This is a genomic window from Nostoc sp. CCY0012 (genome assembly GCF_963920855.1).
Taxonomy (GTDB): Bacteria; Cyanobacteriota; Cyanobacteriia; order Cyanobacteriales; family Nostocaceae; genus Cyanocohniella.
Map to the genome: position 1 here is coordinate 1 of NZ_CAWUDM010000049.1, position 44,271 is coordinate 44,271.

35 protein-coding genes and 1 pseudogene are annotated in these 44,271 nt (G+C 41.1%); 14 read left to right on the top strand and 22 right to left on the bottom strand.

The genetic code is table 11. The annotated features are described in order from the left end of the window. Positions 1-1,486: 1,486 nt before the first annotated feature. Together ACM0OS_RS15635 and ACM0OS_RS15640 are read left to right on the top strand one after the other, a co-directional pair. The gene (locus ACM0OS_RS15635; RefSeq protein WP_414544112.1) at positions 1,487-1,810 is read left to right on the top strand and encodes a hypothetical protein; all 324 of its coding nucleotides are present in this window, start codon (positions 1,487-1,489) and stop codon (positions 1,808-1,810) included. A 170-nt stretch (positions 1,811-1,980) separates the two neighbouring features. Continuing rightward, entirely contained in the window at positions 1,981-2,460 is a 480-nt protein-coding gene (locus tag ACM0OS_RS15640; RefSeq protein ID WP_414544113.1) for a hypothetical protein, read from the top strand. A gap of 263 nt (positions 2,461-2,723) precedes the next feature. Here the strand turns inward: ACM0OS_RS15640 and ACM0OS_RS15645 are convergent, their stop codons facing one another. The 3 genes from ACM0OS_RS15645 to ACM0OS_RS15655 form a co-directional block, all read right to left on the bottom strand. Continuing rightward, entirely contained in the window at positions 2,724-3,017 is a 294-nt protein-coding gene (locus ACM0OS_RS15645) for a helix-turn-helix domain-containing protein (RefSeq protein WP_414544114.1), read from the bottom strand. Then, positions 3,014-3,376 carry a type II toxin-antitoxin system RelE/ParE family toxin gene (locus ACM0OS_RS15650; protein WP_414544115.1) on the bottom strand — a complete coding sequence of 121 codons (363 nt, stop codon included), beginning with the start codon at positions 3,374-3,376 and terminating at the stop codon, positions 3,014-3,016. The genes ACM0OS_RS15645 and ACM0OS_RS15650 overlap by 4 nt, the downstream gene beginning before the upstream one ends. A 381-nt stretch (positions 3,377-3,757) precedes the next feature. Further along, the gene (locus ACM0OS_RS15655) at positions 3,758-4,306 is read right to left on the bottom strand and encodes a hypothetical protein (RefSeq protein WP_414544116.1); all 549 of its coding nucleotides are present in this window, start codon (positions 4,304-4,306) and stop codon (positions 3,758-3,760) included. 272 nt (positions 4,307-4,578) lie between these two features. Between ACM0OS_RS15655 and ACM0OS_RS15660 the strand changes: the two genes are divergently transcribed. The 4 genes and pseudogenes from ACM0OS_RS15660 to ACM0OS_RS15675 all read left to right on the top strand — a co-directional run. Continuing rightward, entirely contained in the window at positions 4,579-5,334 is a 756-nt protein-coding gene (locus ACM0OS_RS15660) for a ParA family protein (protein ID WP_414544117.1), read from the top strand. Further along, the gene (locus ACM0OS_RS15665; protein ID WP_414544118.1) at positions 5,334-6,257 is read left to right on the top strand and encodes a ParB/RepB/Spo0J family partition protein; all 924 of its coding nucleotides are present in this window, start codon (positions 5,334-5,336) and stop codon (positions 6,255-6,257) included. Before ACM0OS_RS15660 ends, ACM0OS_RS15665 begins: the two co-directional genes overlap by 1 nt. A 309-nt stretch (positions 6,258-6,566) precedes the next feature. Further along, the gene (locus tag ACM0OS_RS15670) at positions 6,567-7,118 is read left to right on the top strand and encodes a hypothetical protein (RefSeq protein WP_414544119.1); all 552 of its coding nucleotides are present in this window, start codon (positions 6,567-6,569) and stop codon (positions 7,116-7,118) included. 580 nt (positions 7,119-7,698) lie between these two features. After that, positions 7,699-7,842, top strand: a pseudogene (locus tag ACM0OS_RS15675) (ISAs1 family transposase); the annotation flags it as partial. Between the two features lie 65 nt (positions 7,843-7,907). On the opposite strand, the gene ACM0OS_RS15680 reads toward ACM0OS_RS15675, so the two are convergent. The 8 genes from ACM0OS_RS15680 to ACM0OS_RS15715 form a co-directional block, all read right to left on the bottom strand. Further along, entirely contained in the window at positions 7,908-8,741 is an 834-nt protein-coding gene (locus ACM0OS_RS15680; protein ID WP_414544120.1) for a DUF928 domain-containing protein, read from the bottom strand. Between the two features lie 450 nt (positions 8,742-9,191). Further along, a complete protein-coding gene (locus ACM0OS_RS15685) occupies positions 9,192-11,543 on the bottom strand; it encodes a CHASE2 domain-containing protein (protein WP_414544121.1) in 2,352 nt (783 codons plus the stop codon). A gap of 155 nt (positions 11,544-11,698) precedes the next feature. Beyond that, the gene (locus tag ACM0OS_RS15690) at positions 11,699-14,617 is read right to left on the bottom strand and encodes a filamentous hemagglutinin N-terminal domain-containing protein (RefSeq protein WP_414544122.1); all 2,919 of its coding nucleotides are present in this window, start codon (positions 14,615-14,617) and stop codon (positions 11,699-11,701) included. A 140-nt stretch (positions 14,618-14,757) separates the two neighbouring features. Further along, positions 14,758-14,925 carry a hypothetical protein gene (locus ACM0OS_RS15695; protein ID WP_414544123.1) on the bottom strand — a complete coding sequence of 56 codons (168 nt, stop codon included), beginning with the start codon at positions 14,923-14,925 and terminating at the stop codon, positions 14,758-14,760. A 330-nt stretch (positions 14,926-15,255) separates the two neighbouring features. Continuing rightward, a complete protein-coding gene (locus ACM0OS_RS15700; protein ID WP_414544124.1) occupies positions 15,256-16,740 on the bottom strand; it encodes an HlyD family efflux transporter periplasmic adaptor subunit in 1,485 nt (494 codons plus the stop codon). Between the two features lie 20 nt (positions 16,741-16,760). Then, the gene (locus ACM0OS_RS15705) at positions 16,761-18,977 is read right to left on the bottom strand and encodes a peptidase domain-containing ABC transporter (RefSeq protein ID WP_414544125.1); all 2,217 of its coding nucleotides are present in this window, start codon (positions 18,975-18,977) and stop codon (positions 16,761-16,763) included. A gap of 8 nt (positions 18,978-18,985) precedes the next feature. After that, positions 18,986-22,279 (bottom strand): type 2 lanthipeptide synthetase LanM family protein, encoded by a 3,294-nt coding sequence (locus ACM0OS_RS15710; protein WP_414544126.1) that lies wholly within the window; start codon positions 22,277-22,279, stop codon positions 18,986-18,988. A gap of 448 nt (positions 22,280-22,727) precedes the next feature. Further along, the gene (locus ACM0OS_RS15715) at positions 22,728-23,021 is read right to left on the bottom strand and encodes a mersacidin/lichenicidin family type 2 lantibiotic (RefSeq protein WP_414544127.1); all 294 of its coding nucleotides are present in this window, start codon (positions 23,019-23,021) and stop codon (positions 22,728-22,730) included. Between the two features lie 260 nt (positions 23,022-23,281). Here ACM0OS_RS15715 and ACM0OS_RS15720 point away from each other — a divergent pair, with 260 nt between their 5' ends. The 8 genes from ACM0OS_RS15720 to ACM0OS_RS15755 all read left to right on the top strand — a co-directional run bounded on the left by ACM0OS_RS15720 (position 23,282) and on the right by ACM0OS_RS15755 (position 33,195). Next, the gene (locus tag ACM0OS_RS15720) at positions 23,282-24,442 is read left to right on the top strand and encodes a sigma-70 family RNA polymerase sigma factor (protein ID WP_414544128.1); all 1,161 of its coding nucleotides are present in this window, start codon (positions 23,282-23,284) and stop codon (positions 24,440-24,442) included. A gap of 4 nt (positions 24,443-24,446) precedes the next feature. Continuing rightward, complete coding sequence (locus tag ACM0OS_RS15725) at positions 24,447-25,604, top strand: DUF1822 family protein (RefSeq protein ID WP_414544129.1); 1,158 nt, start codon at positions 24,447-24,449, stop codon at positions 25,602-25,604. 63 nt (positions 25,605-25,667) lie between these two features. Next, positions 25,668-28,217: a CHAT domain-containing protein gene (locus ACM0OS_RS15730; protein ID WP_414544130.1), complete on the top strand. Its 2,550-nt coding sequence runs from the start codon at positions 25,668-25,670 to the stop codon at positions 28,215-28,217. Positions 28,218-28,250: 33 nt separating this feature from the next. Beyond that, on the top strand, positions 28,251-28,472 hold the full coding sequence (locus ACM0OS_RS15735) for a UPF0175 family protein (RefSeq protein WP_414544146.1): 222 nt from the start codon (positions 28,251-28,253) through the stop codon (positions 28,470-28,472). After that, on the top strand, positions 28,469-28,597 hold the full coding sequence (locus tag ACM0OS_RS15740) for a hypothetical protein (protein ID WP_414544131.1): 129 nt from the start codon (positions 28,469-28,471) through the stop codon (positions 28,595-28,597). Before ACM0OS_RS15735 ends, ACM0OS_RS15740 begins: the two co-directional genes overlap by 4 nt. 372 nt (positions 28,598-28,969) lie before the next feature. Continuing rightward, positions 28,970-29,989 (top strand): tyrosine-type recombinase/integrase, encoded by a 1,020-nt coding sequence (locus tag ACM0OS_RS15745; protein WP_414544132.1) that lies wholly within the window; start codon positions 28,970-28,972, stop codon positions 29,987-29,989. Positions 29,990-30,368: 379 nt separating this feature from the next. Continuing rightward, positions 30,369-31,433, top strand: coding sequence for an AAA family ATPase (locus ACM0OS_RS15750; RefSeq protein WP_414544133.1), 1,065 nt, complete (start codon positions 30,369-30,371; stop codon positions 31,431-31,433). Next, a complete protein-coding gene (locus tag ACM0OS_RS15755) occupies positions 31,423-33,195 on the top strand; it encodes a DUF2201 family putative metallopeptidase (protein ID WP_414544134.1) in 1,773 nt (590 codons plus the stop codon). Before ACM0OS_RS15750 ends, ACM0OS_RS15755 begins: the two co-directional genes overlap by 11 nt. Before the next feature lie 371 nt (positions 33,196-33,566). On the opposite strand, the gene ACM0OS_RS15760 is transcribed toward ACM0OS_RS15755, so the two are convergent. The 11 genes from ACM0OS_RS15760 to ACM0OS_RS15810 form a co-directional block, all read right to left on the bottom strand. After that, a complete protein-coding gene (locus ACM0OS_RS15760; RefSeq protein ID WP_414544135.1) occupies positions 33,567-33,959 on the bottom strand; it encodes an MAPEG family protein in 393 nt (130 codons plus the stop codon). Between the two features lie 195 nt (positions 33,960-34,154). Continuing rightward, the gene (locus tag ACM0OS_RS15765; RefSeq protein ID WP_414544136.1) at positions 34,155-34,802 is read right to left on the bottom strand and encodes a PEP-CTERM sorting domain-containing protein; all 648 of its coding nucleotides are present in this window, start codon (positions 34,800-34,802) and stop codon (positions 34,155-34,157) included. 448 nt (positions 34,803-35,250) lie between these two features. Then, the gene (locus ACM0OS_RS15770; protein WP_414544137.1) at positions 35,251-35,709 is read right to left on the bottom strand and encodes a PaaI family thioesterase; all 459 of its coding nucleotides are present in this window, start codon (positions 35,707-35,709) and stop codon (positions 35,251-35,253) included. A 46-nt stretch (positions 35,710-35,755) separates the two neighbouring features. Then, positions 35,756-36,799, bottom strand: a complete 1,044-nt coding sequence (locus ACM0OS_RS15775; RefSeq protein ID WP_414544138.1) for an acyl-CoA desaturase — start codon at positions 36,797-36,799, stop codon at positions 35,756-35,758. A 19-nt stretch (positions 36,800-36,818) separates the two neighbouring features. Next, positions 36,819-38,531, bottom strand: coding sequence for a fatty acyl-AMP ligase (locus tag ACM0OS_RS15780; RefSeq protein ID WP_414544139.1), 1,713 nt, complete (start codon positions 38,529-38,531; stop codon positions 36,819-36,821). A 126-nt stretch (positions 38,532-38,657) separates the two neighbouring features. Further along, the gene (locus ACM0OS_RS15785) at positions 38,658-39,878 is read right to left on the bottom strand and encodes a cytochrome P450 (protein WP_414544140.1); all 1,221 of its coding nucleotides are present in this window, start codon (positions 39,876-39,878) and stop codon (positions 38,658-38,660) included. A gap of 53 nt (positions 39,879-39,931) precedes the next feature. After that, a complete protein-coding gene (locus tag ACM0OS_RS15790; RefSeq protein ID WP_414544141.1) occupies positions 39,932-40,801 on the bottom strand; it encodes a class I SAM-dependent methyltransferase in 870 nt (289 codons plus the stop codon). Position 40,802: 1 nt separating this feature from the next. Further along, positions 40,803-41,081 (bottom strand): acyl carrier protein, encoded by a 279-nt coding sequence (locus ACM0OS_RS15795; protein ID WP_414544142.1) that lies wholly within the window; start codon positions 41,079-41,081, stop codon positions 40,803-40,805. A gap of 30 nt (positions 41,082-41,111) precedes the next feature. Further along, the gene (locus ACM0OS_RS15800; RefSeq protein ID WP_414544143.1) at positions 41,112-42,068 is read right to left on the bottom strand and encodes an acyl-CoA desaturase; all 957 of its coding nucleotides are present in this window, start codon (positions 42,066-42,068) and stop codon (positions 41,112-41,114) included. Positions 42,069-42,701: 633 nt separating this feature from the next. Continuing rightward, positions 42,702-42,935 (bottom strand): hypothetical protein, encoded by a 234-nt coding sequence (locus ACM0OS_RS15805; RefSeq protein WP_414544144.1) that lies wholly within the window; start codon positions 42,933-42,935, stop codon positions 42,702-42,704. A gap of 65 nt (positions 42,936-43,000) precedes the next feature. Continuing rightward, positions 43,001-44,271: hypothetical protein (locus tag ACM0OS_RS15810; RefSeq protein WP_414544145.1), on the bottom strand; the 1,271-nt coding region annotated here is incomplete at its 5' end.

Genomic DNA, 44,271 nt, shown 5'->3' on the forward strand with positions numbered 1-44,271 from the left:
ACATAGTTCTTGCCTGAGAAGCTACCACCCTTAAGCTCTCAAAGTCAACACCCTACATCCCCACCCTTCATCTGGATTATCTGGATTTCTATCGATATAGATAACTTGCCAGTTTTTCCTTGCCATGAACCCAAAAAGTAACAGAGTCTTTTTAAGTTTGACAATTTCCTCCAAAGGGCGATCGCTATCCCCAATTAATCTAAGATTTATTTTTTGTGGGTCAGTATTGATGGTTTATTGTAATCTGGCAGTATGGGCTTCACTACCACTAATATTGCTAAAGGTTTTCAGCTTCACTCCCCGCAAAATTACTAAACCTGCCATGAGTCCTCAGTTATATATTTAGTTTAGTTGTGATGTCTTAAATGGTAAACTAGTCTTATAGCTGAGTCGGGATGAGGTGGGGCTAAAATATCGCCAGAAAATCTTCATTCCATAATAAGTATGGAACAGTTGAATTGCACATAAGATTCATGAGCTAATGCTACTACTGTCCGTGCCACAGCTTGACAAAGAACTTTCTCTCATAAGCATATCAAAATAACTGATTAATTCTCCATTTACAGACGCTCAGGGAGAAAAATTTTTCAGATGTTAATACTATTTGATGATTAGCAGATGACGACAGAAGAAAAACTTTTGAATGGGTCAATCTTTACTTTACGTTTCTATTAATTAGGCTGGTTTGACTACTGGCTAACTACTAGCCAATATAACGCGATGACAAGGGTTGTAGGCTATTTTGTTATCAATAAGCCTAGTTTAATGATAATGATTAAGCTATTTTCAAATATTTTGTAACCAATTGTATTATCAACACCTACAGAATAATTTTTGAGCAGATTTTTGAATTACTTTTGCAGCATGAATGTATTATTATATTCTCAATAATTTTGAGTTTAATGACAGTGGTAATTTGAGAAATAATGGCTAAAACCCAGTCTGCATATATATTAAACAGCAATTTTCGCTCTTTTTTGATGTGCAAATTAGCAGACATTTTGCACTGAATTGTCATATTTTGGCAACTATTAAGCTGGCTAGAGACAACTATAGGCAGGCTAAAAAGGTGTGCAAGTAAGTGTCATTATGCAAAACAGCAGACATATTGCACCAGAATCACTAATTTAGATACAAAATGTCTGCTAAATGTAATATGGTATTTAATTTGACAAATTTTGTACTGAAAAAGTCTTTAAAATCTATGTTGTTAGTGGAGATTGTAGTAAGATTTTTTAGATTTACAAATGTAATTTCAATCGAGAATTATAATATTATTTTTTCTCATCCTGAATTGAGGAAAGGAAGTAGTCTAGCATCGCCATGTTGAGGACAGATTCTCGTCCGTCTTTAGTGCTTCGGCGGGAGATTAAAATGGAGAAAGTGCCGAGATATTGAATTGACTACATATATATAGTTGTCAACCTTCAGCCTGATAAAATCAGGAGCAACAAATTTGAGTCGTTAATGAATCCAGGGGCAAGCTATGCAGGTAAAAAGTGAGGTCACAATAAAATTTAGCGGCGAACTACCAACAGCCACACCAGCAGCGAATAAGAAAGTTGAGGTGTCGCTGACTGACCAGAACGAAGTAGTTTTCACCGCTTTGATAAATGCAAAAAGTTGGCGCAAGGCGGAAACCAATGCGAACGAGTTTGCAGATTGGGCTGGGGCTATATCGGGGAAGCTTGGTCAACGAACAGAAAACGGCTTTGAGATAGTTGATGCAGGAATCCAACTTTTTGAAAAAAAACCGAAGGAAGTTAAACCAGAGGTGGCGGCGGCTGATGAAGCAGGCGTTTCTTCATGACTACATACGAAAAAACCCTACTCCTTCACTGCGCTCGTGTTTGGTGTGGGGTTGTTGGGGGCTTCCCAGGTTTAGTTTGAGTTTTGGGTTGTAAATTGATCGGGCTTTGGACTTTGCAGCATTGGCTAGTATTCTAGTTAGACACTCATGGTAGTAACAGGGGATGAGGTATGGGAGAAGCTAAACGCAGAAAACAGCTTTTGGGTGATGTCTACGGTTCAGGAGTTAATTTAGAAAAATGCCCCATACCTTCAGAAATTAGCCTTGGGTATGTCAGTGATGAAGCATTGGCAACCACAAAATGTCAACTGCATAGGATGCCTGATGATTTTAAATCCACCTTTTTCATCGCCTTGACAAAAGCTCAAACTATAGTTGAGCCAGGAATTATTTTCTCTGAAGCTCTAAAGTTTTCCGGTGGGGTCGGTGTCGAAGTTACATTCCGCTCCGACATTGAAACTTTTATCAAATCCCGGTGTAATACTCCAATTCTGGGCTTACGCCTGATACAAAAGCTCAAAAGTATAGACTACAATACTCATCGAGTAATAGCTCTCCTTGGTGGCTCTGATACTCCCATGCTCCCGATTAATGTTTATTCTGTTCACCAAATTGAAACTCTGCTTAAGTACCTCAATGAAGACAGATAAACGCAACTTTAGTGGCAAGAAATAGGAAAACCGCCTTCTTCAGATGAAAAATCGTTGACAGATGTTCAAAGATACAGGGGCGGCGCGAACAATATAATTTCTAACTCAGTCAATACCTTATGGCTGAGTTAGAAGCACTTTCAACTGCCAATTACACAAATTCCTAATTATGTGTAATGCCCCTGATTGTTACTTTCAGGCTAAAAATTCCGAGATAAGTCACTTTTATTCTTTTTGTGTAGTTACTTAACAAGAATTTGGAATTAAGTTATATCAATTAATTCAAAATGTATCCTTTTACCTACGGCCTTGGCTGCACGGTCAATAGTGTCTAAGGTAACGGATGTGTTATTTGGGTCTAACAACCGATCTAGAGAGGATCTGCTTGTTCCCATCTTTTGAGCCATTGCTGCCTTATTCAAATTTCTTTTATTCATGGCTTCGCTAATTTGCCATGCAATGACTCGTTTTGTAGCAATCAAGTTAATTTCTTCAAGAGTCCCTTCTTCTTCCAAAAGGTCATCAAGAGATGAACCAATGTGAGGATTTTTTTTCATCCTTGTGCCTCCAAATTTCCCTTGCGTTTTAATGCTATATTTAATTCCTTTGTTGGTGTTTTTTGCGTCTTTTTGATAAATCCATGTAGAAGTATCATTTCGCCCCCAAAGAAGCAAAACAAAACACGAGCAATCCGTCCGTTAGGTAAATCCGTTCTGACTTCAAACAAACCATTACCTATTGGACGGCATGTAGGCATCCCGATTGGCCATCCAAACTCAACTGTCTTGATATCAGCACCAATTAATTTTCGTTCTTGTTTATCTAGTTCCTTTAACCACTCACGAACTGGTTCTGTACCATTTTCATTTTGATAAAATCGTGCGGGGACTCGTTTTTGGTTTTGTTCTTCGGTCATCTATACCAAATTTCTGAAAATACTTAACACTTCAAAGCAAAGATATGTGCTTTTACAGAGTGAAGCACAATCAGATTTATTTGATATTACTCCTAATGTACCTTTTTTGGTACGAAATGTCTAGAGTAATAACTTTGTGTAAAAGAATACTTTGATATTTTCAGTAATTAATTTCTAGACTTGAAGTGATGAAATCAGCAAATAACATAGATTATTTCATATCAAATTCAGCAACCAGCCGCGACCGGGCAAGAACAGTTAACAGCACTGGCGACTGTAATTGTTGACATATATAGCTTTGAAGCCAGTAGGGACTACCATTACTTAATTTTTGCTTACTGCTGCTAAATTCAATAAACAAGGTTCTAAGCACACAAAACCTCACTGTCGATATGTGTAGATACTCAAATAGTGATCGGATGATGTTAGACGTGGTATTGGTTGCAAAATGACAAATAAGTAATTACCATTTTTTAGCGATTGAATGGCCAAACTAACAATCTCAAAATTCAAAAACCAAGACTCTGAAGAATTGAAAGGGATAGCTATAGATAACTTCATGCCTACAGATAATGGGTAGGAATCAAGTATTTTCGATATCTCTACCGTTTTCAGAACATCTAGATATTTTTTACCATCTAAATCCGGGTAGCCTTGGTTAATAATTTCATCAAGTACCCTGATTTGGTATTTTCCAGAACTAAGTAATGAAATGTCGATTGTGTTGTGTGGTCTAAGTATTTTGGGTGCTGGAGGTGGTGATGGTAGTGGTGGCGGTAGTCTGTTTTGGGCAAAAAACTCCTCAGCATCCCACAAAGAATCGAAATCAGCAACTTTTTGAAAAATTTTGTAGCAGCCCCTATCAAATCGGACTTCGTATCCTTTCTCTGCTGCAATTTTTTTGAGTTTGGCTAGGGTTAATCTATTCATGTTCAATCGTACTCATTAAGCCAGTTTTTGCTGCCGTCCCGACATTGCCAACGTTGTTTACCCTGTGCTAGTCCATTCTTTTTTACATTCTCGCTTTTTGTAAAGCGACTTTCTTATTTGGACAAAGCCGTATATTCAATACTGTTTGCTATGATTCAAACAATTATTGATCTGCTTCACTACTAAGTATGTAAGTATTGTGACATTCTAGACAGTTATCAGTAGCAATAGCTTAAGCTAAACTAACTCTAGTTGCTTCATCAGTGAACGCTGTGTCCCTTAAGATTATTTCTTTTTTTAATCAAGCTGGTGGAACTGGTAAAACCACCCTAACGCAGAATTTGGGTTATCAGTTGGCTCAACGGAGACATCGAGTTTTGCTAGTGGATATTGATCCTCAAGCATCACTGACTGCTTTCATGGGTTTAGAACCGTTCGAGTTGAAGCAAACCATAGCTGATTCGTTATTAAAAGATGCTCCATTACCGCTCCACAAGAATTTACACGATGTAGACTTAGTTCCTAGCAACATTCTTTTAAGTGCCATTGAGGTACAACTTCATTCCGTAATAGCTCGTGAATGGAGACTAAAGCAAACATTATTAACTGTGCAAGACAGTTATGACTTTGTACTGATTGATTGCCCCCCCACATTGGGAATTTTCAGTATTTTGAGCTTGGTAGCTTCTACTCATGTACTTGTACCAATTCAAACCCACTTTAAAGCTTTTTTAGGTGTAGAACTACTACTAGATTCTATTCGCCAAGTAAGAGAACGTATTAATCCTGGTCTGGCGATTGCTGGGGTAGTGCCTATGATGCACGAAAGCCGTACTAGCCAAGGGAAAGTTATTCTTGATGGCATCAATGAACAACTGAGTCCTATAGCTCCAATTTTTCCAGCTATTCCTAGAACAATTAGCTTTGCTGATGCTTCGATGGCAAGACAGCCACTGGCGGTTTATGATCCAAAACACCCATCTGTGCAAATCCTTGAAGCCATTGCTCAGAAACTGGAGGAAGTTTAATGCCAACAAGAAAATCTAATCGAGTAGCACCAAAGCTCAATACCGTTGATGCCTACCTTAGTAGCTCTTCTAACTCATCATCTACTACAGCCCCAATTGAAAAGATTCGATTACCGCTCAAACAACCACGTCGCTACTTCGACCCGGAGAAGTTGGCCCAATTAGTGCAGTCAGTCAGAGAACATGGCATTTTGGAACCCGTGCTGGTTCGTCCACTGCATGATGGGGAGTATGAGCTGGTAGCTGGTGAACGACGGTTACGGGCTGCGCGTGAGGTTGGATTAGTTGAAATACCGATTGTCTCTCATGATTTAGATGACAAACAAGCTCTCCAAGTAGCTTTAATGGAGAACTTACAACGGGAAGACCTTAATCCAGTGGAAGAAACTGAGGCAGTGCTAGAAATTTTGTCGTTTTCGTTAGAAATAGAACCGAGTGAAGTTGTATCCATCTTGCACCAGTCTTTCAACGCTAAACAAAGAGGTATTGAATTGAATCAGAACGTTCTGATTCAACTTGAACAGATTGAAACAGTATTGTCTCAAGTAGGACGGTTCAATGCTGGAACATTCCGCTCTAGCAGACTTCCTTTGCTAAATCTTCCTGAAGATATCCTTTCGGTGTTGAGGCGCGGCGAGATTGAGTACACTAAAGCCCAAGTAATTGCACGAATAAAGTCAGAACAGCAACGTTCTGAATTACTGAAGATAGCTATTGCTGAAAATTTATCTTTGAGCGAAATCAAGACGAAAATCAAAGAACTGACACCTGAAACAGAAACAACACAAGATAAAGTTTTAGCTAAAAGATTAGTTGAGATTAGCAAGCGACTACAAAAAAATAAAGGAGTGAATGTTCAGAAGAATAGAACGCGGATATTGAAACTTCTGGATGAGTTAGAAAAACTCACATCAGAAATCTAGGCTGATCTGGCGTTGCTCCCTGCTAGACATTAGTTCTGGATCTGAGCAAGAGTCAGAAGAACCACAAGACTGAATTTCCAGATTATTCGCGAGTTTGCATCGCGAATAATTTGGATTCTTTTATTTTTGCAAAATTGGGATGCTCCCGTGGACGGACTCATTTACTCTCACAGGTACTGTCCGGTGTACACGGTAAAAAGCGGATAGTGCATAAAACATTTTGACTGTCGTATGCAGTGAGTGAGGGAATTCACAACCCAGAACATACACTCAATAGTTAGTCACAAGTAACACTTAAAAGGAGTTTTCATGTTGCTCTCAAAATACTTCATGGCTTTCACCACCATTGCTGCGTCTTTTGCCATTTCTAGTCCTGTTTTAGCCAATGACCGGGATGTTTTAGCCACAACTATCCCCGCTAGTGCCTGCCGCCCGCAAAATAACGTTGATGATGCAAAAGTTGCGCTCTCGAATGGGGCTTATGTTTTCACTGGATCTGCTACTGGAACAGTAATCTTTTACTGTCCACTGCCAATTAACGCCAATACAGTCTCCGATATGACAAACGACAACGATATCTCAGCATACCGGGTCTATTATCGAGATACTGACGGAATTGGAACTGGGTCTGAGATCACTACGCGCCTCGTCTATCGCGACGCCGCTGGCTTGAATGGAGTAGGCAGCACATGGAGTTCTAATGTATTTAACAACGCAAATAATAGAACTCAGTTTGTCAATCTCAACCATGATGTAGGCTCAAACAGACTTTACTCATTCTTGGTAACTATGCAGAGAACTAACACCTCACAGAACCCGGCATTTAGCGGTATCGACTTTGCCTTTCCAGCCATACCATAAACTGCGAGTGTGAACGCCTATCGCTCAAGAAGTATCGTCAAGTTCGCCTTTGTATAGCCGAGGGGAAAAAATGGTCGCGCTTGAGCAAATGTCCCATTTTCGGTGATTGGGGCGACTACAGTCAGGGGTTTTTTGTATGTCCCCTCGAAAAGGGGGAATAGCAAAAACGAGGTTTGGCATGATTACCTTCAAATCCTTGTAAGCTTTGCTTTTCTCCCCAACGTGTCTCAGAAACTATGCTTTTTGAGACATACCTAAATCATGTCTCTTTTTAGGGTAGCCGCCGAGGTATGTGCAAAATGGGACACGTTGTAAAGTTTTGTAACGCAGATGCTTGAAAAACCTTGATTTTACGTTATTTCAATACCGAATTGAGCGTATCCTCTCTTGCGAAGACATTCCCTAAAAAGGTCATTAACGGGCAAGTTTGAGGGACTGAATAGCGCAAAGAGTTAATTTTAGTGTGCAAAAATTTGAATGCCTTCATACCATGTTTGGGCAAGTTGGTAAATTACTAAAGGACGTTTCATAACATTTGTTTACAAGGATGTCCCATTTTGCACATACCTCGGCGGCTACCCTTAACCGTGAACAGTCTTACAAACGTAGTCTCCGTCAAAAAATGAAACGCACTGCTATGGATAACAATTATATGCTTCGGTTTCTCAGTTGTTGTTTTCTTGACTCTACATTAGATTCTTCTAATTCCTTATGTCAAGCCTAATTGAGATGCTCTAACCCTGGGTTTCAAACCAGTGTTCTTGGAAGAATTTATTCTTTACAATTCCCTTAATTAGTATTATTCAAACGGGGTTTACAACAATTAATCAGTGGTTGATTAGCTATTTCTTTTAACCCAACTGAATGGAGTAAAGTTGTCCACTTTGCTAGTAAATTCTCATTTTGGGGATTGGTAAGACGTAATTCTGCCAAACTCATGATCGCATCGTACCAAACTCCATTGGTGGCATAAAGCGTAACTTGTTGTAGAGGTGTTGCTTGTTGGAGTTGTTCTGTTAATTGAGAATTTTGGTGAATTCTTTGCACCCAACCATTTACATAATCTAGTTTCAGAGGTTGTTTTGGATCACATTGCACCCGTACCTTAAAAAACCAGTGATACATTTTTCCTATTTGTAATAAAGAGACTTCATTTACAGGTAAATGAATGCTAATAATTCCTGGTGATTCTGGTGGTGTTATATCTGTACGATATATCGTTTTACTGTTGTTATTGGTTTGTTCTTGCAAAACAAACTCTATGTTGTCAATAGATGAGGCATTGTAAGGAACAAAAAAGAAGAAGTAAGGACGTTCAGTGTTTGTTAAACCCCAAACTTTAGTGATAGGAACAACCTCTTGCTTACCTTGATTAAGAGTTTGTTGATAGGTCGGTACAAGAGCTGTTACTGTCTGATTACCTGCGTCGCACCCACGACTAGCAGCCCCACTTCTAGAACCAGCTGCACTTCTGTCGGGTGGTGGTGGTGGTGGGATAAATTTGACTGAGGTTGAAAGGGGATTAACTGGTAAAGCCTGAAGTTTAAGAGGATAGGAGATGTAACTAATTAATATTACCCCTAAGACTAGGGTTAATTGTAGATTTCGCTTATGGTTTTTCATAGTTATTTTTATATTCAAAGCTAGGAAAAAGGTTCTGAATTTTTATGCTTGGTTGATCCGCTTCATCACTGCTACTAAGATGACAGCACTGCCTCCTAAAGCGATCGCCGCAGGTACGACGAAAGGAACCCAACAACTGTATAATGAAGAATATTTAGGATTTATTGTTTTTGTCAAGCCTTAGAGAACAAGGCGTTAATACATCAACACATCCTTATAAATTGGTGAAGGTATTGAACAAGTTAAGCGGCTTGCAGCTCCACTTCTAGAATCAGCTGCACTTCGGTCTGGTGGTGGCGGTGGTGGAATAAATTTAACTAAGGCAAGTCCCTTCTTAACCAGTAACGTATTGAGTTGAAGAGGGTAGAATATGTTACTGGTTAACGCTATCCCCAAGGCTATAGTTAATTGAAAGTTTTTCATAATTCTTTGTCAAGCAAAAAGATATTTTTATAATTTTTTGATAGGCTTGATCACTGCTACTAAGATAACAGCACTACCTCCTAAAGCGATCGCCGCAGGTATTAAGGGACTCCAACAACTATATAGTATTAATAATATCAGGCAAATACCGTATAAACTCAGAAATGCCAAACCCACTGCCCAGCCTAAATAAATGGGTCTTCGCAGATAAGTAGCAAGTACCCCCCCTGTGACAGCCCAACCCCAAATCCAAATCACTTCGCCCCAGACATTCCAAGTCCATAACAGAGGTCGCCCATCCAAAGCCGCACTCAACAACTGACTCACCATCTGTGCTTGTAAACAAACTCCTGCTATTTCCTGCGGCTTACCTTGTGAGGAAGCGTAGGGAGTCAATGAATAATCACGAAAGCTTTCGGCTGTTGTGCCAATTAAAACTATTCGGTCTTTGACTGCATCAGCTTGTAGTTGACCAGTCAGTGCTTGTTGTAAGGTCATGCGGGGTGCGATCGCTTCTAAGTTAGGAAAGGAGCGATAATTAAGTAATATTTGGTGTCCTAACGCGTCAACACCTTGGTAGCCCCCGGTATGGGCTTCAATGGGTTGAAATTTTAGCTTACCTAGTTGCCATGCTTCATCAGGCGTATATTGTAACTTAATGCCTTCAGCATATAAATAACGTAGAGCTAACTGCACATTTAAAGCATAAGGTGCAGTACAGGGAGAGGAAGGAGGAGGAGTTAATGCTAACAGATGACGGCGGACTACACGATCTTCATCGATGACAATATCACTAAAACCGAGAGCATCAGGAGCAACTTCTGGTGGTGGTTTGATACCTGGTTTGCCAGTTTGAGGGTTACTTACTTGACATACTGCCACAAAGCGATCGCTTGTTTGCATACGTTTTGCTAACTTTGGATAAGCTGGCTGTACAGCATAATCTCGGTATATGTCCAACCCAATTACTCGTGGTTGATACATCTCCAATTTTGCTAATAACTGATCCAAAGCCTCATCTGATAAAGACCCCCGCCTATTGGAAGATTGAGCTTGTACATCTTCTTCTGTAATTTCAATTACTAGTATGCGTGAATCTGGCTTTTCCTGGGGACGCAGACGGAGCAGGTGATCAAACGCCATTAACTCCCATGATTGCAGTACACCAAAGTACCGCACTCCCATTAACAATGCTGTTGTGACTATGCTAGTAAGCATGACAGCAGATAAAGCTTGTCGCAGGTTGAAACCTGCCCTAGTTGGGTTTTTGGGTACGGTTGTTATTTGTTGATTATTTTGGTTCAGGTATAATTCTCGCCACAGTAGAGGCATCGTAGCTGGATTTTGATAAATCACAGGTAACCAAGTAGCACAGGGAAATTGAGTTTCTAGTCCTTGTAAGCGTTCCCGCGCTTCTCTGACTGCTATGTATAAAGATTCACCACGAGCAAAGGCTTCTAAAAAATACTTCAGGAATGCTTGCGCCACCCTATCAGGAACAGGTTCTCGCATGACGATGATTTGAGGTATCTGCAAATCTGCAAACTCTCGCGCCAAACCCAAACCATCACAGGAATTAAAAATTGCCAGATGTAAACCTCTTTCTACTGCTTTCCGCAAGGCATACTTTAATTGATTAATTGTCAAGCTTTCTGTTTGATTAATATAAATTCTGCCAGCATCACCGCTTCCTTCAGTAGCACTATGTCCGGCGAAGAACAAAATCTGCCAGTCTTGTTCCCATAGCTGGTCAGTGAAGTCTTTACTTGATGGCTCTACCAAAAAGGTAGTATTGGTATGAGGCAATTCTTTCAAAACCTGACTGTCTGTTTGGATATCAATTCCCTGACTATTACCCAAAATTGCTAAAACCTTTACCTGCGATTGAGGTAGTGACTTGCGTTTTACTTGTTCATAATTCGGCGCACTTAGAGCGATTTCAGCTTTGGGATAGCGTTCGAGCAAATCCCACAAATGCCAAGGCAGTTTTTGTAATCTCAGATCATTTGTTTGTAGTAGTACGCGGATATGATCTTCTGGTACCAGCTTTTCCAGCCATTTTTCGCGAATAGGGCGAAAAGTAGGGGATGATAGCCAGGTATTTAGGTGAAATCTCAAATTAATAGCAGCTTGTTCACAATCTTCTAAGGAAGAGATTTGTGATGATTGCTTGGGGATGCCAATGGGTCGACCAGGAAATTTGAGATTACAGTAGATAGACTGCCATTTATGGTAAAAAAGGGGAATTTCTGGGTTTGGTGGTAGTTCGCCAGTAATTTCTACAATTGGTCTGACATTCTCATCACCAATTTGCAGTGTGACAGGAAATCCCACCTCAAAACTTCCTGTGCCTAACTTTAATATCACTAACTTGCCCAATGTTAGTACCCCAAATATGGCAATGTAACTTACTTTAGTACGAAAGGTTACACTACTTTGTACGACTGTTGTCAGGGTATATGCAGTAAATTAGGAAATTGTTGAAATAGTTTGTAAAAAATTGAGTCTCACCGCATGAAGAATTCCCTTTTTACTTAGGAGCAAGTACTACTAGATATAGACAAACCATGAGGGGTAGTATTCGGTACTTGAGCTACTAGAGATACATTACCGTTTTCATCGATAATCCATCCTTGCGCCTCGACTATTTTTGGCGGGGGAGATGGTAGACTTTCATTGATTACATTACTATTTTGATCAGCATCGACTGCATCTAATGTTATCCATCGTCCTGTGGATACCTCACTTTGAAACGGTTCTAAGGGACTGCGAGCAATTCCTCCCCGTCCTATAACGGTGAAAGAACTACGTCTAGCAGAACTTCCGGGGTTACAACTAGAAACAATTTGTTGTGACGCATTTGTGAAATTTTCAGGCAACTCTACCAAACCGCGACTAGGATCTATATCAGGTGTATCAATTGTAACTGTACCCGTTAAGCCAAATTGGGAACTAGCATCAATGTCGTTGGTATTATTTGGTGGTAGTGATGGGCGTTGTTCCAGATTAAAAATACTTCGAGCATTGATGTTGATATTGCCACCTTGCCCTTGAAAAGCATTAGCCACAATATCATTATTTTGATTAGGGGTGGCGACGATAAAACCATCAGGTGCATCAATCGTGATGTTACCACCGTCTCCACCAGCCCCATCAATACCTGCGGTAGTCGAGATTTGACTATTGCGGCGTAATAACAACAGCTCGTCAATTTGGAGGATAATATTTCCGCCCTGACCTGATGTAGTTGTGGCTGAGAGAACCGCTTGATTTTCTAATGACAAGTTGCGAGTTGTCACTTCTAAATTACCAGCATCTCCTCCTCCCTGATTGCTTACGCCAATTTCGGCTCCATTTCGCAACGTTAACTTCTGGGTTTCAATCCTCAATTTTCCCGCAATACCGATATCTTGGGAGCTAGTAAACAAACCGCTAGGAAACTGCTGGCCCGACTGATCTCGAAAAAACTGTCCATCGGGAACCTGTGGAACTGTACCAACTAGTTCAACTGAATCAGTAGCGTTGATAAAAACATTTCCACCTTGTCCGCTACTAAAAGTCCCAGCCCCTAATTGCGCTCCTTCTTGGACAATTAATCGAGCCGTATCAATTGTAATTTCGCCTCCGTCGCCCTCACCGCGAGTAGTAGCAAATACAATGCTGGGATTGCCATTATCAGCAGTGCCAGTTAATTGGATCTCAGAGGCTCGAATATTAATATTTCCACCATCACCATCAGCAAAAGTAGTAGCTGAAATTTGCGCTCCATTTTCTACTATGAGCCTTCCTGTGATGACCGACACAGTGCCGCCTTTACCATTACTAATCCGACTAGTAGCAAATAAGCCACTAGTACGTATCGAATCACTAAGTTGAGCAATTCCTCTTGCTTCTACTGACTCGGAAGCATTAATTAAGACGTTTCCTGCCTGACCTTGACCAAAAGTAGTGGAGCTAATTTGTGCCCCATCTTGGAGAATCAGCCTTTTAGTTTTGACCTCGACACTGCCACCTTCACCAGTACCTAAAGTACCGGCAAACAAACCGCTTGGAATACCTGTTTGAGTAACTCCCTGTGCTTCTACTGTTTCAGTTGTATTAACTAAAACGTCTCCACCCTCTCCAAGATTAAAAGTAGCAGCGCTAATCTGTGCCCCTTCTCGTACAACCAGTTTTCCTGTGTTGACCTCTACAGTACCGCCCTTACCAGTACTAAAACTGATAGCAAATAGACCACTGGACAAGTTACCACTTTGAGCGATTCCCTTCGCCTCAACTAACTGTGAGGCATTCACAGTAACCTTTCCCCCGTTACCTTGGCTAAAAGTACTAGATGATACTTGCGCCCCGTCGCGGAGAAATAACTTACCTGTATTAATCACCACGTTACCGGCAGTTCCTGCACCCGTTGTCTCGGTCAATAAACCGCTGGGTTGGCCACTTGGGCTTGTGCGGCTTGCTTCTATGGACTCTGAAGCTCCGATGGTTACAGTTTCTCCAATTTCCTTGTCCTGAGTGAGAGACACAATAAACGAACCATCATGTAGTACCACTCGCCGTCCCTGTATATTAATCTTGCCACCTCTCGAACCACTAGTATCTATGGCAGAGGCTTGAGAAAGGCGGATATCTTGAAAGCTCTGTATGCCTTCATCACTCAATACCCAGCCTGGGTTTGTTGGAGTAAGAGTCAGCAAGCTCTCTCCCTGCACACTCCACAATTCAACTTGCCCTGATTCTGCACTTAAGCTTCCCCCTTCCAGCACTACCTCACCGCCAGCCAGAGCCAAAGTTTGCCCTTGTTCCACTGCGAGACCACCAGTTTTAATAACTTCAAGCACCTCACCAGTCTCATCAAAACTCAGTTCGTTCCCCTTCCCCTGCACAAGAATCTTACCTGCGTCTTGTCCGTACTGTAAGCCAATGGGAACATTGAGCGTTAGCAAAGGAGGAGCAGAGGGGTTAGTAGTGCTAAATTCTATACCATCAGTAAATTTGATGCTCCTGGCGGTACTTCCTAAAAAGGAACCACGTAGGTCGAGTTTGGCATTAGAACCAAAAATAATACCATTAGGGTTGAGTAAAAAAAGATTAGCTACACCGTTGACTCCAAGTATACCGAGAATATGAGAGGGGTCAGTTCCGGTAACTCGGCTGAGAATGTTTTCAATTCCGGGAGGATTACTAAAAAATACTCTCTGTCCATCCGCAACATTGAATTCCCGAAAACTGTGAAATAGGTTGGTTCCCCGCCTAGCTCCGCCATCTATCTGGTCAGCAGGAAGGTTGCCCACACTAACATTGGGTGTCAGAATAGAAGTCTCAGTGGTTAAGGTTTCATCTGGACTGATCTGGCTTCTCGCATAATCTTTAGAGAAAACACATACCTCAATCAAGGCTAAAAAACTAGCTAATCCTAATCTCCAGCACCAATGTCGCACGCTTAAAGCCATAATTTACTTTTTATAAATAAAAATAGCAATCCTCTTATATGTTGAGATGATGTAGTGCGGGCTTGTTGCCCGCGCTGGTTATATGCTTTGACTTTAAGAAATTTCACTTATTTCTTAAAGGATCGCTGTGAAGATTATAGTTATCTTCCAGGCCACTGTGGAGCAAAGCTTGAAACTGGTGGTGGTGGTGGTGGTGGTGGTGGTGGAGTTACTAAGCCACCTATCCCACCATTGATTTGTTCTTGCTCACTAAGAGTAAGTTCAGTGAACAAGTCGATATCCTTGAGATGGTTCTGTTTGTCTTTCATCTTGACCTTTTTTTTTGTTTCTTCAGTGTTTTACTAGCAGATGCAGTTTGCGTAATAATTAGCCGCTTATAGCACTGACAATTTAGTGAAAACGCTTACATTTAATTCTTCAACTTCAGTAGAAACTTTTACGGAATTTTGAATTTTTTTTAAAATAATTTACTTTATCAAGTATTAAATCACAAACAACCATATTTCTGCATAAGGTTTTTGATCTCTTAATGAAAAAAAATATAGGGCGCTAAAATTTTAGCTACTTACTCAGGTTCGTTAGGGAGTGGTAAATATGTAGTGAAAACGGAGATGTCTAGTCTTTAATTGAACACAATATTACCAGTCTGCGATTAACCTAGCTTTTCTGAGCAGGAATTTCAGGACTGTTTCTTCGCGGGAAATAATATCAGTTCTTCCCTGCATTCCTGGTTGAATAGTACATTGATGGTTGTTTCTACCAAATGAAAAGCTTTCTGGGACAATCGATACCTCGTAAACAGAACTCGCGCCGCCTTGTATAGGATTAGACTGATTCTGTTGAGATTTAATCGTATCTTCAGAAATTTGGTTGACAACACCTTTAAGAGTCCCATAGTCGGGATAGGGACAGGCAGAAACCCGCATCTGTACTTTTTGACCTTTTGCCAACTTATTCACATCATCAGGGGAGACGGCGGCTTTGATGACTAAAGGAGCATTGCTAGGGACAATTTGAGCAATTTCCTCACCCTGACGCACAGATTGACCGGGGTTTCGCAGGTTGAGTTGAGAGATAATCCCGTCTTCGGTGACTGTAATTTTGGTTTGGCTGAGGTCGCTTTCTACTTGTTGTAGTTCGCTGGTGTCACGCTGGATTTGATTTTTTATTTGAATCCTCTGCTGAAACAAAGCTTCCCATTCTCGGTTGAGGGTGGCGAGGGTGGCTTGACCGCTAGCACTTTCTTGGGCAATAGTTTGTTTAGCGATCGCAACTTCAGCATCACTAGGATTAAGTGCAGCTTGCACTCGTTGCAGTCTTGCTTGGACTGCGGCTACAGCCTGTTGATGCTGGGCAATAATTTGTTGTTGTGCTTCTACAGAAGCTTGTCGCACCTCAACCGCTTGTTGTTGTTGGGCAACATCTAACTGCACTTCTTCTAATTGATTCAAAGACAAAGCTCCCGCTTCAACTACCTTTTGATAGCGATCGCGTTTGGCTTGAGCTGCTTTCAACGCCGCCTCTGTTGACTGGAGGTTAGCACGAGCAGAACGCAACTCTACCTGTGCTTGAGATAATTCATTTTGCGCTCTTTTTAAGTTCGCCTGGACTTCTTCTACTTCCGATTTCACAGTAATTTGCTGATCTCGATGATGGCGTTGGGCGCGATTGAGTGAGGCTTGAGCCGAAGTAACCGCACGGTTTTTTCGCTCTGTTTCTGCTTGAATTTGATGATTCAGCGCTTTAACTTGGGCATCGATTTGCAGTAGTTGCAGTTGTGTCTGCTGGATGTTACTTTGTAGTTGACTTTTTTGAGTTTGCAGGCGGGAATCATCGATAGTGGCTAGCACGTCTCCCTTTTTCACTACCTGATTTTCTTTAGAAAAGATGTTTGTTATCTGTCCTTCCGTCGCTGCTTGCACAAGCCGCAATTCTCCTGTGGGACGGATACTCGCTTGCCCTTTAACGGTTACTTTATATTCAATAATAGAAGATAGTGCGATCGCTACCCCAACAGCACCGACGAGTACCAGACCGCCTAATCTCGCCCAATTACCAATCGGTGGGAGAAATTCATTGCTTTCAACTAGGGGTAGAGAGTCGGCGTTAATATGGTTAACCATGACAGTTTTCTTAGTAGAGATTAGCGAATGCTGCTTGGAGAGATTGCATTTGGATGACAGTTGCAAGAATTTTTGCTCAAATATAAATCAACCCCGTCGAGAAAGTCTAAATGTTCCCCAGCTTGATGACACAGAACCTCTGGTGAACCTTGAATTTTTAATTTCCCTTGTTCCAGCATGACAATCCAATCAGCTTGCTGGATAACTTTGGGACGGTGGCTAATCAAAATCGTGGTTTGACCTTGGCGGTGAGTTAACAACCGGGTTAATACTTCGGCTTCACTAACCGGGTCGAGTGCGCCAGTAGATTCATCTAAAATTAGCACAGGTGGGTTATTGACAATTGCTCTGGCGATCGCTAATCTCTGCCGTTGTCCACCAGAAAGATTTGCACCAAATTCTCCTAAGACCGTTTGATATTTGTCGGGGAGGTTGCTGATAAACTCGTCAGCCCCAGCAATCTGGCAAGCTTGCACAATCTGTTCAAAGCTAATATTAGGCGAACCTAAACGGAAGTTTTCCATAATCGACCGACTCCAAAAGTGCGCGTCTTGCGGAACTAGAACCACTTGTTGGCGGAAGCAATCTAAAGCCAGGTCGTCTAGGTTATAAATGCCAAAGCGAATATTGCCAGACTGGAGTTGATATAAACCTGCAATCAATTTAGCTAGGGTACTTTTACCACAGCCAGATTTGCCAATGAGGGCAATTACCTGACCGCCAGGAATAGTTAGAGAGAAATCTTCCAGCAGTTCCACTCTGCCTGGATGATGGAAGTTAAGATTGGTACAGGTAATATCTGCGTTGCTAGAAATTTTTACCCAAGGCTTTTGCTGATTATCTAAAGTTTCTGGGGTCGCGTCAATGACTTCCGTAAGCCGTTGGGTAGCAGTTTTCGCACGTGTAAATTCATCAACAAAGTCGATAGTAGTTTGAATAAAGCTGGTAAAGTTGCCATTCATGCTATTAAATGCCAGAAGCATCCCAATAGATAATTCCTGCCGAATTACTAAGGTGCTGCCGAACCAGATCAAGGCAATACTACCGATGTTAGAGATTAAATTTGAGAAGACACCGTTAACAATGCCAATTTGAATAGTACGGAAGGTAACGTTAGCTAGGCGACTAAATCGACCTTGGAATTCTTCCCAGAATTGTGGAGCAGCAGTAGTAGTTTTTAAGGTAATAGCACCTTTGAAAGTTTCCACCAAAACACCTTGATTTTCGGCTGATAAGACCAAAACGCTGCGAATTTTTTGTTGTAAGGTGGGCAAGAAAACTACTGTGGAGAGCGTCATTAAAAGAGCGATCGCACCAGCCAAAACTGTGAGTTTTATACTGTAAAACAGCATGAAGCCTAAAGAAACCAGGGCAATAAAAAGCTGGCTGGGCAGACTCACAACAGCTTGAGAAATTAACTGATTAATTTGTTGAATATCTTCAAGACGACTGACAATTTCGCCACTGCGACGGGATTCATAATAACTTAAAGGTAGGCGGAGGATTTGCCGTCCAAATTCAAAAATTAGTCCTAGTTGCAGACGTTGAGCAAAGTGAGCGACAAGATTTGATTGTGCTAGTCGTAGGCTGCTGCTGACTAGGTGCATAACGATAACACCAATAGCAACACTAGTCAGAAGTTGGGTATCTCCCCGCACTAGCACATCATCGGTGAGAATTTGCAATAGGAAGGGAGAAGCGAGGGAAAGTAGACCTAAAACCGAGTTGAGCAACAAAGTTTGACCCAGAATGCCACGATAAGGGGCAACACGCCGCACAAAGCGACCAAAACCGCCAATTTTCTCTTGTTCATCTTCCTGAGTAAAAAAGCGGACTGGATCTGGTTCTAATAGGAGCATAACCCCATTTGTCCATGCTTCTAGAAGCAACTTTTTTTCTAGATAACGGATACCTGCACCTGGATCAGCAACGACGTATTTATTGCCCTGTTTACCGTACAAAACTACCCAGTGATAACCTTTCCAGTGGATAATCGCTGGTAAGGGAAGGGTTTTTTCGTTGAAAGTCTCCAAAGTGACTTTTACTGCTCGTGTATTGAAACCAAGGGCTTCTGCTCCTTGTTTCAATCCTAATAAGGTGCTTCCTTGCTGTCCTGTACCTACAACTTCCCGACAGCGACTAATGCTAAAGGTTTTGCCATAATGTTTGCTAACAGAAGCTAAACAAGCTGCTCCGCAGTCTACTTCACTATACTGTTGAATAAGCTGGTATTTCATGTCATATCTCAGATCGAAATTGCATTTTCTGCTGCTTGCTTTACTAGGCTGTTAAGCTTGGGAGGCTCTAGCACCAACACAGAAGGCACACGATCTGGTTCTGCTAACCGCAGTAATTGATAGCCGATACCTGCCAGTCCAGTCATTAATCCAGGAGTTTCGACTTCCAAGGGAACTCCACAAAGACAACCATCTTTATCGATGCTTTCGAGGATAATAGCAGCAAAACGGTCAACATGAGTTTTCCACTGAGGATCATCAAGAGTTTGGCTAGCTTGTAAAAGCAGTTCCAGATTACCCAGGTCGCCATGACATAGTGAATGGTTATAGCCAAATCCCTTAGCTAGAGTGGTTTTGAGAGCTGTGTTAGTTTCTGCTAGTATTTCATCTGTAAAATCAAGATGTGGCAGACTACGCAAGCGCGATAAACCAATTCCTGGGGCACCATGACACCAAGCGATCACACAATTAGGCTGGGTGCTTTTATTTTTTAAGACTACATCAGTAAAACTACGTAAATCAAGCCAGTTATGGACTTGAGGACAGAAGAGACTTCGTTCATAGGCAATAGCTTCAAGTGCTGTTTTGCGAAAACGTTCTTCACCTGTTAGTGCAGATAGCTCTAGTAGTGACCAAGCTATACCAGCAACACCATGAGAGAAACCTGATAAGGGGGTTGTTGTTATTCCTTTGGCAACCCAACCAACACCCTGTTCCATATTTTGCGCTTTAGTAAGGAGATGGTTGCCACACTGAATGGCAGCAGCCAGAACGCATGGTGATGGTTGACAGTGATATAAAGTAAGTAAGCTAACTATACAGCCGGCAGAACCACCTATAATATCTAGTTGCTCATCTTGCTCAATCAGCGTTGGTATTAAGTTAACTAAACTTTCTGCTTGTATGAGTAGCTCTGTTTGATTCCACAGAACACCCAGATGTGTCAGAGCGTAAATTACTCCTCCCCATCCACCAAAACCACCTATTGACTTAATAGAGGATTTATTTCGTTCCACATACTGGAGTAACCTTGTCAGTGCAGCATGAGCTAAGGAAGTATAGCGTTGCTCTTGAGTAATAGCACCGAGATAAGCTAAAAATAAAATTATCCCTGGCAGCCCATCATATAAGTCCATTCCCAGCGATGTCAGAGACCAATGACGTTCATTGACCAAAGTTAAACCAAGCCAGGTAGCATCATTCTGACCTTTTAGTGCTAATATTTCTAAACGCTCACCAATAGCTTGAGCAGTTGCCAGCAGTTGCTTAGAATCGACTATGCTCTTTGGTTCAGACAACCGATGAGTTGACCATTGTACTTGCTCCGAAGCCATAGCTAATGTTGCTAGTGAGGCACGAATAAACCAAAGTTGTTGCTCTAAATCTTGATCGCTCAAATGCTGCAAGTGATGACGCACTAGGTCTAGGCCTGATTGATTGAAGAAATTGCTAATCTGCTCATTGCTACTACTCCATAAATCGCGGGAGCTAGGGCGTGTTGTAAATAGGGGAATGCTACCCTTTTGTAAGTCTTCTCGTTCAGCAGAAATCACTTGAGCGAGAAAAGGCCTATGTTTAACATCAACCCAAAGGTGGTCAAGCAAGCGGTCACGATCAAGTGCATTACGTAGCAGATCGGGGTGAAAGCTCTCATCTAGCACCAAACCATACGTCTGGGTGGAACGGAGCAATACGCGCACCTCATCTTCAGCAAAGCGCATTAAGAGTCCATTTTCTGATAGCAATTCATCTCGATGTTCCTGAAGTAAGCGATAGATATCAGTAAATCCAGAAGTGATATCGTGGGTATATTCCAACACATTAACTGGTTTACCGTTAAGAGTCGGCTGATTTTTTGCTCCTGACATTTCAATCCGATCTCGCACCACACGCATTTCATCTGTACCTTTTCCTTCTAAATGTGAAATACGATGTGGGCTAAGTTGACCTTCTGTGGAACCTAAACCACTGAAATCAGCACCTTCATACTCACCATCTGCCCACATACGGATAGGAAGTAACCCAGTCTGTAAAACAGAGCGATCAAAACTACGAGCAGTGCTAACCTCTGTTGGGGATATGTTAAATTTGCCAATCTCTGGATGGAATAAACATTCCAAATCAACTAATATAGGCTGATCACCTGCTGCAATTAAGTTTTCAAAATGAAAATCAGTTCCTTCTAGGGCATACAATAGAGCTAAGTAGCCACCCTGACGCTGATAAAAATTTTGGATTTCTTCTGAAGATGAACAACTATGGGCTATGACAAATTCAACCCAACCATAGCTACCTCTATCAATAATTTTCAGTGTTCGGAATGAAGTGCTATTACTTCGTTGATTTATCCAAGCTAGAAGTTCTTGAAAATGCTGATCAATAGCCAATGACCTTGGTTTATAGACAACTCGAAAGCCTGAACTAAATCTTGCTATTAGAACAGAACGACCACCTCGATGACTATCGCCAACATCTCCTTCTATTGCTACAAGATGCCCTGGATCACTCTGAGGATGAAATTTAGTGCAGATATCTGCCCAGTCTGCACATAAGTGTTGAAGGAATTCCAAACTAAACTTAACCCATTGATCAATACAAATTGTGATATGACGGGCTAAAACTGGATATTCTTGTAGTAAATCCAAAGCCGTTTGGCGATTCCATAAGTATTGTAAAAAACTACGGAATCGATCCTCTGGAGTATTGCCTTTTAAAATGCCTTGTAGGCGAGCTACATGAAGCTCTAAAATCATCGTACGGTTCATTATCCAAAGTAGCTGCCGTGGCGTATTAGTAAAAAGAATATTTGCTATTGTGTTGGGGTCAAAAGGTAAATCAGAGAAATTTTGCAGCAGTTTAGAAACTCCTTCATATAGCCTATCAAATCCCTGGCTAATTAATGGCTCTACAACATATAAAAAACCTGTTGCCTCTGTACCTGGTTGTAAATTTGAGGGAGGCACTACATAAATATTGGAGGAAGTTGAGCGTGAGAAGGCTTGTTCCAACTCTGTTAACCAAGTGGGGGGGTTAGAGAAACGATTTTGTACATTTTCAACTGGTTCACCAAGGAGGTATTTAAATTCCTCTTCAGTCATTCCATCTATTGCTAAACGTTGAGCGAAATAAATATCATTTGTGAACGGAGACTGTGACTTCCAAACCTGCACACGTTTTTCAGCAAGATTAGTATTAATATCCTTGTTTAGCGGCTTACTTTTAGCAGTGTGTAATGATGTAAGACGCTCAGTTAATGTAGTAGCTTGATACCAAGTAGAAACATGGAAATTAGATTGGTTCATGGTAGTTTTATTGAAAGTTATAAAATGACAAAAAACATTAGCTACTTGGTAAAGTAGCAATAATCCATAAAAATCTACTTTGAATTTTAAAAAAAATGTATCTGTGTTTCAAAAACCAAATATAGAATTCCTATTTTATTATTGAACAAATTTTGACTTCTAATCTTTATAAAACAAGCTTTTGAGTCTCAGAATACGTTCAAAATTCAAGTCGAATTCCTATAACATTCATATGAAAAAATTGGATAATGAAAAATTTAAAAAAGAGGAGAATAATTAGCCTATAACATTCTAAATATTGCCTAAAAATCACAAAAAAAATGGGTATTTAAGGCTTAATTCATGACTTTAAGTAATAGACTCGAATCTTTTTTATTCTCCTCTTAAACCACTATGTAAACTCTTACTAGAAAATTAGTAACCTATAAGAGAACATTCAAGGCTATTCTTAGATCGTTTTGATTGTTGGCAAAGCCTGAAATGGTGATATCTGTGCTTCATCTTGAGACTTTGCTACAATAGTGTAGCAACTATTTCTCCGGCAAGTGCATCTAGGACCATTAGAGAACTCAGTAGCAAAAGCATCTACGAGAGCAGCACCACCACCCAACACTTCCATTTCTTTATCTGAAAGCTCAACTATCCCGGCGGGATTTTCAGGCAATTGGGAACGCTGTTCTTCACTCAGGCTGTTGCGATAGTCTTCATCTTTCCATGCACGAACAATGTCAATATTAGACATGATTTTTCTCCTTTGATGTTTGGTAATTATTTTTAGAAATAGACCTTAGCTTTCAGGAATAATCCTGTGCGTTTGTCTGGGTACTTCTACGATGGCTTTGAGTGTTTATGCACCTTTTAGCTGAGGTTACTTGCTGGGTCTAGTGCGATCGCGTAATTTAGAAGATTGTTGGTAATATTGTGGAAAATGCCTGGAACGCTGTGTATTACAATTAAGTAGAAATTCGTAACCTCCAAATTTTCTATACTCACAAAATTTTTATGCAACCCCGACAGGGTATTATTGAAATGTTCTCGACCTTTGTGCAGTTGGATGCAGATAGGTTCAGCGTTTGGACGACAGATAGCAAACTACACCGAAGTATCAAAAAATGCTTAGAAAAATACCCTCAGCAGAAATCTGATAATTTTTGGGTGCTTTACTGGTACAAAATCTGGCAAATAGAATCCAGTCCTCTTGCTGCGGGACATATTTCCGCTTATTTGCAAGAGGTATGCTACTGGGTTGCTAGAAAAATAGCCGTAAATTTTATCAGTCAATTTTCTATTGCTGATTGTTTTCAGATTGCTATTTCCTGCATTTATAAAATTCTCAGAAATTTTAATCCTGAATACAGTACAAATTTAAAAAGCTATGCAGAATATGCTTTTGAGCGTTTTCTCAAAGACTCACTACGTCTAGGAAAGGAAGCAGATATCTGCACTGACTGGGCTTTACTGCATAAAATTAGTCGGAAACGGTTGCTAAATTCTTTCAAGAATGCTGGTTTTAATAGTCAAATTATCAATAATTACGTCTTAGCTTGGGAATGTTTTAAGGAACTCTACACCAGTGACAGCCAAACTATCCGTCAGTTAGGAAAACCAGATACCACCACATGGCAAGCAATTACTCAGCTATACAATAGACAAAGCTTGAGCCAAATGACTCCAGAAACTTTGGAAAAATGGCTAATTACCTGTGCTAAATCTGTACGAGAGTTTCTTTACCCCAAGTTTGTGTCTGTAGATGCTCCTATTCATGGGCAAGAATCAGGTAATTTATTAGATACATTACCCGCAGATTTACCAGCATCTTTACTTACAGAAATTATTGCCCAAGAAGAATCCACAGCTAGACAAACACAACAAGCACAATTAAACCAAGTTTTGATAGATGCTCTAGCAGAATTAGATATTCAATCTCAAAAATTACTCCAAACTTATTATGAGCAAAAGCTGACTCAACAACAAATTGCCCAACAGCTAGAAATGAAGCAATATACAGTTTCTCGCCGTCTTAGCAGTATTAAACGCTCATTACTCACTACCCTAACGCAGTGGAGTCAAAATCATTTGCATATCTCCCCTACATCCGTCGTAGTGGATGGCGTAAGTAAAAGTCTGGAAGAATGGCTCAACAATTACTATAGAACCTCTTGAGATTATGTTTGATGCTGCTGTGGTTTTCCCTGTTGATAATGACTTGGTTCTAGAAATGATTCAGATATCACCATCTCTAGAGCATAATTACTCTACGGCTGGTGGTTATCAGCGTGCTTGGCTCAATCAAGTTTGTTTAACTACATTTTTAGATTGGTTGCACGAAGAAATTACACCCCATGCTAGAGTGCATCCCCAGACGGCTGCTTTACCGAGTGTTTGGGAAGTAGTCAATGGTACGGCTATGAGTTTTGATAACTCTCGCTTAGTGTTGATTCCTACCTTAGCAATGGATGTAGATGAGTTGCGTGTACCTCAAGAATGGGTGGATATTCCTGAATGGGTGGCTGATTATTACTTAGGGGTACAACTAAATTCTGATGAAGGCTGGATGCGAGTTTTTGGTTACACAACTCATCAACAACTGAAAACCTTGGGGGTTTATGATCCAGGCGATCGCACTTACAGTTTAGAATCTGATTATCTCATCCCCGACCTCAATGTACTTTGGATAAATCACCAATTGGCTCCTGAAGAAATCAGACGTGCGCCGGTTGCTTCCCTACCACCTTTACCCCAAACTCAAGCCGACAATTTACTGCAAAGATTAAGTAATGCAGATATCAAGTTCCCCCGCCTAGAAGTTCCCTTTCCCCTTTGGGGAGCATTGATAGCACACGGCGGTTGGCGACAACATTTGTATGAATTGCGCCAAGGAATTGTGCAACCAGCATCCATAGGGCAATGGCTTCAAGAAGGTGTATCAAATTTTGCTCAACAACTGGGTTGGGAACGGCGGCAGTTTTTGGCCTTGTCTTCAGGGATGAGGAGTTTAGAAAGCCAAGCAGCTATTTTAGGCTTATCTCGACAAATTTTAGTATCTGGTAATACTTATGAGTTACGAGTTTTTCCTAAAGGCCATCCAGATGAAAAAATTTGGCGTTTTGAATTACGCAATATAAATCCAGAAAATCTAATTCCTGTAGGATTTCAACTCAGGCTGCTCACAGAAGATTTACAACTATTTCCTAACAATGAAGATACAGCGACAACACCTGTAGACGAATTATACGTGGAGGTAATGTTGGAACCGGGTGAAGGGTTAGTTTGGGAAGTCACGCCTTTACCAGCAGAATATGAGCGCGAAATTTTACGTTTTTAGTGGCACAAGGACTGGTTCTTTATTGAACACAGGACACAGAGAAATTTCCGGGAGTGGGAAGTAGTGAAGAAGAAATTTATAAATTTTTGTTTGCTGGCTGTACTAACTATATTTATATGTGGCGTTGTGACTCCAGCCTTCGGGAATAGTTCTCAAAAGACAATTATTAATCAAAATTCACCATCTAAGATTGCTGAGAGCCGAATATTATATGAAAGTGGTAGATTTGCTGAGGCAGTGCAAATTTTACAGGAAGCAGTCCAAGTATATCAACAGCAGGGAGATACTTTAAAACAAGCTGTAGCTTTGAGTAATCTATCGCTGGCTTATCAACAACTTGGTAATTGGCAACAGGCGCAATTAGCTATTACCAATAGCTTAGATTTACAAGCAATAAATAATAATAAATTAGCAATTTTCGCTCAAACTCTAGATATTCAAGGACGCTTACAACTCTCAACAGGTAAGACAGAATTAGCTCTTAATACTTGGAAACAGACTGAAGATATTTACACCAAGTTAGGTGATGAAAATGGTATTGCTTTGGCACTACTTTATCAAGCTCAAGTATTACGCAATCAAGGTTTTAATCAGCAAGCTATTGAAAAACTAGAACAAGTAAATCAAACTCTAAAATCTCAAAGTGATTCTTTGGCGAAGGCAGCCGTTTTACTTTCCCTTGGTGATACACTAGAAAATGTGGGAGAGTTAGAAAAATCTCGTCTGGCTTTAGAACAAAGTTTAGCAATTCATCAAAGATTAAAATCACCAGAAAATATTGCTTTAAGTCTGCTCAGTTTAGGTAATAATGCGCGGAGGCAACAAAAAAATCCCCAGGCGATTGCATTTTATCAAAAAACATTTGATATATCATCTTCACCCCTAACAAAAGTTAAAGCACGGCTGAATCATTTCAATTTACTAATTGAAGAAAAACAATTTACAGATGCTCAAACCTTAACTTCAGAAATTCAATCTCTACTAGCACAACTTCCACTCTCACGCCCCTCGATTTACGCTCATATTAACTTTGCTCACAGTTTGGGTAGATTAAATACTCCCAAACCCCAAATTGCTCAACTTCTAGCTACATCTGTACAACAAGCCCGGAGCATAGATGATATCCGCGCCGAAGCCTATGCTTTGGGTAATTTAGGTAATTTGTATGAAAAAACACAACAATTTGCTGAAGCGATTAACCTGACACAACAGGCTTTGATGTTGGCGCAAACCAGCAACGCTCCAGAAATTACTTATTTGTGGCAATGGCAGATGGGTAGATTATTCAAAGCCCAAGGTAATTTTACAAGAGCGATCGCCGCCTATGATGCAGCTGTAGAAACATTGGAATCACTGCGTACTGATTTAGTAGCAGTCAATCAGGATATCCAGTTTAATTTCCGAGATAATGTAGAGCCAGTTTATCGTGAATCGGTGGCTTTATTGCTGCAAAATCCCGGTGAAAAACCTGATATTAAAACATTAGATAAAGCTAGAACCCGCATAGAATCACTACAGTTAGCAGAACTGGATAACTTTTTTAGAGAAGCTTGTTTACAAGGGCAGAGGGTACTTTTAGATCAATTAGTAGATAAAGAAAATCCCAACACTGCCGTACTTTATCCCATTATTCTGCCAGAACAACTCCAAGTAATTGTCAAAATTCCTCAACAACCACTGCGCCATTATACAGCTAATAAATCCCAGGTTGAAGTTGAGCGCACCTTGACACAACTACGGGAATATATTTTAGAACCGGATAGAACCGAGGAAGTCAAAGCCCTTTCCCAAGAAGTCTATAATTGGTTAATTAAACCTATTGCATCTGATTTAGCCACAAGTGAAGTTAATACTTTAGTATTTGTATTAGATGGAGAATTAAGAAATATACCCCTAGCTGCACTTTACGATGGCGAGAAATATTTAGTAGAAAAATACGCTGTTGCTCTTAGTTTAGGACTTCAGCTATTAACTCCCAAACCTCTGTCTGAAACTCCATTGAAAGTCATTGCTGCGGGTTTAGTGGAACCACCACCAGAGTTTTCCACATTCCCACCCTTACCAGGAATCAAGTTAGAATTTGACCTCATTGCTAAAACAGGAGCATCTACCAAAAAACTACTAGATAAAGACTTTACCAGTAGCACTCTAGAAAAAAATGTAAATACTCTTCCTTTTAATGTGTTACATTTGGCAACTCACGGGCAATTTAGTTCTCGTCCGGAAGAGACTTTCATTTTAGCCAATGATGGTTCTATTAATGTTTTAGAATTCGATAAATTACTCCGCAGTCAGAGTGAAACTAATACACAAATCTTAGAATTATTAGTTTTGAGTGCTTGTCAAACTGCCACAGGTGACAATCGTGCTACATTAGGGTTGGCAGGCACAGCAGTTAAAGCAGGCGCACGTAGCACACTCGCTTCACTGTGGCATATTAATGATCAATCTACTGCTATTTTAATTGGTGAATTTTATCATGAATTAGTCAATAATCAAGTGACAAAAGCAGAAGCCTTGCGTCGCGCTCAAGTAAAATTATTAACAAAATATCCTAATTATATGCGCCCTGGTTACTGGGCTGCTTATGTATTAGTTGGTAATTGGTTTTAAGCAATAACAGCCTCCAAATATCTTGTCATTGACATCCTCCGAGCATCAAACATGACTGAGGATGAACTGAAATTAGAAATTGCCATCTTGCTTTATGAGCAAGGTAAAATTAGCAGTGGCAAAGTCCGAGCCTGGACAAGAATCACAGTACTTGAATTCCAGCATGAACTGGCTAAACGCGGTTTACACATCAACTATGATGTAGAAGATTTCCAATCCGATATGCGGACACTGCAATCAATGGGTTTGTTGTGATTATAGTTAGCGACACATCACCGATCACAAACTTGGCAGCAATTGATCAGTTAATTGCTACTGCTGACTTTCGGGTTAGCCAAAAGTTGTATGCAATTGTCTTGCAATCTGCTGATGAGGGTTAAGACTTTGAGAGAACAAACGCCTTAAATCCCTTAGCTCGAACAATTTTCAACAGAGTAAAACGAAAACAACCAGACACTGCGTTGAAAAAGTACGAGTAGGTAATATTAGCCTACTTACCATAGACAGCAGCAGTTTTTGGGTGTTGGCTATTTGAACCGCAGGCATCGCTTTGGGGCAGAGTCCCTAGTCTGATATCAAATTCGATATCAAAGCAGCAATTTTACAGACTACCACAGCGCTGATGATACTTAGTGACTTCCGCAACAAGTGGCAATAGCCATTTCTTGTGTAAACGTTCAGGCAAAAACATTGTATGCAATGATAGTCGTTATTGGAAACATACATTATCGATAACGTATCTGTGAGCAATTATGCCTAACGAGCCACTGTTTGGGGAGATTGTTAAGTTAGAGTTGGAAGCGTGTTTGGATGCGCCGATTACTCGGTATTTTGACGCTCAACTTGACAAAGACCCAGATGTGTTGGCCCAACTGTTGGCAGATAAACGCAACCCCAATACTCGGCGTGCTTACGAGAAAGATTTACGGGATTTCTTTGTGAAGATGACTTTGATGCCGCCCAGTAGTGATAGCGTGCTGGAGTTTCTGCACTTGCAGCGAGAGCAAGCGGTGATGGTGGTACTGAAGTACAAGGCAAAACTGATAGCTTCGGGGGTGCGGGAGGCGACAATTAATCGGCGGTTGGCGGCGATTAAGTCGTTGGCGAAGATGGGGCGGAAGCTGGGGGTGTGCAATTATTCCCTGGAAGATGTGTCAGGGGAGAAGGTCAAGGCGTACCGGGATACGCGGGGGGTTGATAGCAAGACGATAGCACTGGTGTTACAACAGTTTGACCGGGAGACTTTGATTGGTAAACGCAACTATGCGATTTTTTTGGTGCTGTGGGGTTTGGCTTTGCGTCGTCAGGAAATCTGTCAGTTAGATGTGGGGGATTTTGATTTTTATGGGCGCAAGTTGCGGGTTTTAGGGAAGGGTAAGGGAACGAATGAAGAATATTTGGATATGTCCAAAGATGTGGCAGCGGCGATAGCAGATTGGTTAATTGCCAGGGGGGATTTGAATGCTAGTTTACCAATTTTTACGGCGTTGGATTTTCACAATGAGGGGCATAGATTGACTGCGGATGCTATCTATAAAATTGTGTCGGCAGCTTTTAAAAAAGCGGGTGTGAAGAAACAGATGTCACCGCACAGGGTGAGGCATTCGGCGATTACGGCGGCATTGGATGCGACGGATGGGAATATTAGAAAGGTGCAGAAGTTGAGCCGTCATGCTGACCCCAGGACGCTGATGATTTATGATGACAACCGGAATAAAGATTTGTGGGAAATGTCGGAATTGTTGACTGGTATGTTGAAGGATGCGGAGTGAGAAAAGTATTATTTGCCATCATGTATTATTTTGTATTAACTGTGTTACATTATGTTTGATAGTGTCTGTTATGCCTGATATTTTTCTCGACCGACGTGTGCCTTTTGTAAACGCTATCTTTCATTACTGTTGTCCTGTTATTGTCTCAGATGGAATTTGGGGTGAACAGCTATTGCAATTATGTATTACCCAAGCGGATTCCAGTTACTCAGCCGTAAATATTGCTCAAAAAGGTGATCTCTAACACAGATTTTGACTTGTAATCTGTAGGTCAACATTTCTATTTAAATTTGGGAATTATAGAAGTAGACGATGGATAAGTATAATCAAGCGAATTTTGAAATAATCCCAACGTTGGGACAGTTTTTGTGAGTTAAGAATGAATCCAGCAATTACAGTCACCCAAAAACAACTCTCAGAATTTCTGCTGAATGTGGCAGTAGTACGACCCGTATTTATTTGGGGAGCGCCAGGAATCGGTAAATCATCGTTAGTAGAAGCATTTGCGGCGGAAGTGGGAATACCCTGCGTTTCACTACTTGGTAGTCAACTAGCACCAGAAGACTTAATTGGTGTACCGCAGATTATAGATGGAACAAGTCGCTTCTGCCCACCCAGAATGATTGCACGAGAAGAACCCTATTGTCTGTTTTTGGATGAACTTAACGCTTGTTCTCACGAAGTACAGAAGGCATTTTACAGCCTGATTCATGAGCGACGAATTGGTGAATATCATCTCCCTAAAGATTCAATTGTCATTGGTGCAGGTAATCGCGCTCAAGATAGTGCAATTGTGAAACCTATGTCTTCACCTTTGCTAAATCGTATGGTTCATGTTCATTTAAAAGTTTCCCATCGAGACTGGTTAGATTGGGCAAAAAATCATAATATTCATCCTTGGGTAATTGAATATATTCAAACTCGCCCAGATCATCTATGGAGTCAACCTCCTAAACATGAAGAACCTTTTTCCACTCCTCGTTCTTGGCATATGTTAAGTGATACTCTACATGAATACGGAGAACGCCTCACAGATCATTGGCTAGAAGTTCTCGCTATGGGATGTCTTTCTCCTCATCATGGAACACAGTTCAAAGGTTTTATTAAACAAATTAAAAGTAAATATCAACTCACAGCTATTCTTAAAGGCGAAATTGGCTGGCCACACCAGCCAGAAGATAGAGATGTCCTCTATTTTTTAGCTCAATCATTCCGCGCTCAACTCATCAAAGAATTACCCCAAGAACGTCAAGCAATGACAGGTAGCCATAAAGATTTAGCTCATCGCGCCAAAGGACTACTCAAGGATTTAGCGGCTATCAGCTTTGAAATTGCCCAAATGGTGGTTTCTGAAACCGAGAAAGGAGATGTTTTACCTAGTTGGTTAATGGTAGAAATAGTTAGAGACTTGCCACGTTTAGTCAAAAAAGAAAATGCCACGTAAACAGGAGCAAAAAGATATTGCTAAACTACAATTTGAGCAAGGATATAATATCTTGCGACAGCATCCAATTTTTACATCTTTGCTTTATCATGCTAACATTAATCGTCAACCGAGTAATCAATGTCCGCCAAAAAATTGGGCTGTCATTAATAATTTAGGTACAATTCATATACATCCAACCCGACGGGGTTCTCCTGAAGAATGGGTTTATGTACTAGCTCATTGTCTCTTACATTTGGGCTTTGGTCACTTCCAAGAACGCACCCATTTCCGTGAATGGAATGCCGCTTGTAATTATTTTATTGCTAAGTTTATGGCAGATTTAAAATTAGGAACTGCCCCTGAAGAATACCTTTTTCTCCTCAAGTTTGCTAACCGCAATGAAGACAGTTTATATCAAGAATTTTGTGAGCGGGGTATTCCTGGAAATGACTTGGTTGATATGTTTATAGAAACTCCCAAAAGTCATTATTGGTATGCTAAAGTTGATTGGCAAGCTGTCTTTGGAGAAGGTTTAACAAGAGCCGTTACTAATGCTGTATCTGTAGCCGCAGGACAGGATATTTCTTTAGCAGGGGAAAGTAAAAATAACACTCCTGCACAAAAAGCTAAGGCTTGGTTTATTAATAGTTATCCTCTATTGGGAGCTTTAGCAACTAATTTTGAAATTATTGAAGATCCATTAATTTGTCAACGGTTAGAAATTTCTGTAGCTGCTATTGATGTAGAAAATAAGCAAATTTTTATTAATCCTGCCGGCGGTTTAACTAATGAAGAATACCGATTTGTGATGGCTCATGAATTGTTACACGCCGGACTGAGACATGATACCCGTCGTCAAGGAAGAGAGCCTTATTTGTGGAATGTTGCTTGTGATTATGTGATTAATTCTTGGTTAATAGAAATGGGGGTAGGTGAATTACCTCATGTGGGAGCATTGTATGATCCTGATTTGAAGAATTTATCAGCCGAGTCAATTTATGACCAAATAGTTAAAGATTTGCGCCTCTATCGCAAACTATCTACTTTGCGGGGTATCGGACAATGTGACATTTTGGAACCAGGAATATCAGATTGGTGGACTTATGGTGATGGTGTGGGATTGGATGAATTTTATCGCCGTTGTCTAAGTCAGGGACTTGCATATCACCATGAACAAAATCGGGGTTTTCTCCCGGCGGGTTTAATTGAAGAGATTCGCGCTTTGAGTTATCCGCCGATTCCTTGGGATGTGGAATTGGCTAAGTGGTTTGATAATTACTTTTCTCCTTTAATTAAAGTCAGGTCTTATGCTCGTCTCAGTCGCCGTCAATCTGCGACTCCCGATATTCCCCGTCCTCGTTATGTACCAGATAGCAACAATGAAGAAGGTCGCACATTTGGGGTAGTTTTAGATACTTCTGGTTCAATGGAGCGGGAGTTATTGGGAAAGGCGTTAGGAGCTATCTCTAGTTATAGTATTTCCCATGATGTTTCTTTTGTGCGGGTCGTTTTCTGTGATGCTTTTGCTTATGACCAAGGTTATCTAGCACCAGAATCGCTGGCAGATAGAGTTCAAGTCAAGGGTAGAGGCGGTACTGTTTTACAGCCAGGAATTGATTTATTGGAAAGAGCCGAGGATTTCCCGAAAAATGGGCCATTACTAATTATTACTGATGGATATTGCGATCGCGTACACATTCGGCGAGAACACGCTTTTTTAATTCCTGTAGGTCGGCATTTACCCTTTATTCCTAAAGGTCAGGTTTTGAGAATCAAGTAAGCTGTTCATTTAATCACTGACTAGGCCAGATTATGAGGCAATGCGTCAAGAAAAAGATTTAACTAGTGCAACTCCTCCAATCAACACGCAAAGTGACCTCATATCAGTAAACCTCCCGAACTCACCAATAGTGCGAAAATTCATGTCATTGTCGCACTATGTTGTATCACATGGGGGGGAGGGGGTTGGGGAGTAATTGTCAGATGATTGACATTTGGGGAGGGGGAGGAGGCGAAATTTTCTGACGTGAAAGTGTCGGGGTTGACGAGGAAGTAAGTGATCTGACGGTCAAAGAATAGGGCGGTAACAATTAAAACACTGTTTGAGGTCACTGGCAGTTTTAAATATTTTTGATAAAGGCTCACCATATTTTACCGATAGAAGACAGACAGGATAATGCCAATAAGCGAACCCAGGAGTAATACTAGACTGCTTATAGAACTGATACCAAAACCAATAACCCGCCTCTTAGCAGCTTGATAATATCCCCAAGCGTATGCAATTCGTCCTACCAACCAGACCACACCAAGTCCCGTTGCCCACAATGGACTAGCGTAGAAAGAAAATAACCATAACCCAGGCAAGAAGAAAACTAACTGTTCTAGAGTATTCAGCTGGACTCGCAGCACTCTTTCAAAGTCTGGATTTCCTGTCATTTGAGGAGCGGGTACATTATATTTGGCTCTATATCTACTGACATTAATTGTGAGAACCAAGTATAACAGCAGTGCCAAAGCAGTTATAAGACTAACTAAAGGTGACATATTCGAATCCTGACAAATCAAAAAATTAAGTATAGCTTCGCAATTAGGCAAGTATGAAAAGACAAAAGCTGTATCATTCTGCACGAATAGTAACTTCAAAAAAGGTTTACGGTGCTATGTGTATAGTGATTCAAGAGATAAAAATCCTGATTCAGCAAAAAGGTTCACCAACAATAAATCACTACTTTCATAATATTACCAGGATTCTTTCCAGCGACGTTTCATCCAGTACCCCATTGCAGCAGTAACAATAATTCCAGCAATTGTTTCCGGTTCGGGAACGGTAGTCAAACCAATAGTAGCTTTACCAGTACCAGTAGTTTGAATACACTGACTCAAAGGTGGACAAATTGTGACAACTTCCGATTCGATCTGACCGAGGAAAATGGAGGTATTTAACGGACTCGTAACTCTCCATCGAACTTGAAAGAAAGTCTCTATTCCCGCAAAAGGAGAAGAACCGCTTACTATCCCTTGACCAGTCACGTCAGCTATTAAATCTTCTCCATCAACCGTATATGAACCTGTTTCAAAGGGAGCAATAGGGATAGATTTTAGCCCCAAAGCACTCAAAAGAGGGAAATCAAGTAAGAAGTTGAGATCAAAAATAGTTTGGTTGGTGTTCGTATCGAAGGTGACTACACTTGGTAAATTGGGGTTTTGACTTGCAGAAATCACTCCAGTAGTAACTTCTCGACCACCAAGAGGTAAATTAACTGAATTGAAAGTGCCATGAAAATCAGAAAAAGTCTGTTTGATAATAGCGGCTGATGCTGATTTAGACAGTACAGAAAACAGTACAGTCACTGAGGCAAGGCAATAAATAGTTTTTCTAACAAACATACGCACCTGTTACTTAAATTTAGCTTTTAGCTGGAAAATTCCTGAGAATTACTGTACCGAATATATTGCACCATTCCTCAATAAATGGGGTTTGCTGCCACTGTAGCGATAAAATAACTCTTGTATCGCAGTCAGTTTTAACCAACCAAATTCTTAACTGATTCAGCAAAAATTTGCTAAGGTTGCAAACATGGTCAAGTTGCTTGTGAGTAAATTATGGTTTTGTCAGGTGGTTTTCGTGACTGAAAAAAGATGATTTGATAAAAAGCTTTCACAAAGCTACCATCTCTTCACTCTGAGATTTATGCTTTTGCAGATATTGCCTTCTAGCTTCATAAATCAGAAACAAAAACCTACCTTGATACACCTTGGATAACTTTTTCAGAAAATGAATTCAAGTCTTAGTATCCACCTAATCGACTTGACCGGACATTATCTGTTTCTGGGATCAACCGTAGGGGGTGACGGTAGCTAAACCAGTAGCCACAAGGTTTTCTTTAGTCCCTTTCACCGAAAACACATCAGCCCTGGTAATGACTTGGCTAAAAGTCGATTTAATCACATAACCTCTAGCAATCAATTTTTCCCCCACCGCCGGGGCGATAAAGTTCAGCTTGTATTCGGCAGTAACGACATCACCAACCTTAGAAGCTGCTGCCCAACAACAGGCACTATCAATTAAAAAACCAATCACAGCCCCGTGGGTAAACCCATTATGCTGCTTTAATTCCTCTCGCATAGAGACGATTAATTCAGCAAAGCCATCTTCACAAGCAGTGATTTCTGTGTTCATCCAGACTGTAAAGGGAGATGTCTGAATAGCTTCTCGTAGGGAAACAATATTAGCGGGAGTTCTGATTTTAGCAACAGGTTTGTTGAGTTTTTCAGTCTTGATTGTAGCATCCATAAATTAAGAAATTCCTGATATTGTGCAATCACGGCCTAGAAAAAAATCAACCAACGATTTCGGGATTAAACCTTTTAGCTTTTACTTGTTCTGGAGTTGGCTGTTTGACATTCCAAGCCCAACCTAGTTTTTCCAACAAGCTAATAAATGAGCCACTGGGATCTATTTGCCACCAATCAATATTTAGTAAGGCCGAACCAGGAAAAGCATGATGATTGTTGTGCCATGCTAATCCCAAGGTGGGAATTGCTAGAAACCAAATGTTAGCACTGTGACTGTTGGCTTGATCGATAAATGGACGAGTACCGAAGAGGTGACAACCGGCGCGAATAATCAAATCTCCCATCAGGGTCATCACGCAGAATCTGAAACATCCCCCCCAGAGAAAAGCAGTCCAAGCCCCGTAAGCAGTCCCGGTAAATAAGAACCCTAGTAAAGCTGGCAAGAGGAACGAGGACAAAACGATGCCATAAAAATAGTTATTGATCATCACCATTGCTGGTTCAGCAAGTACATCCTTGGCATATCTTTCAGGGGCAGCGATTTGGTTAGTTTTGGAGTTATACTTCCAGCCAAAAAAGGAGTGCCAGATATTTCTGAACTTAGACCAAGGTTTTTCAGCTTCAATGTAATGGGGGGTATGAGGATCGCCTACTTGATCTGCATAGATGTGATGACGACGATGATAAGCCACATACTCAAGAATGGGTGCTTCACCTGTCATTGAGCCAGCCAAGGCCAGCAGAATGCGTAGGGGTTTGACTACTTTATAGCTTTTATGGGCAAAGAGTCTGTGCATTCCTGCTTCTCCAGCTAACCCAACAAGGTTAAACATGAAAAGCAAAATTCCCAAGTCAATCCAACTAATGCCTTGATTCCGAAAAGATGCGATCGCCGCAATTACACCGATTAAACTGATAATGTCGATGGTAGGATACCACGCATATCTAATCCATTTCCTGATTCCAGAAAGGGGTGTATATTGAGGATGGCTATTATCTATTTCTATGGGTTGAAAAACTTCTGTTACTTCTGTGACTGAATACGGTTCTGGGATTTCACTCAGATAGCTTGGTTGTTGAATAGACATAAACTGTAACTTTTACCCTTCAGATACTTTCTTTGACTGTTTCGAGATTTTCAAGTTGTTGCAAGAGATACAGCAACTTGGTACGCTGCCTTTGAATTTTGCCACTGGTGGTTTTGGGAATGGAATTTAACGGCAGCAGTACAGTTTCATGTACTGTTAGTTGATAATGGTTATAGACAGATGTCTTAACTGCTTCTTTGATCTCATCAGCATAGCGATCAATTTGTGCAGCAAACTGGCGAACGACTTCATTAACCACCACCAGTTTCTGAGCATAAGTTCCAGCGACTGAGAACACAGCACAATTAACTTCGCTTAAGGCGGGGTGAGACAGTTTGACCGTTTCTTCAATATCTTGAGGGTAATAATTTTTCCCATCGATCACGATCAAATCTTTGAGCCGCCCCGTAATATAGAGTTGCTGCTGAGAATCGAGAAAGCCTAAATCTCCTGTCCGTAAAAATCTCAATCCATCCCGGTAAACGAATGTTTCCTGATTTTTATCTGATTGCTGCCAGTAACCTCGCGTAATACTTGGCCCTGCAATCCAAATTTCTCCGATGTGATGAGAAGGACATTCTTTGAAAGTTTGAGGATTGATGATGCGTAAAGACAATTCTGGCATCACCTGACCACTGCTCACCACCGTGCGGGTGTTGCCTTTCTGCCCAGACGCATCTGCATCAAGAACTTCATCGCTGCTACAAGGAATAGTCAAAGCCAAAGGTTCTTGAGATTTAGCTGTACCACTAACAATTAGGGTTGCTTCTGCCAAACCATAACAAGGTAAAAAGGCCGATTTTTTAAACCCATAGGGAGCAAAGATATCGCTAAATTGTTCTAGAGTATGCAGCTTGATATGTTCAGCCCCATTGTAGGCTACATCCCAAGAGGATAGGCATAATCCCTCCAGCGAAGCGGGATCGATGCGTTTGACACAGAGATCGTAGGCAAAATCAGGCCCCCCTGTAGTTGTCACTTTTTTGTCTGAGATTGTTTTCAACCAAAGTTTAGGCCGTTGGAGGAAAGTAACTGAAGACATTAAATAACAGGGAAATCCCACATATAAAGGCTGAAAGACACTACCAATCAGTCCCATGTCGTGAAATAGGGGAAGCCAAGCTAACCCGATACTTGTGCTGCTGTGACCGAAGGTTCGCTGAATCATTTTCTGGTTAGCAATGATATTCTCATGACTCACGATTACTCCTTTGGGAAAAGAGGTAGAGCCAGAGGTATATTGCAAAAAGGCAATTTCGTTACTTTGGCGGTCAACTGGGGTGAGGAGAGGGTCTAAAGTATCCAGCGAGGGAAAAGTCTGGATTTGATGAGATGTGCCTAAGCTCTCTTTCTCAAATAAGTCTCGGACAGTTGCGTCAGTTACAACTAAACTAGCATCGCAATCAGTAAAAATCCGTTGATAGTGTTCGCAGTTATGTTTGCGGTTGGGTGAACTGAGGGGAACTGGAATGCGGTTGGTGTAAAGACAAGCGAGAAAGGTAATCACAAATTCAGGGCTGGTAGGCAACTGAATCGCCACGCGATCGCCGCTTGCGGTTTTTTCGCTCAACCATGTCCCTAACTTTTGGATTGCTGTTAGTAAACTGGCGTAGGTGAGGTGAGCATATTCCCTACCTCTAGTATCCAGAAAGTAATAGAGAGGCTGATGGGGTTGATTTTCTGCTCTTAAGAGTAATTTGTCAATCAAACTATTCAAGTGACGAGAACTCATCGGTTTTCTTCCTTCGCGTCAGAGAGTGGAAATAGTTTTTAGTTAAGCCCTGATCCTGACGAAATTGAAGTAGATTCAAGGGCTAAAACTCTGGGGATTTTATGAGTAAAAATTACTCTATATTCCTTAACCGGCAGGGATGAAAGTCACAGGTAGATGGGTTAAGGTACGGGTGATAAACCCCTCTGGATGCCAACGATAATCGGAAGAACCCAATCTGATCTCTTGTACCTGTTCACAGAGGTAAGTAAACAGAAGTTGGCCTTCTAGTCGGGCGATCATCTGTCCTAAGCAATTGTGTATGCCATGCCCAAAAGCAATCTGAGCAGCAGCATCTCGCGTGATATCAAAAGCATTAGGATTGTCAAATTGCGCCTCATCTCGATTGGCAGAAGCAAGACAGAGCAGCATTTTCTCCCCTTTTTGAATAGTCTGAGAGCCTACTTGTAGGTCGCTGACGGCTAGGCGTACTGTTTGCTGTAAGGGTGGGTCAAAGCGGAGAATTTCATTAATAACTTGTTTGCTAGTAGCTTTTCCCTCTCGGAAGATTTGCCACTGTTCGGGGTGTTGAATAAAGGCTAGAACGCCATTAGTAAGCAAACCCTTGGATGTTTCGTGACCAGCAACGTAAGTCATCACACAAGCTATACATAGTTCACTATCTGAGAGTTGATCTTCTCCGACTCTGGCTTGAATTAATTTACTTAGTAAATCGTCTCCCAAATGGATTTTGCGATCATCAATTATTTCTTGGAAAATGGCTATACAGGATTGTAAATCTTGCTCAATGCGACGGATACGCATTTTGGTCAACAAACTCGGTTCTAAGATAGACCGGACGCGGTGAATATATTCATCGATAGTCTTGATGTACTTGTCAGGAATGCCGAGCAGATGAGAAAGAGTATACAAGGGTATTTGATGGGCAATCTGAGCAAAATCAAAACTTTCTTCCTGAATTTTCGGAGCAACTAACTCTGCAATTAGCTGCTGAACGTGGGCAGTATGGGCGTTAATGCTAGTGTTACTAAAAGCTTGTCCTGCCAACCGACGCAAGCGTGCATGATCTGGGGGGTCGGTAAAGACGATCGCTTTTTTGCCCAATTCCACCAAGCCGGGAATATCACCAACCTTTTGCTGCACCACGTACTGGGGAATGTAGTTAACGCTGACCGCATCCGAGTTCAACACTTGGATAATATCTTGATATTTGGTCATGATCCACATATCTAAAGTATGGTGAATCGGATTTTGTTGGCGTAATACTTGATAAGTAGTGTAAGGATCTTCCCGGAAACCAGGTGCAAAGGGGTTAAATTTAACGGGAGACTGAGCGGTAGTTATCATTTTAAATACGACTCCTTATTAGCAGATAGCAGAAGCTATTCGATCATCCTGGTTTATTTAGCTAAGGATTGCATTTCAAATCGTAGTAGTAAGATTTGTCCGAAGTAAAAACCCGCAACTGCTAACTTCAAATACTGTTCGTACTTACGATAGAGTTCTTCACCAAACTGCTCTACAATCAGCAATTTTTGACGGCGGAGATTTTTCAGCCATAAATCGCAAGTTTTACCATAATGGAGGCGATCGTTGCGATAGGTTTTGATTTCAAATAACCCATCAGATGCCATAAAAATTTCACCAGGACGAGGTAATTCGGAATCAGGAAAAATTTCCGTTTGGGTGAACACATTTTTATCTTCAGCATTTAACGACCCATAGGCGATCGTCTGCAAGGATAACTTACCTTTAGGTTTTAACCACTCTTGACAACGGCTGAAAAACTCTCGGTAGACACTAACTTTTTCTTCTAGCGAAGCTCCTGGTTGAGCAAAGTGTTCAAACGCACCGATGGAAACGATCGCATCATAAGCATCTGTTGGCTGATGGACAATCCAGCTCTCTTCGCAGACTTGGATATTAGGGATATTGAGAGCGCGGATATGCAGATATTGATTGTGGCTCAACGTCAACCCTGTAGCATCATTATGGGGATCTGAGTTGATATGGCGTTGCATTAATGCTCCCCAACCACAGCCAATATCTAACAGTCTTTTGCCAGTGGTTGCACCTGAAGCATTCAAATGCCAATCAATTTTTCTCTGTTGGGCTGTTTCTAGGTCATCATCCAAGGTGGGAGAATCCCATAAACCAGAAGAGTAAGTCAAACTAGAATCTAGCCAGAGGGTGTAAAATTCGTTGCTGACATCGTAGTGGTGCTGGATAGCTTCTGCACTACCACCCCGGTTGGTTAAACTTGCTACCATCTTAGGCACTCCTAACAACATTTTCTGAAGTGTTTTCTTCTTGAACCATTTCGGCTAAATAGGTAGAAACTTGAGCAATTGTATTGAACTCAAAAAATAGAGAAGGACTTAGCTCAAAACCTAACCATTCTTCCAAATCTCCTACTAGAGAAACGGCTGCCGAAGAATTGAGTCCAAAACGTTCAAATTCGTAGTTCTCGTCAATTTTTTCTGGCTCTACTTCGAGGATATCTGCTAAGTAGGTTCTGATCCATTTGCTAATTTGCTCTTGAGTTTTCATGACATCTCCTGATTTAAAGTTCTAGCTGAATTAGGCGTTGAGTTCACGGGCTTGAATTTTTTCTGTAGTAGGAACTTTGACATCCCAAGCCAGATGTAAAACTTCCAGTAATTGAATGAACCAGTACCCTGGATCTAGGCGATACCACTCTAAGCCAAAGGAAGCGGAAGCAGGAAACGCGTGATGATTGTTGTGCCATGACTCACCAAAGGTCAATAGAGCAATCAGTCCAAAATTATGACTGTGTTCTTCGGTCTGAAAACGTTTCATACCAAAGCAGTGCAAGAAGGAGTTAATTGACCAAATAGTGTGTCCTCCCCAAAGGATTCTCAACACGCCTCCCCAAATAAATCCTGCTAAAGCTCCCGCTAAACTCCAGTGGTACAATCCCCCTAAGAGTGTAGGCAACACGAAACCAAGGGCAGCCCACCAGTAGTAGTAGCGATCAACTTTGAGAAGGGTTTTGTTTTTGATTAAATCGGGTACATAGTGGACAACACTGGGATATTCGTGCTTATACATCCAAATCACATGGGAGTGAACTAAACCTTGGATGCGATCACGCCAATTACTACCGTGAAGATTTGGTGAGTGAGGATCGCCAGGTTTATCACTCAATTCATGGTGGCGGCGATGTAACGCTGACCATGAGATCACACCCCCTTGACCAGCCATTGCACCCCAAATAGCCAGAATGACTTGAACTGCGTCATTGGTCTTATAGGAACGATGAGTAAATAACCGATGGTAGCCAGACGATACCCCAAATCCTGTAATTAGCCAAAATAAAACAAACAGGAATAACTCAAATGGTCCAAATGGAAGATAAGGTATTAGCAGCAGAGCTATTAAAGTTCCTACAAAGGGCAAGATTTGAAAGAGGATAAAATGCCTCTTTTGCAGACTGTGAATAAAGGGGTTGTTAACCACTTTTTTCCGTTTTGTGTCGTCAGTAAAAATTGACTCGACATCTACTTCTGTATTCATTGGCTTTTGTTCAAGCTGCTAGTTTAGCATTGCTGAATATAGTTATGAATTGAATAAACTTCGGTTAACAAAGTTATCTGTTGAAGTGTGCAGGGGAAGAGAAGAGTCATTAAATAGTAACTTTCTTCCCCCCAACCTCAAGAGCTTGTCCGAAAAGTATTGCTTATGAATTGTCATTCTGAGTGCAAGAAATTAGAGTGAAGAATCTCAATAGATGCTTCATTTCGCTACATTCAGCATGAAAAAAATCAAATTCATACTTCAAATCCCAATGCTGTTATTGTTTACTACAGATTGACTTGTAATGTTTACGCAAAAAAACACTCAAGTTATGCCGTAGCAAATACGCTTGCCTTCGTAATGCTTACTGGGCAAAGGTTATGTTAATTGTTTTATTTTGTAACAATACCTTCGCCAATTTACGAGGGTGAGATGGATTAAAGTGCGAACTCAGCCCAGTGTGGGTTACTCTACCAAAGCCTGGAATCCCCCCATATACTAGGTTTCTCCAGAACGAATCGCACTATGTGCAAAATGGGACACGTTGTAAACAAATGTTACGAAACGTCCTTTGAAGATTTACTAACTTGCCCAAAAATGGTTTTAGAACATTCAAATTTTTGCACACTAAAATCAACTCTTCGCGCTATTAAGTCCCCGAAACTTGCCCATTAAGGCATCACCGTGGGCGGGATTATAGCGATATAGTCCTGCTACCCGACCACGGTGATGCCAACTACAGCGAATTACTTCACGTTGTGGCAAGAGACTCAATATTGATTTGGTGACGCGTGGCGTGAATAACCCGATATTTTTTATCACTCCAGCCCATACAATGACTGAGCGTATTGTTTCAACTCTGGACATCAATGAAATTATTCATTGGTTGCGTCGGCAAGATTTGTTAGAGGAGTAACATCAAAAGGATTTAGTTAATCTTCAAAATTAATTGGCTTACCGTTGAAGTGCTGGTAAATGCGCTCAGGGTGTATCCAGGTTGGTAGTGTCCTTTCCTCGTCTTCTAAATTATTGCCGTTCTCATCTACAAGCCCATAACGGACAACTACCCTAGATAGTGGTGTTTCACCATTGGCGCTAAACTTCTCCAGTAAAATTGTTCCTGCCTTCCGTGAGGCAGCTGTACCATCTGGGAATGATTCATTGGTGGCATTATGGGTGATTCCCAACAAGTATTCTTTGGCTTTGCGGGTGTCGGTGAGGGACATTTTGAAGAAAGCGATCGCATTTTCACTGCACATTGGCAATGATTTTAAATTGGTAAATTCATCAACTATTACCTGCTGCTTTTTAGTCGGTTTTTCCTTAATCCGTTGCAGCCACCTGTCACAACAATCTTCAAATGCTGTGCTGATTTCCGACTCTGACTCTGCTTTGCTGGTAGCATCGAGAAGTTGCCATACATCGGCGTTGTCACCTGTGGCGTGTCTATCAATTAACTGATAAATTGGGGCATCAAGGCAGTATTTTCTGATAAGTGCGATCGCACCAGCAGTATATGTCTTGCCTGAGCCTTGATTCCCAATCAACCACAATGGTTTGAGTGAATTGATAATTTTCCACAAATACCCATCTTCATGATTTTTCAGGGCATCTATGAGGGCATCTCTTAGCTGTTCACTGGGAGATTGGGAACTGGCTTTGTGTTCATCCTGGGGATTGCTAGACAATTTACTCAGTTTCTTGTTCGTTTCGGCAATATGTAACTTATTGTCAGCAATAACCTTGTCCATATCTGACAGATGCAACTCATGATTCTTCAGGGACAATTCACCCTGTAAAGTTCCATTAAGGTGGTCTAGCTGTTGTTCTCCTGGGGATTTCATAGCCTCAATTGTTTCAGCAGTTTGTCGGGCGATTGCTTGCTTGGTTATCTCAGATTGCTGTTGTTTACTAAACTGGGTTAGGTCGATGTGATTGCTAACAATAATGTCGTTCTCCAATGCTTTGATTTTGAGCAATGCGAATTGGCTATGAATGGCTTTCTCTTGCTTGTCAGTGAGTGATTTACTGAGACTATATGCAACGAGCAGCGCCACACTTCCACCAATTCCAAATAGATAAGCGGTGCTGTCTTCTGGTGGTAAAACTCTCAACACTCGGATATTAATATCAAATAGTTGATTGCGGCGTTCATTATCAATGATGTGAGCAATTCCCCGGCGCACACTTGACCCTCTACAAT

Excerpts from the sequence above, each read along its gene's own strand:
- ACM0OS_RS15680 (WP_414544120.1), bottom strand. The coding sequence starts at position 8,741 with ATGAAAAACCATAAGCGAAATCTACAATTAACCCTAGTCTTAGGGGTA.
- ACM0OS_RS15640 (WP_414544113.1), top strand. The coding sequence starts at position 1,981 with ATGGGAGAAGCTAAACGCAGAAAACAGCTTTTGGGTGATGTCTACGGT.
- ACM0OS_RS15700 (WP_414544124.1), bottom strand. The coding sequence starts at position 16,740 with ATGGTTAACCATATTAACGCCGACTCTCTACCCCTAGTTGAAAGCAAT.
- ACM0OS_RS15795 (WP_414544142.1), bottom strand. The coding sequence starts at position 41,081 with ATGAAAACTCAAGAGCAAATTAGCAAATGGATCAGAACCTACTTAGCA.
- ACM0OS_RS15800 (WP_414544143.1), bottom strand. The coding sequence starts at position 42,068 with ATGAATACAGAAGTAGATGTCGAGTCAATTTTTACTGACGACACAAAA.
- ACM0OS_RS15705 (WP_414544125.1), bottom strand. The coding sequence starts at position 18,977 with ATGAAATACCAGCTTATTCAACAGTATAGTGAAGTAGACTGCGGAGCA.
- ACM0OS_RS15770 (WP_414544137.1), bottom strand. The coding sequence starts at position 35,709 with ATGGATGCTACAATCAAGACTGAAAAACTCAACAAACCTGTTGCTAAA.
- ACM0OS_RS15715 (WP_414544127.1), bottom strand. The coding sequence starts at position 23,021 with ATGTCTAATATTGACATTGTTCGTGCATGGAAAGATGAAGACTATCGC.
- ACM0OS_RS15745 (WP_414544132.1), top strand. The coding sequence starts at position 28,970 with ATGCCTAACGAGCCACTGTTTGGGGAGATTGTTAAGTTAGAGTTGGAA.
- ACM0OS_RS15790 (WP_414544141.1), bottom strand. The coding sequence starts at position 40,801 with ATGGTAGCAAGTTTAACCAACCGGGGTGGTAGTGCAGAAGCTATCCAG.
- ACM0OS_RS15785 (WP_414544140.1), bottom strand. The coding sequence starts at position 39,878 with ATGATAACTACCGCTCAGTCTCCCGTTAAATTTAACCCCTTTGCACCT.
- ACM0OS_RS15655 (WP_414544116.1), bottom strand. The coding sequence starts at position 4,306 with ATGAATAGATTAACCCTAGCCAAACTCAAAAAAATTGCAGCAGAGAAA.
- ACM0OS_RS15650 (WP_414544115.1), bottom strand. The coding sequence starts at position 3,376 with ATGACCGAAGAACAAAACCAAAAACGAGTCCCCGCACGATTTTATCAA.
- ACM0OS_RS15720 (WP_414544128.1), top strand. The coding sequence starts at position 23,282 with ATGCAACCCCGACAGGGTATTATTGAAATGTTCTCGACCTTTGTGCAG.
- ACM0OS_RS15725 (WP_414544129.1), top strand. The coding sequence starts at position 24,447 with ATGTTTGATGCTGCTGTGGTTTTCCCTGTTGATAATGACTTGGTTCTA.
- ACM0OS_RS15765 (WP_414544136.1), bottom strand. The coding sequence starts at position 34,802 with ATGTTTGTTAGAAAAACTATTTATTGCCTTGCCTCAGTGACTGTACTG.
- ACM0OS_RS15755 (WP_414544134.1), top strand. The coding sequence starts at position 31,423 with ATGCCACGTAAACAGGAGCAAAAAGATATTGCTAAACTACAATTTGAG.
- ACM0OS_RS15645 (WP_414544114.1), bottom strand. The coding sequence starts at position 3,017 with ATGAAAAAAAATCCTCACATTGGTTCATCTCTTGATGACCTTTTGGAA.
- ACM0OS_RS15750 (WP_414544133.1), top strand. The coding sequence starts at position 30,369 with ATGAATCCAGCAATTACAGTCACCCAAAAACAACTCTCAGAATTTCTG.
- ACM0OS_RS15710 (WP_414544126.1), bottom strand. The coding sequence starts at position 22,279 with ATGAACCAATCTAATTTCCATGTTTCTACTTGGTATCAAGCTACTACA.
- ACM0OS_RS15780 (WP_414544139.1), bottom strand. The coding sequence starts at position 38,531 with ATGAGTTCTCGTCACTTGAATAGTTTGATTGACAAATTACTCTTAAGA.
- ACM0OS_RS15670 (WP_414544119.1), top strand. The coding sequence starts at position 6,567 with ATGTTGCTCTCAAAATACTTCATGGCTTTCACCACCATTGCTGCGTCT.
- ACM0OS_RS15635 (WP_414544112.1), top strand. The coding sequence starts at position 1,487 with ATGCAGGTAAAAAGTGAGGTCACAATAAAATTTAGCGGCGAACTACCA.
- ACM0OS_RS15805 (WP_414544144.1), bottom strand. The coding sequence starts at position 42,935 with ATGTCCAGAGTTGAAACAATACGCTCAGTCATTGTATGGGCTGGAGTG.
- ACM0OS_RS15775 (WP_414544138.1), bottom strand. The coding sequence starts at position 36,799 with ATGTCTATTCAACAACCAAGCTATCTGAGTGAAATCCCAGAACCGTAT.
- ACM0OS_RS15695 (WP_414544123.1), bottom strand. The coding sequence starts at position 14,925 with ATGAAAGACAAACAGAACCATCTCAAGGATATCGACTTGTTCACTGAA.
- ACM0OS_RS15665 (WP_414544118.1), top strand. The coding sequence starts at position 5,334 with ATGCCAACAAGAAAATCTAATCGAGTAGCACCAAAGCTCAATACCGTT.
- ACM0OS_RS15690 (WP_414544122.1), bottom strand. The coding sequence starts at position 14,617 with ATGGCTTTAAGCGTGCGACATTGGTGCTGGAGATTAGGATTAGCTAGT.
- ACM0OS_RS15760 (WP_414544135.1), bottom strand. The coding sequence starts at position 33,959 with ATGTCACCTTTAGTTAGTCTTATAACTGCTTTGGCACTGCTGTTATAC.